We start from the raw sequence: 55,771 nt of genomic DNA on the forward strand, positions 1-55,771 counted from the left end.
GGAAACTGTTGCGGTTCAGCGCTGATCCGGCGGTGGCGGTGCAGCGGGTGGCACAGCTGTACGGGGCGGGCATCCACGGGGTGCCCGCACTGACCGACGCGGTGCGGCCGCTGGAGCTGGTTCGGATTCGGCAGCCGATCGTCACGGTCACCAATCGCGGGGATATCGCGGCCACGCTGGTGCATGTCCACCGCGGGGTGCAGGCTGCCGAATTGCATACCGCCCTGGGTGATTACGTCACCGCGGCCGTGCGGGAACTGCCTCGGCTGGCAGGCCGGGTGGCGCTGGTGCTGGACGCTTCGGAGTCCATGCGCGGGTACGGGGATCGAGAGTGGGCGCTGCTGTCGCAGGCCGAGGCGCTGCGCCTGGTGCTGGCGCGGGTCTGCGCGGAGCTCGCCGTGGTCGAGGTCGGCGCGCATCAGGCCGGGCCCACCGACCTCGCGATGGGAGTGCTGGACGCGCTGGCGCAGAGTCCCGACCTGGTCGTGGTGGTCACCGACGGATACGAGAACCGGATGCCCGGGGACCTGGCGCGGGTGGCGGCGACGCTGCCCGGGATCGGGGTCCGGACGCCGATTCTGTTGTGCCTGGCCACTTTCACCGCCAGCGACAATCGGAGTCTCCGCGATCCCGCGCCGGCGCTGCCGCACGAGAGCTTCTGGCATCAGGACGATTTCGGTGCGCTGCTGCCGTGGCTGTTCGCGCACAGCCCGCACGGCGGGGACTGGATTCGCACTGCCGCAACACGATTCCTGGATCGTCGGCTCGAAGGAGTGACACCATGACCGGACTCGAGACACTGGTTCGCGCACCCGTCGACCTGAGCGGGTATCGGCTCGGTGCGCCGCAGCGGGCGGGAGCACTCACCATGGTGCCGGTGCACGGGCCGCAGCGGCCGGGCATCGTGCCGCCGCGATCGGGGCTGAAGCTGAATCGCGTTGTCGGATACGGGAGTGTGGAGTTGCGCAATGGCTCGCCCTCCGGGGTGGCCATCGTGCCGCTGCACATCGGCTACATCCAGGAGGGCGCGCAGAATCACGCGCTGTGCTCGGCCGCGCTCCTGGGTGCGGGGGAGACCCGCCTGTTCCGGGATGCCTGCTGCGTGCAGGCGGCGCAGGGTGGCTATCTGGAGGGCCGCGATCAGTGGTTCTTCGTGCTGCCGCTGGAGCTGCGCGCGAAGGCCCTGACGCTGCGCGGGCAGGAAGGGTATTCCAAGCTGTGGCAAGAGATTTCGGCCGTCAACCGGCGGTACCAGCTGCCGGCGCGCGGGCACCTCGAGCAGATTCTCACCCGCCAGCGCGCGGTGCTCACCCAGTTCCGCAGCCGGCTGGAGCTGCTGCCCGGTCAGCTGGGCGCGCTGTTCTTCGTCGGAAAGAAGTTCGCGGGCCTGGAGATCGCGCCCGACCCGCGCTTCTTCGCCGAGATGTGGATGCCGCTGGTGTGCTTCGCCTACGGTGTGGCCGCCTGGCAGCAGGAGCCGGAGCCGCCCGGGGGTGAGCCGTTCCCGGTCGCCGATCTGACGCACCTGCGCGCCGCCCTCGAGCGCGACCGGGCCCGCGCGGCCGCGGAGGTGCTGTCCTGGATGCCCGCCCAGGCTCCGATCCAGACCGTGGAGGAGGAGCGCTACCTGGACCTGCGGCTGCACACCGTCACCGGCGGCGGCCTCACCGGCCAGCTGGTGGGCGAGCACGACCGGCTGGTGTACGCCTCACTCTTCGCGGCGAATTAAATAGGTTGCGCCACAACTGAACAGCGGAGAATATAGGAGTACGGGAACTGAGCCGGGCACGACGGAAATCAACTTCGTTCCAGATGAAGATATGACTCGCCACGCAGCGATGAAAATCGATCCGTCATTGCGCCGGCCGCCTGTCCCGTACTTACTCCGTGATCCCCCGGTGAGATTCCCGATTCTCACCCGGGGGATTTCCCCTTTTCCGCGTGGCGGTACCCCGCGCACCGGCGCGATTCCAGCACAGTGGAGTTGCCAGGAATTTGCCATCACGCCGGTCCGCCCGGCGGGAACAGGAGACGGGCAGTGGGAGCACCGACGGAACCGAGCGAATACATCGTGCAAAAGCAGCAGCGGGCCATCGCGGAACTGCCCTTCGGCAATACCGTCGACCAGGCCGACGCCGACCGTGGTTTCATCGCTGCTCTGGAACCGGGCACGGTGCGCGACGCCGCCGGAAAAGTCGTGTGGGACACCGAGTCCTACAGCTTCCTGCAGGGCACCTGCCCGTCCTCGGTGCACCCCAGCCTGTGGCGGCAGTGCGGCCTCACCCTGCGCCAGGGTCTCTACGAGGTGACCGAGGGCATCTACCAGATCCGCGGCCTGGACCTGTCGAACATGACCCTGGTCGAGGGCCGGACCGGCGTGATCGTCATCGACCCGCTCATCTCGGAGGAGACCGCCCGCGCCGGGCTCGCACTGTATCGCGCCCATCGCGGCGACAAGCCGGTCACCGGTCTCCTCTACACCCACTCGCACGTGGATCACTTCGGCGGCGCCATGGGCGTCACCACCGTCGAGGACGCCGAGTCCGGTCGCTGCCCGGTGCTGGCCCCCGCCGGGTTCCTCGAGCACGCCGTCGCCGAAAACGTCTACGCCGGAACGGCAATGGGCCGCCGCGCCGCCTACATGTACGGCGCCGCCCTGCCCCGCGGCCCGAAGGGGCAGGTGGGTGCGGGCCTGGGCCAGACCACCTCGACCGGCACCGTCAGCCTCATCGCCCCCACCCTCGACATCACCCACACCGGCCAGGAGGAGACGATCGACGGCGTTCGCATCGTCTTCCAGATCACTCCCGGCACCGAGGCCCCGTCGGAGATGAACTTCCACTTCCCCGACCGTCGCGCCCTCTGCATGGCGGAGAACGCCACCCACACCCTGCACAATCTGCTCACCCTGCGCGGCGCCCTGGTGCGCGACCCGCACGTCTGGGCCAAGTACCTCACCGAGTCGATCAACCTGTTCGCCTACGACGCCGATGTCGTGTTCGCCTCCCACCACTGGCCCACCTGGGACACCGAGCGATTGGTGGAATACCTCGCGCTGCAACGCGACCTGTACGCCTACCTGCACGACCAGACGCTGCGCCGGCTGAATCAGGGCTACGTGGGCGCCGAGATCGCCGAAATGCTGCAGCTCCCACCGGCGGTCGACACGGCCTGGGCCAATCGCGGCTACTACGGCTCGGTCTCGCACAATGTGAAGGCCATCTACCAGCGCTACATGGGCTGGTTCGACGGCAACCCGGCCCACCTGTGGGAGCATCCCCCGGTCGAAAGCGCCAAGCGCCACGTGGAATTCATGGGCGGCGCGGAGGAAACCCTGCGCAAGGCGCGCGTCTCCTTCGACAACGGCGACTACCGCTGGACCGCGCAGGTGCTCAACTACGTGATCTTCGCCGATCCCTCCAATGCGGCCGCGAAAACCCTGCTGGCCTCCACCTACGACCAGCTCGGCTACGGCGCGGAGAACTCCACCTGGCGCAACTTCTATCTGATGGGCGCCTACGAACTGCGCAATGGCAATATCGGCACCCCCACCACGCCGAACGCGCCCAGCATGCTGGCCGCCCTGTCGGTCGACCAGGTCTTCGACGCCCTGGCGCTGCGCCTGGACGGCCCCCGGGCCTGGCACGAAAAGGCCATCAGCGATTGGCGTTTCACCGACGAGAACCGGATACACCGGCTCGAACTGCGCAATGGCGTACTGCTGCACTACGACCGCCCGGACCGCGACGACCTGCCGCAGGCCGACGTCACCTTCACCCTGACCCGCCCCACCCTGATCGGCGTCCTGCTGGCCGGTCAGGATCTGGGCGCGGCCGTGCAGTCCGGCGCGCTCGCGATCGCCGGTGACGCACAGGGTTTCACGAAACTCGTGGCCCTGTTCGACGAGCCGAACCCCGACTTCGCCATCGTCACACCGGATTAGACGCTCACAGCAGCCCGCTGAGCCCGTCGCCGAAGGTCTTCACGCCGAGCAGGGTCAGCAGCATCGCCATGATCCCGGCGTGGTTGCGGACCGTCCACTCCTTCCAGCGCTCCAGGGTGCCGTGCGCCCTGGAGCCACCGAAGTAGTGCACCCCCAACGGAATCAGAATGCACAGCGACGCGATCACGATGAACACCACCACCGCGAGCGTGCGCGCCAGACTCCCGGCCGAGCCCTCGGCGACCGTCACCCCGCCCACCGCGATCTGCGTGATGTTCTTCGGATTGCTCAGCGCCAGCACGGCTCCCAGCGCCACACAGCGCCCCGGCGTGAACTCGTCCAATGCCCGCAAGCGCGGCGGCAGTTCGCCGCCGGTCTCGAGCGCATTGTGAATCCGCAACTGCCGCAGCGCCATCAGCAGGATGAGCACGCCGAACACCACCCGGAACCACGGTATCCAGCTCGCCGGGTGCCCGTCGCGATGCGCTCCCGCCTCCTCGCCGATCACCACCAGCGCAAGCAGCCCCGCCGTCACGGCCGTCACCCAGCCCAGCGCGAACGCGAGGGCGTTCTTGCGCCCGTGCGGCCCGGCCAGAATCAGAATCACCGCGATGATCGCCAGCGGGCTGATCGCCACGCCCACGGCGTGCATGAGGATCTGACCGGTCGCATTCTGCATGGAATCTCCCGTCGGCCGTGCTCCGCACCGGATCGAACCGACTTCGAGATTAGCCACACGGTTGCTCGAGAAAGGACATCGGCGCGCCAACGGTCATCCGCGTGGTCGATCGCGGCGATCGGTCCCGGCTACCGCGGTACGTCGTGCAGCGACGGCGACATGGCCGGCCAGATCCCGCCGGGCGGCTCCGAGACGATCAATGGCGGTTCGGCCGGTCGGTAGAGGCGCGTCGCACGGGCCGTCACCAGAGGTGCCCGGCGGCGTGGGTCCTCCTCCGGGCGGATGGTCTCCGCCGCCGGACAGCGCGGATGGGTGCGGATCGCGGCGCTGAAGAGATGGAATTCGGCGGCGGGTACGCACACCTCGCGGTACGGATGGCGGGGCGCCACGCGGCGTCGTGGCCCGGGGATGACCACGCCGCGGCGGCGGGTCGCGCCCTCCTGGGCGAGCACCCAGGTGTGCAGGGCGGGGGAGGCGATGCTGGGCAGATATTCGACGGCGCGGTCCCATTCGAGGCCGTCGACCTGGGTGGGGTCGGGAACCGCGGTGACGACGACGGCATATGCCGTACCCACGGTGACGTCCGCCATGCGGATCAACCCCCTGTCCGGTTTGTCCTGCGTTGCGCGGGGAATGTTCAGGATACTTCGAAAGATATTGCACTACTGAGTATTTCGCTGTTGTCGCAGGTATGTTGCGGGCTCCTGGAAAATAGCTGAGTAGCATACGAAACGAACTGTCCTCGACGTCGAACACGACCGTCACCAGCGAAAGTGGGCGCGGACATGGCTAATGCCACAGGTGTGCAGCAACTCGCGGCCGATTCGGGGGAGGTGCTGCCCGCGCTCCCGCTCGACGCGTGGCGGCCCACCAAGGAAACCTTGCACAGGTATGCACAGATTGTCGGAAAGGTCGCGTTGGCCAAGGGCATCCGGCGCAATCACTGGTGGCACATGACCTACCGGCTCACCGCGCGCGGCTGGACCACGGTTCCCCTCGGCAGCACCGACGGCCCGGTGTTCACCTGCGCCTTCGACTTCTTCGACCACGTGCTGCGGATCTCCACCGATCACGGCACCCGCGAGGAGATCCCGCTGGAGAACCAATCCGTGGGCAGCTTCTACGGCGAGGTCATGAACGGGCTGAACAATCTGGGCGTGGACGTCACCCTCGCCCACCCCACGCCCTACGATTTGCCCGATCATGGCCGGCCCTTCGCGGACGACGACGAACACCACCACTACGACGCGGCCGCCGCCCGCCGCGCCTTCCGGGTGACCAGCCGCATGGGACGCATTCTCGAGGAATTCAGCGCCACCTATTCCGGCAAGATCAGCCCGGTCCAATTGTTCTGGCACAGCTTCGATCTGGCCGTGCAGCGTTTCTCGGATCGGCACATCGACCTGCCGGACAGCGTGAATTCCGTGACCCGCGAAGCCTATTCGCGCGAAGTCATCAGCGCCGGATTCTGGTTCGGCGACGACAAGGTGCCGGCGCCCACCCTCTACTCCTACACCGCCCCCGAACCCGAAGGGCTGAGCGAGATTCCGCTGCTGCCCGCCGCCGCGCACTGGGTGTCCTCCGGCTCCGGGCACAGCGCCTACCTCGACTACGACGCCCTGCGCGCCACCCCCGACCCGGTGGGCGCGGCCCTCGACTTCTATCAATCCGCCTACAGCGCCGGCTCGCGGCTGGCCGGTTGGGATGCCCGCGCCCTGTCCTGCCCCGGCGGCATCACCGATCCGCTACTGGAGACCCCGACCCCCGGCTGGCCGGAATGAGAATGCCCCCGACGCCGACGGGACGCGGCCCCGGCGGTGGTTGCTACTTCAGGAATTCGACCAGCGCGGCGGAGAATCCGGGATCCATGGTCGCGGTGAGGTGATCGCCGGGCACCAGCGCGAGGCGGGCGTCCGGGAAGGCCGCGGCCAGGCGTTCGGGTTCGGCGGCGAAGGGATCGCCGGTGCCGGCCAGCACGAGCGTGGGGACGGTGACTCCCGCGACGGTGTCGATCGGCGCGGCATTCAAACCGGTGGCGACCACGGCAATGGCGTCCCGGTCCGCGCCCACCGCGTCGGCCAGCACCCGGAACATGGTGGCGTGCGGATTGGCCGCGGTGGAGCCGTCGCCGCGCATGACCGCGGTGATATCGCCGGAATCGATGACCCGCCAGTCGATGCCGCCGCAGTCCACCACCCCGCAGCCGACGCCACCGACCGCCAGCCGCCGCACCCGCTCGTCGGCGTCGGCGACCAGCAGCGAGATGATCGCGCCCATCGAATAACCCACCAGCGCAACCTGATCCAGCGCCAGCTCATCGAACAGCGCCCGCACATCGGCGGCCATCGCGCCCCACGAATAGCGGGCGGGATCATGCGGCTTCTCCGAGCGGCCGTGCCCGCGCGCATCCAGGGAGATGACGTGATGCCCGGCCGCCTGTAGCGCCGCCACCACACCGACGCTCATCCAGTTGGCGTTGGTGTCGGCGACGATGCCGTGCTGGAGCACGACCGGCATCCCCTCGCCCTCCCACACCGTGTAATTGAGCTGCAAGCCGTCCCAGGTGGTGAACTTCGCCATCGCGCCGATCCTAATCGCGCTGCTCGCGCGGGTCGAGGTTTCGACGGGTTTCAGCTCATCTTCGCCATGAAGGCGCGGGGGAGGCGCGGCATGACGAAATCGAGTACCCGCCAAGGCCATTCGGGCACACAGGCGCGCACCGCCTCGCGTTCGATGGCGGCCACCATGGAATTCACGCCCTTGTCCAGTGGCGCGACGAGTTTGACATCGCCCGCGCGAGCGGACATATCGGTCGCGATGAATCCCGGCTGCACCGTGCTGACCTTGATCGGCGTGCCACGCAATTCGATCGCCAGCCCTTCCCCGAGCGCCGACAGCCCGGCCTTGCTGGCCGAGTACGCGGCCTTCGCGCCCGGCAGTCCGCGCACGGCGCTCATGGACGAGATGAGCACCAGATGTCCGGATTCCTGCTTCCGGAATATCGACAGCGCTGCCTCGGCCTGCGCCAGCGCACTCACGAAATTCGTGGTGGCCGTAGCGATATTGGCGTCCGCGCGACCGGTGCCCAGGCGCGCGCCCTTACCGATCCCGGCATTCACGATGACCCGATCCAGCCCGCCGAGTTCGGCCCGCAACTCCTCGAAGACCTTCGGCACCGCGGCATGATCGTCCACGTCCAGCGCCCGCACCGCGACCGTGATGCCCGGATTCGCGGCGAGCAGTTCCGCGCGCAGCTCCTCCAGATTCGACACCCGCCGTGCGCACAGCGCCAGATCGCGGCCACGCCGCGCGAATTCGCGGGCCATCCCCGCGCCCAGTCCGGAACTCGCCCCGGTGATGAGAATCTTCTGCCTGGTCATACGGCCACCCTAGCCGCCGGTGCGCTCAGGCGAGATCGTCGAATTCCCCGGCCTTGCACCCGGCGATCCACGCCGCGACCTCGGCCCGCCGGAACACCAGCGCCCCGGCCGTGGTGTCCTTGCTGTCGCGGACGGCCACCGTGCCGTCCGGCAGCACCGCCATTTCCACACATTGGCCATTGGGGCCGCTGAAGCTGCTCTTGCGCCAGCGCGCGGTCGAATTCTGCTCTGACGGTTCGCTGTTCGTCATATCCGTACCTCGGTGAGTGCCATTCGCGGCGCGGCACCATTGCCACGGGATCGCCGTATCCGTGCGGTGATCCCATGACCGAGTACCCAATTCATCGACGGCTACGGCGGAAACCGTTCACCCCAATGAAATTGGACGTGTCATCAACCGAAGGAGCCCGTGGATACCGGAGGCACCATACGCCAGGCGCCGCAGTTCTCGGTGCTGAATGCCACATCGGTCGACTTGATCTCCACGCGCACCGGATGGGTGCGGGTGAAATCGCTGGCGATGAGGTAGTAGTTCGGATCCGGATAATCGCCGGGCTGCTGGACTTTCCACAGCCGCTTCCACCAGCAGCCACCCTCATTGGGGGTGCCGTCGGCCTGATAAGTGCCCGGCTTCAGATCGACATTCACCAGATAGAGCCCGTCCACGGTGATCTCGGATGCCGGTTCGGCGGCGGCGAGTCCGGTGGCGGTCAGGGTCAGCGCGGAAGCCATGGCTCCCGCTATCGCAAGCGCGCGTGCACGCACAGTGGTCCTCCCTTGCGTTGCTTTCCGCCCGGCGTCCCGTCACGGGCGGTGTGGGGATCCCCGCGTCTCCCGGGAGGGGTCTACCAGAAATAGTGCTCGAATTCGGCCGAAACGGTGAAATTAATGCCGACCGGTTTGACTCGTGTCGCCTCCCGAATATGGGCAATCCTCACCGATGCTCTTTTGGGTGGTCCCGACGATATTCAGGGCATGAGAAGACTCCGACCCCTCGGGGCCAGCACCTCCACCGGCCCGCCCACCTGTACCGAACGCTGTGCCCGCCTGTGCACCGACACCGGCCTGGCCGATGTGCTCGCCGCCGACAAGGCTCTGCTGCACTGGCGCGCCATGCGCCGCCTCGGCGACGCCGGCATCGCCGAACACGCCGTCCAGGAGACCCTGCTGCGGGCCTGGCGGGCGTGCGCCACCTACAACCCCGACCGCGGCAGCGTCCGCACCTGGCTGCTCACCATCGAACGCAATGTCCTCACCGACATCGCCCGGGTGCGCGCCACCCGGCCCGGCGACACCATCTGGGACGAACTGACCGAACTCACCGAGGGCCGCAGCGCCGGACCCGATTTCGCCGAACACGTCAGCGACGGCCTGCTGGTCGCCGAACTCCTCGCCCACCTTCCCGACCCGCAACGCGACGCCGTCGTGCAGGTGATCCTGCGCGACCGCGCCTACCAGGACGTCGCCCAGGATCTCGGCATCCCGGTCGGCACCGTGAAAACCCGCGTCCACTACGCACTCCGCTCGCTACGCCAGCTTCCGATCAGCGCGTAACCGAGTTCTCGATACCGGCGCTAGGGCAGTAGCGCTTCGGTTCCTCGCGGATTCAGATTCCGCACCAACCACCCTGTACGGCGGCAAGGCCCCTTGCCGTCCCGAGCAGCGACGGCCCGAACCGATCGGGTGTTCAGCGCCGAATTCTCAGATACTTGAAACCTATTCGACCAGGAGCTTCCGATGAAACGCGCCGGGCCATATCTCACGCTTGCCGCCGCCGCGATTCTCGGCGGTGGGCTGCTGGTGACCAACACCCTCACCGGGTTGAGCCGTGACGCGGACTCCGCACGTCCGGCCGCGACCGCTCCGGGAACCTCGACCGTGACGAACTTCCCACAGCAGGCCGACTACATGACGGTGATCTCGACCGATGCCAAGCCGATCACGCTGTCGCTGACGGTGACCGGAGTGAAGGCCGTCGGGTACGCGTGCGACGGCGCGTCCGTCGAGACGTGGCTGCGCGGCGCTGCCGAGGCCGGTCGAATGGTATTGAAAGGCAACAATTCCCAGCTGGAGGGCACGCTCGAAGGTGATGCCGTGCGCGGCACCCTGACCCTGGCGGAGCGCACCTACGATTTCACCGCGCCGCAGGTGCAACCCCCGGCCGGCATCTACCTCGCCCGCACCGATTCCGGGCGCGACAGCTGGATCGTCGGGCCCGACGGTTCCGTCACCGGCGTACGCCGCGCACCGGACGGATCCACTTCGCCCGCACCGGATCTCGCTCCGAACGCACGGAAGGTCGACGGCGATGACAACGATTTCTGATCCCGCACACGGGAATTCGGCGCACGGAAGCCCGGCGCAGCGCGCCACCACCGGCGCCATCGTGCTGATCGTGCTCGCGGGCGCGGGCGTCGCGCTCTCCCTGGGCATCTACGGCGCGGTGCATCAGCCCCGCGGCTATGCGGTGAGCCTGGCCGGCTTCTCCAGCCCCGGCGCCGTGAAATCCTGGCTCGCCACGGTCGTGGTGCTGCTCGCCGCCGGACAGGATCTCAGCGCCCTCATCATGTACGGCTTGATCCCGAAAATCCGTGGCGGACGGTGGGTTTCGTTCTGGCACATCTGGTCGGGACGGCTGGCGGTGCTGATCAGCCTGCCGGTGGCCGTGCACTGCCTGTACGCCTTCGGCTTCGAGTCCTACAGCACCCGCGTGCTGGTGCACTCGCTGCTCGGCTGCCTGGTCTACGGCATCTTCGTCACCAAGATGCTGCTGCTCACCCGCCGCGGGCTGCCCGGCTGGGTGATCCCAGTGGCCGGAGGGCTGCTCTTCACCGTGTTCGTGGGACTCTGGTTCACGTCCGCGGTCTGGTATTTCCGGGTCAAGGGCTTCGCGGCCTGAGCATCGCGTCCGCTCTTCAGGGGGCGGTGGATGAACCCCGGACCGTCCCAACACGTCGAACTAGGTAGTGGCCGACCGCACCGGTCCGCCCGGATCCAGGAGTACCTCATGACCGCAGACATCCCCGGCCTCCGTCTCGATCGCCGCACCGCGCTGGCGGTCACCGGGGCCGCCGCCACCGCGCTCACTCTCGCCGGGTGCGACACCTACGGCGCGAACGAAGCCGCCTCGACCGCTCCCGCGGGCGCCGGTCCGGGCAAGCAGCAGCAGCCCGCCGAGCTGGCCACCACCGCCGAGGTTCCGGTGGGCGGCGGGGTCGTCAAGGGTGACACGGTGATCACCCAGCCCACGGCCGGGTCCTATCAGGCGTTCTCGAATGTGTGCACGCACCTGGGCTGCAAGGTGAACGAGCCCGCCGACGGCAAGATCGTATGCCCGTGCCACAACAGTGTTTTCGGCCTCGACGGCGCCGTGCTGAGCGGCCCGGCCGGGCGTCCGCTGGACAGCCGCGGCATTCGCGTCGAGGGCGATCGCATCTTCTCGGAGTAGACCGGGCTCCTCCCCGTGTAGCCGACACACCCCAGCCGTACGCCGTATGCCGCGCGTGTCGCCCGGTATGCGGGATTCTCGGACGAGTCGGCCCGATTCGATTTGCTCGGGTTCGTCAGTTCTTCGGTCCTGGGTAGCCGTTGGCTGCCTGACCACCCGTAACAGTTCGATCACAGAGCTTGCTAGTTGGTAACTGATGTTGCCAGAGTGAACAGCTGGGTTTGGTGTTACTAGTGGGAAGGGAGGGGCGCTCCTCCCGCGAGCGCCGTCCGCTTATGAAGCCGAGCAATATCAAGGCCGGCATCTACACCGCCGTCACGGCCGCGGCACTCTCGACGGTGACCGGACTCATCCCGGCCACCGCGATCGCTGCACCCGCACTCCCGGACATGCCTCAGAAACTCCAGGGCAAGACCGTCTTCCTGGACCCCGGACATCAGGGGCCCAACCACAATGTCGATGTCGCCAAGCAGGTCAGCGACGGCCGCGGCGGCAGCAAGGCGTGCCAGACCACCGGCATGACCACCGTGCACGGCATCCCCGAGCACACCGTCAACTGGAATGTCGCGCAATTGGTCCGCACCTCGCTGGAGGGACTCGGCGCCAAGGTCGTGCTCTCCCGGCCCGACGACACCGGCTGGGGTGGCTGCATCGACGAACGCGCCCGCGCCGCCAATGAATCCGGAGCCGACGTGGCGCTCAGCATCCACGCCGACAGCGCGCCCGCCGAGCAGCGCGGCTTCCACCTGATCGTGCCGCAGCTGCCCATCCCCGACGCCAAGGCGCACGAGGTGCAGTCCGGCGCCGGACTGACCGCCAGCCGCGCCATGCGAGACGCCTACGTGCAGGCCGGTTTTCCGGCCGCCACCTACAACAATGCCGTCGACGGCATCCAGACCCGCACCGACGTGGCGGGCCCCGCGCTGACCCAGGTCCCGGACATCTTCCTGGAGATGGGCAATGGCGCGAACGCCGAGGACGCACAGCAGCTCGAAACGCCCGAGGGGCAGTTGCGGCACGCGGTCACCATCACCACCGGGCTGGTGTCCTACCTGCTCGGGCTCCAGGTGCCCCCGTCGGAGACCGACGCACAGGCCGCCGCGCCGGGACAGCCCGGTGCCGAATCCGAAAAGGCCGCAACGGCTCCCGGTGCTCCGGCAGCTCCGGCGCCGCAGCCGAATGCGCAGCCGCAGGCCAACGGTCAGGCGCCGGCTCCGGCCGGTGACCAGGCCACGCCGCAGGCTCAGGTCGAGGGTGCTGGTCAGCCGCAGGCGGCACAGCCGCAGGCGCAGGCCCCGGCTGTTCCGGCCGCGCCACAGCCGCAGGCCGCGCAGCCTCAGCCGCAGCAGGCGGAGGTCCAGGCGCAGCAAGCCCAGCCGGGCGCGCCCCAGGCCGCCCAGCCGCAACCACAGGCGCAGCAGCCGGCCCCGGCGTTGGATGCGCGGTTCCCGCAGCCGCAGGGTTCGGGAGCTCCGGAGGCTCAGTTCCCGCAACCGCAGGCGCAGCCCGGCGGCCAGCCGGGTGCGCAGCCGCAGGCCGCGCAGCCGGTGGTTCCCGCGCAGGGTCCGGCCAAGGAGCCGAACGTGGGCAATGCCGTGCTGGCCTTCCCCTCGCTCTCGGACATCAGGCCGGTCTCGGATCCGGTGGAGCCGCAGACCAATCCGGGTGCGGCCCAGCCGAATGCGGGTGCTGCGATACCCAACGCCGGTGCCGCACAACCTAATACGGCCGGCTCGCCCAATGCCGGTGCGGCACAGCAGAATCCGGCAGTAGCGCCGCAGGCGAACCAGGGTCCGAAGGGTAACCCCGGTGCGCAGTCCCCGTCGACGACCGACACCAATCCCAAGAGCGAGAACGCGGACCTGCAGTCCATGGGCACGCTCGTGCAGTTGGCGGTGAAGTTCTTGAACCCGTTGGCCAAGATGCTCACCGGTCAGAACGGTGTGGCCGCGGATCTGGTCAACCTGGCTTACAGCGTCGTCTCCGTTCTCATGAGTTCGGCGAAGTAAGTTCGCTCGTCGAATCGCCCCCATTCCGGTCGTCGGAATGGGGGCGATTCGCATTCTCGGCCGGTATCCGCGCCATTCCGAATTGTCCGGAATCTGGCCGCTTTTCGAACTCCACGGCCCCACAGGCAACCTGCGACCCAATGACAACGGACCAGTCTTTTGGGTTATCTCGGGCAAACATGTCGCGACCGCGACGGGCGGTCGCATGTCCGCCCCTGTGGCGCTGGACAGCCGGGCTGTCGGGCCGGAGAGGCGCACGAGCGGACAACCGGGTGTCCGGTGCTTGGCAAGCATCCGGCGCAGGAGTTGCATTTATTGCGGGTCGGGTCAGGGTGGCTGGCGCAAAACGGCTCGTCGATCGAGGTGGATGAGATGGCGTTCGGTGTGGGCTTGAGTATCGGCACGGTCAATACGGTGTGCGCGACAGCGGCCGATCGATCCGGGAAGAATCCGCAGGGCAAGCGCGGAGCTCCACCCACAACCTGGCGCACCACACTCACCTTCGACAGTTCGGGGACGGCACGCGTCGGGCGCATACCCCGGCACGGGCGCGTCATCACCGAGTTCGCCGATCTGTCCCAGCGTGGGGGACCGGTCGCGCGGGTCGGTCACCGGGCGCTGTCCTCCGCGGATCTCGTTGCGACCGTGGCCGACAGCGTGATCAAGGAGGTGCTGGGGAAGGCTCCGGCGGGGCTCGATGGGGACACCGGAATAGTGGTGACCCACCCGGCCGGGTACTCCGTGAATCTGGTGACCGACCTGCGCACCGCGCTCGCCGGCGTCGGCCTGGGCGAGGCCGAGTTGATGGCCGAACCCATTGCCGCCGCCACCTGGCTCGAAAACCAGCGCGGCCCGCTCATGCCGGGCCTGGCCGTCATCTACGACCTCGGCGGCTCCGGCCTCGACGTCACCCTCGTCCGGGTGGGCGCGGGCGCGCCGAGCAACCCCATCGTCGGATTGCCGTTGCACTCCGCCGAATTCGGCGGCCGCGCCTTCGGCGCCCTGGTCGCGAAGAAGCTGCGTCGCGGTCCGGACGCCCCGGTCATCTCCCGCGTCATGTCCGATTCCGATACGGGGGAGCTACGTGCCGAGCACATCCGGCAATCCCTCGACCTCGTCTACGAATCCCTGCGCATCGCCGACGTCACCATGGCCGATGTGGACCGGGTGCTCGTGGTCGGGGGCGCGGCTCGCCCGCCGGAAGTGGCCGAGGTGCTGTCCAAGCAATTGGCCCGCCCGGTCATAGTCGCCCCCGACCCGGAACGCACCATCGCTGACGGCGCCGCCATCGCCGCGCGCCGCGCGGTCCTGGCCCACGACTCCTCCGGCCACCGCCATCACGTCCTCACCGGTCTCTTCCGCCGAGTGACCCGCGTCGCCGCGCTGTAGAAAGGTCGGCTCGTGCGCGGCCCCGCTAGCTCTCGGGGTTCGGGGGCGAAGCCCCTGAGAGCCCTCCCGAGAGTGGGGTCTCGGTTACCGGCCGGTTTGCCGGGATTCATGCCTCGTTCGGTGCTGACACGTGCAAGCATCTTGCTAGCACTTGTTGACGTAACTCCAGTTTGGTGTAACCATGAGGAACAGATACACGCCTACTGGAGAGGTGACGACGATGTCTCCGACCGTGACGCCCGTTGACGACCCCGTTGTCGCCGAGGCTCAGGAATACGCGAACAAGCTGCTCCTTCTGTCGGAAGGCTCGGTGAACCGGAGCTTCGACCCCTTCGAGGACATCGACTGGGAGAACCCGGACTTCGACGCCAACACCAAGCCCGAGCGCTGGATCCTGCCCGCCTCCGCCGACCCGCTGGGCCGCCACCCCTGGTATCAGGCCCTGAGCGACGAGCAGAAGATCGCCATCGGCAAGTACCGCCAGGCCAATGTCGCCAAGGTCGGCCTGCAGTTCGAGTCGATCCTGATCTCCGGCATGGTCAACCACACCTTCTCGCTGCCCAACGGTGACCCGGAATTCCGGTACTGCACGCACGAGATGTCCGAAGAGCTCAACCACACCCTGATGTTCCAGGAGATGGTGAACCGCATCGGCGCGGACGTCCCAGGCATGGGCCCGATCGTGCGCCAGCTGCGCCACCTCGGCGTGCCCGTCGCGGTCGCGTTCCCCAACCTGTTCTTCATGGCCGTGCTCGCCGGCGAGGAGCCGATCGACCACATTCAGAAGGACATCCTGCGCTCGGGCGAGGAAGTGCACCCGATCATGCGCGGCGTCATGAGCATTCACGTCGCCGAGGAAGCGCGGCACATCTCCTTCGCGCACGAGTTCCTCAAGCACCACGTGCCCGAGCAGGGCGCCCCGCAGCGCTTCGTGCTCTCCATCGCCATGCCGATCGTCATGTTCATCCTGGGCCGGTCCATCGCGACCCCGCCCAAGAAGTTCTTCGCCGAGTTCGACATTCCCGAGAAGGTCCGCAAGGAACTGTTCTACGGGTCCAAGGAAGCCAAGCAGGTCTTCAGCGACTACTTCATCGACGTGCGGGCCCTGGCCCAGGAGATCGGCCTGATGAACCCGGTCTCCAAGCGCGTGTGGAAGCTGCTCGGCATCGATGGCCCCGCCTCGCGTTACCGTTCCGAGCCGATCCGCGGCGCTCACCCGGCCGCCTGAACCGAGGGGATTCGTACAGTGCCGTACGTTGTCACCCAGTCGTGCTGCAGTGACGCCTCCTGCGTCTACGCCTGCCCGGTCAACTGCATCCATCCCACGCCGGACGAGCCCGATTTCCGGACCGCGGAGATGCTGTACGTCGACCCGCAGGCCTGCGTGGACTGCGGCGCCTGCGCCACCGCCTGCCCGGTCGACGCCATCGTGTCATCGAAGAAGCTGACCGACGAGCAGAAGCCGTTCATCGAGATCAATGCCGACTTCTACCGGCACGAGCGGCCGCGGCCGCTGCTGGCGCGGCCGATCCCGGCGGCGGAGGTCAAGCCCGGGCGGGAGCCGCTGCGGGTGGCGATCGTGGGCTCCGGTCCGTCGGCCATGTACGCGGCCGACGAATTGCTCACGCAGCCGGGCGTTTCCGTGACGGTGTTCGATCGGCTGAGCACTCCGTACGGCCTCGCGCGGTTCGGCGTCGCGCCGGATCACACAAAGACGCGGCAGGTTTCGAAGCTGTTCGATGTGATCTCGGCGCAGCCCGGATTCGGCTCGTATCTGAATGTGGCTGTCGGCGAGCATGTTTCGCATGACGAACTGCTGGCGCACCATCACGCGGTGATCTACGCGGTGGGCGCGTCCGCCGATCGCAAGCTGGGCGTCGCGGGGGAGGGGCTGCCGGGCAGCGTCTCCGCCACCGAGTTCGTGGCCTGGTACAACGGGCATCCCGATCAGGCGGGCCGGTACTTCGACCTGTCGCAGCAGCGGGCCGTGATCGTGGGCAACGGCAATGTGGCCCTGGATGTGGCGCGCATTCTGACCACCGATCCGGAACTGCTCGCGGGCACCGACATCGCGCCCCGGGCGCTGGCGGCCCTGCGGCGCAGCAAAATCGAGGAGGTGGTGATCCTGGGCCGGCGCGGTCCGGCCGAATCCGCCTTCACCGTGCCGGAATTCGTCGGGCTGCTGGGCTCGGATGTGGATATCGTCGTCGACGGCGAGATTCCGGAGCCGAGCGGTGAACTGCCGCAGTCGGTGGAGCAGAAGCTGAAGCTGCTGCGCGGGCTGGCCGATCGGCCCACCGGCGGGCGCAAGCGGATCGTGTTCCGATACCTGTCCGCGCCGACCGCGATCACGGGCGTGGATCGGGTGACCGGTGTCGAGGTGGCGCGCAATGAGCTCGTGGCCGATGCCGACGGTGTGGTGCGGGCGGTGGCGACCGGTGCGGTCGAAACCCTGGAGACCGGTTTGGTTCTCACCTCGGTGGGATACCGCGGCACCGCGCTGCCGGGGCTGCCCTTCGACGAGCAGGCCGGGATCATTCCGAACCTGGATGGCCGGGTGCTCGAAACCGCGGGTGGTGCCGTGGTATCCGGGACCTATGTCACCGGGTGGATCAAGCGGGGACCGACCGGTTTTATCGGCACCAACAAGTCCTGCGCTCAGCAGACGGTGCGGCAGCTGGTGGACGACTTCAATGCCGGACGCCTGGTCGAACCCGCCGGTGACACACGCGATTTCGACCGACTGGTCGGTGAGCGTCAGCCGCATGCCGTGCGCGGTGGAGCGGTCAACAAGCCGCGACGTGGCCTGAAACTGCTGGTGCGCAGTCGATAACACGCAAAACGAACAAACCGCCGCATGCGAACCGGTTCGCATGCGGCGGTTGCGTTTTCGGGGCGGGCGTACAGGTATCCGACAGCGGGTCGGCTGCGAATCCGTTAGGCGCCCGACGCTCGTGTGTGGGTTGCGTAGAGCGCGGTGTAATGCCGCGCGGGCATGATGCGACTTCCCCTGTGTGGAAGTTGAATTCGGTGTCGCTCGGAGCTGAACGGTTATCCCGATGCGGGAAATCGTGGGTAGCTACCGACTGGCGACTGTAATCGACTGCGGCGTACGGACGTTGCGGTTTTCTTTTCCGGACACTTCTCGCATACCGGTTGGTATTTATAAGCCGTTCGCTGCGGTGTAGCCACGCGAGCGCATTCACTCATGTGTCTTGGCGTCCAGTTGGATTCGATCTTGCTGTCGCGGTTGCCTGACCAGTGGATTCGCTACCTTCGCTACTGGACGCGAAATCTTTTCTCTTAATTCGATATTCATGTCCGGCATGAGCCAGTTAACCTGAACGCGCTGTTTGGTAAACGACCGCGACCACAAGGTTGTGAAGCCGCGAGGCCGTGGTCACGGTGCGTTGACGGGATAGCGATGACACTTGGCTTTGGTATGAGCATCGGCACAGTGAACTCCGTGTGGGCCACGACCTCCGGTGATCGGACCCGGCCGGGCGTGCGCGTGCGCCGCACCGCAGTCACCTTCGACAGCGCGGGCGGGCCGCGCATCGGCGGCATCCCCCGCTTCGCGCCCGTGGTCACCGACTTCGCCGACCTCACCGCCGACCCCGACCCGGTCGTCATCAATGGGCGCATCTGGTCGCCCGCGGATCTGGTCGCCGCCGTGGTGAACGGGCTCATCGCCGCCAACGCACCCGAGGCGCCGGCCGTAACCACCTATCCCGCTTGCTATTCCGACAAGCACGTGACGCGACTGCGGCGGGCGCTGGACTGGTCCGGGGCGGCCGACGTGCTGCTCATGCCGGAACCGGTGGCGGCGGTGGAATGGCTCGACAACGAATACGGCATCTCCGAGAACGGGCTCACCCTCGTCTACGACCTCGGCGGCAACAGTCTCGACATCGCCGTGGTGCGCACCGAGGCCGACCGCGACGAACGCGGCATTCTCGGCAAGTCCGAACGCTCCCACGAGTACGGCGGCCGGCCGCTCGGCACGCTGCTGGCCCGCTACGCCCGCAGTCTCGCACCCGGCGCGCCGCAGCCGGTCTCGGCCGTGGTCCCGGCCTCCGACACGAATCGCTTGCGCTGCTGGCATATTCGCAACTCGCTACGGCTCGTCCGGGCCTGCGTCCACCGCACCGGCCTCGAGCTGGCGGATATCGACCGCGTCCTGCTCATCGGCGGCGCGGCGCGCCCCGCCGAGGTGGCGCGCGTGCTGTCCGACCTCGGCCGCCCCGTCGTCATGTCCCCCGATCCGGCGCACACCGCCGCCGTCGGCGCGGCCATCGCCGCCTACCGCAGCATCGACACCGGCTCCGCCATCGGCCGCTACGCCCCGCGCGCCGCCGTATTCTCCGGCGCCGCAGTGGCTTCCGCGCTCGCCATGTCCGCCGCCACCGTGCTCGGCGGCCCCACCGGCGTCCCGCCCGGCCTGCAGGCGGCCCCCGTCCCCAACCCGAGCGTCGGCCCCGGCGACGTCCTCGTCTTCGACGACGTCTCGGCCCCCGGCGGCCGCACCCACGCCATCACCAATGCCGCGGTCACCTCCCGCACCTACGGCCCCTACGCCCCCGGCACCGCCCCCGCCTTCTCCGGTGGCGGCAAGCAGTCCACCCGTTACGAGGGCCCGGGCGGCCGCTGCGAACCACGCAGCGCCACAACCACTTACGCCAACCCCGCCGACTTCATCAACCCGATCCCCTTCAGCAGCTCCTCCTCACTGAGCATCCCGCTGAACTTCGGCACCTTCCCCGGCGGCCTCCCCGGCATGAGCCTCCCCGGCGGTCTCCCCAACATCCCGGGCGCGCCCAGTCAGCCCGCTCAACCCGGCACCGAGACCCCCGGCACCGAAACTCCGGGCGGCACACCGGTTTCCGGTGAGCTCCCCGGCACCCCCGGCGCTCCGGCCACCGATCCGGGCACCGCTCCCGCGCCCGGCACCACCCCCGAACCCGGAACCACCCCCGAACCCGGCACCGCCACCGGCGATCCCGCCACGGGCGGCACAACAGGCGGCACGACCACCGGCGGAACCACCGGTGACGGAACGACTTCGGGCGGCACCGTCGGCACCGACCCGGGCACCGTGGACCCGGCGGCAGGTGGAACCACCGGTGGCGGAACAACTTCCGGGGACCCGACCGGCGGCACCACTTCGGGTGGCACCACCGGCGGCACCACAACCGGCGGCACCACCGGTGGAACCACTGGTGGCGGTACGACTTCCGGCGGTACTACCGGCGATGATACCTCGGGCGGCTCGACCTCGGGCGGCACCTCCGGAGGCGACACCAGCGGCGGCTCGACCACGGGTGGCAGCACCACCGGCGGCAGCACATCGGGTGGTGGCACCACCTCGGGTGGTTCTACCTCCGGCGGCTCGACGTCGGGCGGCTCGACGTCCGGTGGAAGCACCAGCGGCGGTTCAACTTCCGGCGGCTCGACCGGCGGAGGTTCCACCTCGGGCGGCTCCACCTCCGGCGGATCCCGCAGCGGCGGTTCCACTTCGGGCGGCGGCACCAGCGGCGGCTCGACTTCGGGTGGCGGCACTTCCTCTCGCGGCGGTTCGGGCGGCATGGGCGGCTCGGGTACCGGCGGCAGCGGTGGTTCCACGTCGGGCGGTATGGGCGGAAGCGGCAATTCGGGCGGTGGCGCATCGGGTGGCGGCTCCGGTGGCGGTTCGGGCGGCTCGGGTGGCTCCGGCGGGGGTGGCGGCGGAGGCGGGGGAGGCGGCTCGCGCTGATCCATGCGGGAAACCCCAGATCGACCGGCGGGCTGCTCGACTCCCGCATTGCGGCAACCAGACCAGGCGGAGGGCCGATCATCTCTCCGCATCGGAACAACCCCAGACCAGGCGGTGGGGGCAATCGTCCTCCCGCATCCGACACGATATGGCCGAGCGGAGGGCCACTGCGGCCCCCGCGCTGAAGCGGCCCGGTGAGGTGGAGGGTCCACCACCTCACCGGCGTCGGCCGCGGCCGGCTCACCTCGCGTATCCAGTGCCCAGCGCGGGGTGGGTTCGGTCGCTGCCATGAGCTGGGACCGGATTTCCCGCCGATGAGGGGCGGGGAGTTCGGGGCTCAGCGGGCGGTGAAGCCGCCGTCGGCGGCCAGAGCGGCGCCGGTGATGAAGCTGGCCTCGTCACTGAGGAGGTAGGCGCAGAAGGCCGCCACCTCTTCGGGTTTGGCGATGCGGCCCATGGGATGGAGGGCGGCGATGGCCGCTTCGCCCTCGGGCGTCGCGCCCATGGAGTTGCGGAAGGCGGGGGTGTCCACCGCGCCGGAAACCAGCGCATTGACGCGAATGGACTGTTCGGCGTTCTCCAGCGCCACCGCCTTGGTGAGGCCGACGACGCCGTGCTTGGCGGCCGTGTACGGGGCCACCGACGCCATGCCGACCATACCCAGGTTGGAGGCATTGTTGAGGATCGCGCCGCCGCCGGAGGCCAGCATGGCTGGAACCTGTTGGCGCAGACCGTAATACACGGCAGTGAGATTCAGCTCGAGGTCCGCGCGCCAGCCCGACTCGTCGATGTCCTGCACCGGGCCGAAGGCATTGACCGCGCCCGCATTGTTGAAAGCCACGTCCAGACGGCCGAATTCGTCGACGGCCGCACTGGTCAGCCGCGCCACATCCGCTTCGACCGTGACATCGGTGGGCACGAACACGGCCCGCCCGCCGGCGGCGCGAATCTCCTCGGCCATCCGGTCACCGGCCTCCTTGCCGCGTGCGCCCAGCACCACCGCGCCACCCTCGGCGGCGATCCGCCGCGCCACCGCCGCACCGATTCCCGACGTGGCACCGGTGATCACGGCGACCTTCGACTCGAAACGAGAAACCATCATGACTGCACTCCCTGGTCGATTTCGTTGACATGTCATATTCAACGCCGTCGGCAGAGTGGAGTCTGGCGGAAATCCGCCCTCGCATTCGATGCGTCAAGCACCCGTAAAACATTGCGGCCGAGCGCGATTCAGCGCCACACCGGCGAACCTCAGGCCGGAGCCAGCAGTTCGGGCAGCTCGTGCAGGCTGTTCACCACGGTCGCGTACCAGGCCGCCTCCGGCATCTCCGCGCTCAGATACCCCCACGGCCCCCGCCGAATCAGCACCGGCATCATCCCCGCCTCCTGCACCGGCAGCACATCATTGTCGACCCGATCCCCGACGTAGCAGATCTCCCCGGCCGAAACCCCCACCACCTCGGCCACTTTGGCGAAGAACGCCGGATCCGGCTTCTCCAGCCCCCACTCGGCGGAGGTGTACACCGCATCCACCGGCAACTCCATCCGCTCCAGTGCCGCCTTCGCCTGCGGCGGCTGATTCCCGGCAATGACCACCGTCAACCCCCGCCGCCGCAACTCCGCCAACGCCCCCCGCACATCCGGATACAGATCGTCCCCATCGAAGTTGTTCCGCAACGACTCCGGCTCCTCCGCAGCCCAAGCCGCCTCCTCGACCGCCCAATCCACCCCCGGCCGCACCATCCCGAACACATCGGTCACCGGCCGCCCGGTGGCCGCCATCCCCCCGATCACCCCCATGAACGCGAACCGCGGCACCCCCAGCCGATCCGCCCACCGACTCCAAATCCGCGTCTCGTCGACCAACGTCTCACCCACATCGAACACCACAGCCCGGATCATCAGCCCAGCGTACGATTCCGCGCCTCGGCCGCGACCGCCAGCACGCCCGTAGCCGGTGTGCCAGTTGTGTTCGCTCTGGCCTACGTTGCCGTTCTGATCATTCTGACAGTGGTCTGACCAGAATCGGCTATCGGACGTTCCGGATCAGGCCGAAAGCCGGAGCGGAGCGGTAAGCGCAGCGTGGTAGCGGTCCCGGATGATGTCGGTGAGGGCGGCGTGCGGGCCGATGACGTCGGCGTGCGTCAGGTTCGGGGTGGCCGCCAGGAGACGGTCGGTGAGCAGGCCCGGGGCGAGGAACCAGGGGGCCACGATGATTTCTTCGGCGCCGTGTGCGCGCAGCCGGGTCGCCGCCTCCAGGACGGTGGGTTCGGCTGTGGCGAAGCAGATTTCGGTGGGCAGGCCGGTGAGGGTCGCGAGCTCGCGCGCCACCTGCGCGGTGCGCGCGTTCGCCGCGGCCGAGGAGGAGCCGACCGCCGCCACCGCGATGCCTACTCGGCTGCAGTCAAACAGCTTGTCCTGCACGCGATCTCGCAGGGCCGCGATGAGGCGCGGGTCGGGGCCGAGGACGTCCGCCTGGGTGAGGTGCAGGCGCGGGTGCCGGGCGCTCGACTGGGCGAGCAGGCCGGGGAGGTCCACTCGGGCGTGAAAGGCGCTGCCCAGCAGCAGGGGAACCACGATCGCGTGGGAATGGCCGTCCGCCGCAACGGCATCGATGACCTGCTCCACAGACGGCGTACTCAGGTCCAGGAAGGCCAGGCGGACATCGGTATTCGGGTGGGTGGCGGCGACCTGCTCCACCACCGCGTGCATGGTCGCCGCCGACCGGGGATCGCGGCTGCCGTGGGCAACCGCGATCAACGGCGGCGTACTCATCTCAGACTCCGGCTTCCGTGCCGACCTCGACGGCCGTGAGGGCGTCGCCGACCAGGCCGGCGGCGAGGGTGTTGCCGCCCGCGGGGTCGATGAGGAGGAAGGAGCCGGTGTGGCGGTTGACGCTGTAGTCGTCGGCCACGATGGGGTCGGCGACCCGCACCGAGATGCGGCCGATGTCGTTGAGGGACAGCGACTCCGGGTTGGGGTCGGCGGCCAGGTGCTGTTCGTCGAAGCGCTCCAGGAGGCCGCCGACGATCGCCTGGGTGGTGCGGGTGCCGTGCTTGAGGAGCAGTCGGGCACCGGGGCGCAGCGGCTTGTCGCCGAGCCAGCAGACGGTGGCGTCGAAGGCGTCGATGGGCTCGGGGGCGTCACCGACGGCGGTGATGACATCGCCGCGGGAGACGTCGACATCGTCGGCCAGGATGAGGGTGACGCTGCGGCCCGGCTGGGCGGCGGCGATCTCACCATTGGGGGTGTCGATGCGCTCGATGGTGGTGCGGGTGCCGGACGGCAGCACCACGACCTCGTCGCCCTTGGTGACCACACCGGCCGCGACCTGGCCCGCGTAGCCGCGGTAGTCCGGGTATTCGGCGGTGCGCGGGCGGATCACGTACTGCACGGGGAAGCGCAGCCCGACCTCGTGGCGGCCGTGCGCGTCCGCGTCCACCGGCACCGATTCCAGGTGCTCGATGAGCGACGGGCCGGTGTAGTACGGGGTCTTGTCCGAGCGCGAGGCCACATTGTCGCCGTGCAGCGCGGAGACCGGAATCTCCTGCACGTCCTCGGGCGCCCAGCCGAGTTTGGCTGTGAGCACGGCGAATTCGGTGCGGATCTCGTTGAACACAGCGGCCGGATCATCCACGAGGTCGATCTTGTTGACCGCGAGCACCAGCTTCGGCACACCCAGCAGCGCCATGACGGCGGCGTGGCGGCGGGTCTGCTCGATGACACCCTTGCGGGCGTCCACGAGCAGGATCACCAGCTGCGCGGTGGACGCGCCGGACACCGTGTTACGGGTGTACTGCACGTGCCCCGGAGTATCGGCGAGCACGAAAGACCGCTTGGGCGTGGCGAAGTAGCGGTACGCCACATCGATGGTGATGCCCTGCTCGCGCTCGGCGCGCAGGCCGTCCACGAGCAGCGACAGGTCCGGCGTGGACAGACCCTTGTCGACCGAGGCGCGCGTGACGGCGTCGATCTGGTCCGCCAGAACGGATTTCGTGTCGTACAGAAGCCGTCCGACCAAGGTGGACTTGCCGTCGTCGACCGATCCGGCGGTGGCTAGTCGGAGTAGGTCGGACATCAGAAGTAGCCCTCTCGCTTACGGTCTTCCATGGCGGCCTCGGAGACGCGGTCGTCTCCACGGGTGGCGCCACGTTCGGTCAAACGCGATGCGGCGACCTCGGCGAGGATCGCCTCGTTGTCGGCCGCATCGGAAATGATTGCGCCGGTGGTGGATCCGTCGCCGACGGTGCGATAGCGCACCGACTTCACCAGCAGCTCTTCGCCTTCGGCGGGGCCGCCCCAGGTGCCGGGGGTCATCCACATGCCGTCGCGCTGGTAGACCGGGCGCTCGTGGGCGTAGTAGATGCTGGCCAGCTCGACGTTCTCCCGCGCGATGTAGCGCCAGATGTCCAGCTCGGTCCAGTTGGAGATCGGGAACACGCGCACATGCTCGCCCGGCGCGTGCCGGCCGTTGTACAGGTTCCACAGTTCCGGCCGCTGCCGCTTGGGATCCCAGCGCCCGAACGCGTCACGCAGCGAGAAGATTCGCTCCTTGGCCCGCGAACGCTCCTCGTCGCGACGGCCGCCGCCGAAGACCGCGTCGAAGCGGTTCTCATTGATGGCGTCCAGCAGCGGCACGGTCTGCAGCGGGTTGCGGATGCCGTCCGGCCGCTCCTGCAGCCGCCCGTCGGCGAGGTACTCCTCGACGGAGGCGACATGCAGGCGCAGGCCGTACTTCTCGACCACGTGATCGCGGAACGCGAGCACCTCGGGCAGGTTGTGCCCGGTGTCCACGTGCAGCAGCGTGAACGGCAGCGGCGCGGGCCAGAAAGCCTTGAGCGCCAAGTGCAGCAGCACCGTGGAGTCCTTGCCGCCGGAGAAGAGGATCACCGGCCGCTCGAACTCGCCCGCCACCTCACGGAAGATATGGATGGACTCAGACTCGAGCGCGGCCAGAGTGTCGAATTCTGTCTCTGTAGATGTCATGACGCGTGCAACCCGCATTCGGTCTTGGCGAGCCCGGCCCAGCGGCCGGATCGCGGATCGGATCCCGGTTCCGGCTTCCGCGTGCACGGAGCGCAACCGATGGACGGATATCCCTCCTCGACAAGGGGATTGACGAGAATGCCGTTCGCCTCGATGTAGGCGGCCATCTCGTCGTCGGACCAGGCGGCGATCGGATTGATCTTCACCAGGCCGAAGCCCTCGTCGTAGGAAATCAGGGGGGCGTTGGCGCGGGTCGGCGCCTCCACGCGGCGGATGCCGGTCACCCAGGCGTTGTAGCCGGTGAGCGACTTCTTCAGCGGCACCACCTTGCGCAGCCGGCAGCATTCGGCGGCGTCGCGGGCGAACAGATCCTTGCCGAGCAGCTGATCCTGTTCGGCCACAGTGTTTTCCGGCGTCACATTGACGATGTTCACGCCGTACACCAGCTCGACCGCGTCACGCGTGCCGATGGTCTCGGCGAAGTGGTAGCCGGTGTCCAGGAACAGCACGTCCACCCCGGGCCGCACCTGCGCGGCCAGCTGGACCAGCACCGCGTCCTGCATGTTCGAGGCGACGATGTAGTTGGAGCCGAAGGTGTCCTCGGTCCACTGCAGCAGCTCCTGCGCGGTGGCGTTCGGCCCGAGTTCGGCCGCGCCCTTCTCCGCGATGGCCCGCAGCTCGGATTCGGCGAGTTTCGTTGTGGTCATTGCATCTACTCCCAACTACCGCAGATCTGCCTCATCGGCGCGGACAGCCCACTGCGCGAATCGCTCGCCACCGTCACGGTTCTTCACGAAATTGCGCACCACGCGCTCGATGTAATCGCCGACCTCTTCGCCGGTCACCTTGTGCTGGCGCAGCTTTCGTCCGAAACCGGAGTCGAGCCCGAGGCTGCCACCGAGGTGAACCTGGAAGCCCTCGATCTGATTCCCGTCACCGTCGTCGACCAGCTGACCCTTGAAGCCGATATCGGCGATCTGGGACCGGCCGCACGAGTTCGGGCAGCCGTTGATATTGATGGTGATCGGCACATCGAGGTCGGCGTTGATGTCCGCGAGCCGCTGCTCCAGCTCGGGAGCCAGCGCCTGCGACCGCTTGCGGGTCTCGGTGAACGACAGCTTGCAGAACTCGATGCCACTGCAGGCGAGGAGGTTTCGCCGCCAGTGCGAGGGTCGCGCGTGCAGGCCCAGCGGGTGCAGCGCGTCGATGAGCTCCTCGACCTTGTCGTCGGCCACATCGAGCACTATGAGCTTCTGGTAGGGCGTGAACCGGATCCGATCCGAGCCGATGGCCTCCACCGCGTCCGCGACCTGCTGCAGGATGGTGCCCGACACGCGACCGGCGATGGGGGAGAACCCGACCGCGTTCAGCCCGTTGCGCAGCTTCTGCACACCGATGTGATCGATGGGGCGGGAAGGCTTTTCGGGCGCGGGGCCGTCGATGAGCTTGCGCTTCAGGTACTCCGTCTCGAGCACCTCGCGGAACTTCTCGATGCCCCAGTCCTTGACCAGGAACTTGATGCGGGCCTTGGTGCGCAGCCGCCGGTAGCCGTAGTCGCGGTACAGCGACACGATGGCTTCCCACACATCCGGCACCTCGTCCAGCGGCACCCATGCGCCGAGTCGCTGGGCGAGCATCGGATTGGTGGACAGGCCGCCGCCGACCCAGACGTCGAGGCCCGGACCGTGTTCGGGGTGCTCGACGCCGATGAACGCGACGTCGTTGATCTCGTGCACCACGTCCTGCTGACCGGAGATGGCGGTCTTGAACTTGCGCGGCAGGTTCGAGTACTTCTTGTCGCCGATGTAGCGCTTGACGATCTCGTCGATGGCCGAGGTCGGATCCAGCACCTCGCCGAAAGACTCACCGGCCAAAGGGGATCCGAGCACCACGCGCGGGCAGTCGCCGCACGCCTCGGTGGTCTGCAAGCCGACCTCTTCGAGTCGCCGCCAGATCTCCGGCACGTTCTCGATCTCGATCCAGTGGTACTGCACGTTCTCGCGGTCCGAGAGATCGGCGGTGTCGCGGCCGAATTCGGTGGAGATCTGGCCGAGGGTGCGCAGCTGCCGCACATTCAGCGCGCCGGCGTCGCACCGCACCCGCATCATGAAGTACTTGGCCTCGAGAATGTCGATGTTCTCGTCGCCGGTCCAGGTGCCGTCGTAGCCCTGCTCACGCTGGGTGTAGAGACCCCACCAGCGCATGCGGCCGCGCAGGTCGCTCTTGTCGATGGAGTCGAAACCCTGCTTGGAGTAGATGTTCTCGATGCGCGCGCGCACATTGAGCGGGTTGTCGTCCTTCTTGGACTGTTCGTTGGCGTTCAGCGGCTCGCGGTAGCCGAGCGCCCACTGTCCCTCCGACTTGCGCCGCACCGGCTTGCCGGTGCGTTCACGCGGGGCGACGGGCGCCTCCGAGCGAGGACGGTCCGGCCGCACGCGCCGCTCAGCCACGGGCCGTTCGGGCCGTGCGGGGCGGGGGTTTTCGGAACTTGTGGGACCGGCGTCGGTGCTCGACGTCATGGGGGTCGCTCCTGAAGGTCTTGCGGGCAGGCGGGAGGGGCTGGCTCTCGCCTCCGATATCTCAGCTATTTCAGCGAACCGGGCTGCCGCGGCGTCGGGATGGACGCCGGATCCGGGAAGAGTGGGAGCTGATCTACCGGAGACTTCCGGGCAGACAGCTCGCGCTGCAGACGCGCTTGAAGTCGACATGGCGTCGCGCCACGAGTCGTACTCCAAGTCCAGTCATGAAGGTTATTGTGCCACGTCAAAGGGGTCGTTCCGACCGCCCGACGATATTTTCCGCGCTTTCCCGGGAAATCCCCTGCATAGGCGACCCGGTTTGTGGCGGATGTCATAGATCAGCGCCGATCTCCGTTGGACAGTTGACCTATACAACGGTTCGGGTTTCAAGATAGCCACATGACAACTGCAGACATCGACACCGCCGCTGAAATCGAGGCCCTGCACGCCGTGGTCGCCACGGTCGAGAAGGCCCAGCGCGCCGAGGACGCCGACGCCTTCCTCGCCCAGTTCCACCCCGACGCCATCTGGACCACCGGCGGCGGCAAGTTCCTCGACGGCCTGGCCGAGATCTCCGAATTCACCCGCAAGGTGATGCCGGGCGCCACCAAGGACGGCTACGCCACCTACACGCCGTTCTTCGTGCGCTTCATCCGTCCCGATGTGGCCGCGGTGAAGGTGCGCCAGCAGTACTTCAACCACGCGGGCGAACTGCAGTCCGAGGGCTCACCGCTGTACGGCATGACCAAGGAGAACGGCCGCTGGCTGCTCACCTTCTGCCAGAACACCCCCGTCGTCGATCACTGACCGAGGATCAGTGACAGCTCCTTCATCCCGCGCAGGATGAAACTGGGCTCGAATTCGACCTCGAAGCCGGGCGCGCATGTGACCGTGGTGAAGCGGCGTGCCAACTCGGCCAGGGCGATCCGCGCCTCCAGGCGGCCCAGCGGAGCGCCCAGACAGACGTGAATGCCGTACCCGAATGCCAAGTGCAACTTGGCATTCGGGCGGGTCGGATCGAATGCGTCCGGCGCGCCGAAGAGTTGCTCGTCGCGATTGGCGGAACCGAACACCAGCACCACCCGCGCCCCCGCCGGAATGGTCTGCCCGCCCAATTCCGTCTCCGCCCTGGTGATCCGGAACATGCTCTGCACCGGCGTGACGAACCGCAATCCCTCCTCGACAACCGCGCCCGCCCGCCCCTCCGGATCCTCCCGCAACCACTCCCACCAGTGCGGAGCCAGCGCCAGCTGATGCAGCACCCCCGACAGCAGCGTCGTGGTGGTCTCGTTCCCCGCCACCAGCAACTGGTGGATGATCCCCAAACACGCTGCCGTACTGAGCGGTTCATCCTCGGACTCGGCACTCGGCGCGGCCACCAGCCCACTCAGCAGATCGTCCCGCGCCTTCGCTCGCCGCGCATCCAGCTCCCCCGCGAAGTACCGCTGAAACTCCAGCAGCGCCCGCGCCTGCTCCAACCGCCCCGCGTCATCCAGCTCCGCGCCCACCGATGCCGTGAACTGATCCGACCACCGCTTGAAATCATCGATCCGCTCCGCGGGCACATTCAGCACATGCGCGATCACCCGCAGCGGCAGCGGATTCGCGAACTCGCGCACGAATTCCACCGGTGCTCCCGCGTTCAATCCATCGGTCACGTCTCGCGCGATCTCCCGAATCTCCGGCTCCAGCCGCGCCACCAGCCGAGTGGTGAACGCCCGAGCCACCATCCGCCGGTAGTAGTGATGCCGCGGCGGATCCGCCGTCAACAGCGTCGACACCACCGGCCATCCCTGTGCCGCAATGGCAGCCACCTCCGCCGCAATCGATTCCGGCGCCGGCAACTGCGGCGACCCGAACGCCGACGAATACACCCCCGGATTCCCCAGCGCCTCCGTCACCAGCTCCCGCGACGTCACGAACCACATCCCCCGGCTCGCCACATAGTGCACCGGCGCCTCCGCCCGCAAGGCCCGATGCCACGGGTAAGGGCACTGCAATGTCCCCGGATCCAGCGGATCGAAGTCCGCGACGGAGGAGAACCCGGCAGAAGGTGATGACGCGGTCACGGCCGCCTCCTGAAACTGGTCGAGCCATCGAGCTCGGCCCCGAGCCCGGACCGTTCTCAGTCTAGTGACGTGCGGCACACCGCGACCGGGAGATTTCGCGCCACTGCATGCGAGCGGCCGCGCCATCCCCGCCACGGCGCGGCCACCGCCCGGCGAACAGTAATGCCCGGAACGCGCCGCGGACTTGCCCTGAAGAGGGCTAACTCTTTCCGGGGTGCATCCGAGTGTGATGTGCCGGGTTCGGGTGCTCGGTAGGCTGTCCCGTGCGTCCGCTCAGGCGGATGGAAAGGGACGCAATGAGTTTCGAACAGGTGGAGACGGTGCTGCTGCATCGGGACCGGGCAACACCGCGCTGGCTGGTCATCGGCACCGACAACGGCCGTCCGGTGATGCGGGTGCGGGAGATGGACGGCACCTATGCGGAAGTGACCCGGGGGCAGCGGCATCGGCTCGAGCAGGCCTTCGCGGTGGCCGACAGTCATGGCGCGACAATGGCTTCGCAGCTGAAAAGTCAAGCGGCGCTGGATATTCTCGGCACACTCGAGGACGCCGAGGATGCGGCCGCGCCGGAACCGGCGGCGTGGGAGGTGCGGTTCCACGAGGAGGCGCAGTTCATGTTCTTCGAATCGGCGCGGCGCACACGGCTCGTCGGGCTCCCGGCACCCGAGAGTGATCCCGCGCACAGGGAACAGCCCTAGGGTGTTTCCACGGTCGCCGCGCCGGCGCGGCGATGCTGCCGCCACTTCCAGATGGCCAGGCCCGCGATGGCGAGCACGGGGATGACGATCACCAGGTCGGAGTCGATCCGCCGGGCGATGACCGTAAAGGATTGACCCACCAGGTATCCGGCCATGACGAGAACTGATCCCCACACGACGGCGCCGGCCGCGCTGGCGAGCAGGAAGCGCCGGAAAGGCATGGGGGACATGCCCACCAGCTGCGGAAGCATGGTGCGGAAGAAGGCGCTGAAGCGGCCGAACAGGATCGCCCAGCTGCCGTGGCGGTCCAGAAACTGTCCGGCGCGGTCGAACTGGGTGCGGTAGCGGGTCAGGATCGACCACTCCAGGACCCGCTCGCCGTAATGGCGGCCCAGCGCGTAGCCGACGCACGCGCCGATCACGGCCGCGATGATCACCAGCGGCAGCGTCACCGCCAACCCGAGATGGCCCTGACTCGCCGCCACCCCGGCCAGAATCGCGCCGGTGTCACCGGGCACCAGCAGGCCGAGCACCATCGCCTCCTCGGCGAACACCAGCAGACCGACCACGGAATAGGTCCACAGCGCCGGAATGTCCAGTAGTCGCTGCATCAGCGAGTCCATGCGCCGACGCTATCGGCCGGATCGCCACAACCTGCGACGACACCCCAGGGGACGGTGTGACCCGCGCGACCCGTCAGACTGGTGGGATGACCTCGACCGCTGCCCAGGCCACCGCAGACCAGCCCGCGCTGGCGCTGCGTGATTTCGGCGGCGGGCCGTTCGGGATCTACATTCACGTGCCGTTCTGTGCGACGCGGTGCGGGTACTGCGATTTCAATACGTATACGGCGGGGGAGCTGGGGAGTTCGTCGTCGCCGCAGTCGTGGTTCGAGGCGTTGCGGGGGGAATTGGCGACGGCGGCACGGGAATTCGAGGCGTTGCCGTCGGAGACGCCGAAGGTGGAGACCATTTTCGTGGGTGGCGGTACGCCGTCGCTGCTCGGCGGGGACGGGCTCGCGGATGTGCTCGATGCCGTGCGGGCCAACTTCACGCTGGCCGAGGGGGCCGAGGTGACGACGGAATCGAATCCGGAATCGACCTCGCCCGCGTTCTTCGAGCGATTGCGCGAGGCCGGGTATACGCGGATCTCGCTCGGCATGCAGTCGGCCGCCGCGCATGTGCTGAAGATTCTGGATCGGACGCATACGCCGGGGCGGGCGGTCGCGGCCGCCCGGGAGGCGCGGGCCGCCGGGTTCGAGCACGTGAATCTGGATTTGATCTACGGCACGCCGGGGGAGACCGACGCCGATCTCGATGCCAGCCTGGACGCGGTGCTGTCGGCCGGGGTCGACCATGTGTCGGCGTACTCGCTGATCGTCGAGGACGGGACCGCGCTCGCCCGGCGGGTGCGGCGCGGGGAGTTGCCCGCACCCGACGGTGACGTGCTCGCCGATCGCTACGAGCGCATCGACACGCGGCTCCGCGCGGCCGGACTGGACTGGTACGAGGTGTCCAACTGGGCCGCGAACGATGCCGCCCGCTGCCGTCACAACCTCGGCTACTGGGACGGCGGCGACTGGCTCGGCGCGGGGCCGGGTGCGCACAGCCATGTCGGCGGCGTGCGCTGGTGGAACGTGAAACACCCTGCGCGCTACGCGGATCGAGTCATCGCGGGCGGCCTGCCCGCGGCCGGCTGGGAGCTGCTCACCGACGAGGAGCGCTACACCGAACGCGTCATGCTCACCGTGCGCCTGCGCACCGGCCTGCCTCTCGGCGACCTCGATGCCGACGGCCGCGCCGCCGCCGACCGCGTCATCGCCGACGGATTGGCCGAGCGCACCGGCGATCTGCTGATCCTCACCGACCGCGGCCGCCTGCTGGCCGACGCTGTGGTGCGCACCCTGCTCACCTGACGGCGTCGCGGCCCGCCTGACCTGCCATCAAGGACAGACAGCTCGAATCGGGCACGGTCCGCGCGCACCCGGACTAGGCTGCGGATATCCAGGCCGTGCGAGTCGCTGGTCCGCCGATCGGCGCTCCGATCGCGAGGTTTTCGCATGATCGACTCCGATATCGTCCCGTTCCGCGTCGAGATTCCCGAGCGCGAACTCACCGACCTACGCCGCAGGCTCGCCGAAACCCGGTGGCCCGCTCAGATTCCCGGCGTCGGCTGGGATCGCGGGGTGCCGCTCGACTATCTGAAGGATCTCGCGGCCCACTGGAAGCAGCGGTTCGACTGGCGGCTGTGGGAGAAGCGGCTCAATGAGTATCCGCAGTTCCTCACCGAAATCGACGGGGCCAGAGTGCATTTCCTGCACGTGCGATCCCCGCACCCGGAGGCCATGCCGCTGCTCATGCTGCACGGCTGGCCCGGTTCGGTGCTCGAATTCCTGGAGGTCATCGAACCGCTCATCGATCCCGACGATCCGGCCGACGCCTTCGACCTGGTCATCCCGTCCCATCCGAACTTCGGATTCTCCGGTCCCGCACCGGATTCCGGCTGGGATTCCGCGCGCACCGCCCGCGCCTACGCCGAGCTCATGCGCCGTCTCGGCTACCCGCGCTATGCCGCCCAGGGCGGCGATTTCGGTGCGACCATCGCACCCGACCTGGGCCGGCTGGACCCCGACCACGTGCTCGCCGTGCACGTGAACGCCGCCACCTTCGGCTTCATGCCTTTCGGCGCGGTGCCCGATGATGTGGCCGCCACCATGACCGACCTGGAACGCGAACGCCTGGTCAGCATCGAACGGTTCATGGCCGAGGGCAGCGGCTACTTCCGCATCCAGGGCACCCGCCCGCACACCCTCGGCTTCGCCCTCGCCGACTCGCCCGCGGGCCAATTGGCGTGGATCGCCGAGAAATTCCAGGAGTGGACCGGAAAACCCGGCCTCCCCGAGGATTCCGTGGACCGCGACCACATGCTCGCCGACATCTCCGTCTACTGGTTCACCAATACCGCCGGCTCCTCGGCCCAGATGTACTACGAGAGCCTGCACACCGGGAACTATCCGACGCGCTCCCGAACCCCCACGGCCGTCGCCAATTTCGCCGGTGACATCGCCATCCGCCGCTTCGCCGAACAGGTCAACACCATCGTGCGCTGGACCGACTACGACGTCGGCGGCCACTTCGCCGCCATGGAAGCCCCCGCCACCCTGGTCGCCGACATTCGCGCCTTCTTCCGCGACCTGCGCTGACCGGGGGAGAATGGGCGCATGGCGCTCGAATCGCTCATGGTCCAGCTCGGTACGCCCGCACCGGATTTCACGCTCCCGTCGCTCACCGGCGAGGCGGTGTCCCTCGACAATTTCCAGAGCGAACCGGCCCTGCTGGTGGCGTTCCTCTCGAACCACTGTCCGTATGTGCGGCGCATCGAGCAGGCCCTGGGCGCGCTCACCGCGGAGTTGCACGCGCGCGGCCTGGCCACGGTCGCCATCAGCAGCAACGACGTACGCAACTACCCGGACGACGATGCCGAACACCTGCGTGAGCAGGTACTCAGGGCCGGATTCACCTTCCCGTACCTGATCGACGAGTCGCAGGACGTGGCCCGCGCGTATCACGCCGCCTGCACTCCCGACCTGTTCCTCTACGACGCCGACCGGAAACTGGCCTACCGCGGCGAGTTCGACGCGGCCCGCCCGCGCAACGAGATCCCCTCCGATGGCGCGTCCCTGCGCCGGGCCGTCGAACTGGTTCTGGCAAACCAACCGGTCCCCGAACCGCACACTCCCAGCATCGGCTGCGGCCTGAAGTGGAAGCCTGGAACTGAACCGCGTTCTACCATCCTGTGACCCGCTGAGCAGCGCGAGCGCACCGGCCACGGCACGTGCGCGGGTGATTTGCTCAACGGCAATTAAACTGGAATCCGGTGAACGGAGGTGGGTCCCATGTCGACTACGGAGCAACGACGGCTCGAGGTCCTGCGCGCAATTGTCGCGGACTACATCTCGACCAAGGAGCCGATCGGATCCAAGACACTGGTGGAACGCCACAATCTGGGCGTTTCCAGTGCGACGGTCCGCAATGACATGGCGGTGCTGGAGGCCGAGGGCTACATCACCCAGCCGCACACCAGCTCCGGCCGCATCCCCACCGACAAGGGCTACCGGCAGTTCGTCGACCACATCTCCGATGTGAAGCCGCTGTCGAACGCCGAGCGCCGGGCCATCATGGAATTCCTGGAGAGCGGCGTCGATCTCGACGATGTACTGCGCCGCGGCGTGCGACTGCTGGCCCAGCTGACCAGGCAGGTCGCCATGGTGCAGTACCCGACGGTGTCGGCCTCCACGGTCCGGCACATCGAGGTCGTCGCGTTGAACCCCGCGCGGCTGCTGCTCGTGGTGATCACCGACACCGGCCGCGTCGATCAGCGCCTGGTCGATCTGGGCAATGTCGTCGGCGAGGACGATCTGGCCGCCCTGCGCGGCATGCTCGGCAAGGCCATGGAGGGCAAGCGGCTCGCCAATGCCTCGGCCTCGGTGGCCGAACTGCCCGAGCACTCACCCGCGCGACTGCGGGACGTACTCATCCGGGTGTCGACGGTGCTCGTGGAGACCCTCGTCGAACATCCCGAGGAGCGGCTCGTGCTGGGCGGCACGGCGAACCTCACCCGCAACGCCTCGGACTTCCCCGGCAACGGCTTCCCCGGCTCGCTGCGCACGGTGCTGGAGGCGCTCGAAGAGCAGGTGATCGTGCTGAAGCTGCTGGCAGCAGCCCAGCAGCCGGGTACGGTGACCGTGCAGATCGGTGAGGAAACCAAGCTGGAGCAAATGCGTGGCACGGCGGTGGTGTCCACCGGATACGGGATGCCCGGTACCGTTCTCGGTGGCATGGGGGTACTCGGACCGACGCGCATGGACTACCCGGGCACGATCGCCTCGGTAGCGGCCGTCGCCCGGTACATCGGTGAGGTGCTCGCCGAACGGTGAGCAAGCAGACGAAACAGGACTAGAGAGCGCAAGTGGCACGGGACTATTACGCACTGCTCGGCGTCGCACGCAACGCGACCGACCAGGAGATCAAGCGCGCCTATCGCAAGCTGGCGCGTGAACTGCATCCCGACGTCAACCCGGATCCGGCGGCACAGGAGAAATTCCGGGAGGTGTCGACCGCCTACGAGGTGCTGACCGATCCCGAGAAGCGCCGCATCGTCGATCTGGGCGGTGACCCGATGGAATCGGCCGGCGGCATGGGCGGCGGCTTCTCCGGGGCCGGCTTCGGCGGCCTCGGTGACGTCTTCGAAGCCTTCTTCGGCGGCATGAGCGGCGGCGGCAGCCAGCGCAAGCCGCGCGGTCGCGTGCAGCCCGGCGCGGACTCGCTCATCCGCACGCGACTGTCGTTGCAGGAGTGCGCGGTCGGCGTCACCAAGCATCTGACCGTCGACACCGCCATCCTCTGCGACCTCTGCCAGGGCGCGGGCACCAATGGCAACTCCAAGCCGGTGCGCTGCGAAACCTGTGGCGGCGCAGGCGAAGTGCAGACCGTGCAGCGGTCCTTCCTCGGCCAGGTCATGACCTCGCGGCCGTGCCCCACCTGCCGTGGCGCGGGCGAGACCATTCCGGACCCCTGCCGCAAGTGCGGTGGCGACGGCCGCGTGCGTTCGCGCCGCGAGATCGCCGCGCCGATTCCGGCGGGCGTGGCCAGCGGCATGCGGGTGCGCCTGGCCGCGCAGGGTGAGGTCGGCCCCGGCGGCGGTCCCGCCGGCGACCTCTACGTGGAGATCGTGGAGCAGCCGCACGACACCTTCGTGCGCGACGGCGACGACCTGCACTGCACCATTCGCGTCCCGATGATCGATGCGGCCCTGGGCGCGACGGTCGTCATCGACACGATCCTGGACGGCCCGGTCGAGTTGAACATTCCGGCCGGCACCCAGCCCGGTGAAGCCTCGGTCCTGCGCGGCCACGGCATGCCGAAGCTGCGGGCCAGCACGCGCGGCGACCTCATCGCGCACCTGGACATCGTCATCCCGACCAAGCTGGACAGCAAGCAGACCGACCTGCTGCGCAAGTACAAGGGCCTGCGGCCCAACGAGCGCACCGAGGTCATGACGGCCCAGTCCGAGCACAACTCCGGACTGTTCGCCCGCCTGCGCGCCTCCTTCAGCGGACGCTGATCCCTTGGCCGCCACCGTCTTCTACCTCGACGAGGTTCCCGAACCGGGTGCGACCGCGGTCCTCGACGGCCCCGAGGGGCGGCACGCCGCGACCGTGCGCCGCATCCGCGTCGGCGAGCCCATCACGCTCTCCGACGGGCACGGGGTGCTCGCCGAGTCGGAAGTGGTTGCGGCCCAGAAGGATCGGCTGGAACTGAAGGTTCTGAACCGGCGCATCGCCGACCCCGCCACCCCGCAGGTGACGGTGGTGCAGGCGCTGCCCAAGTCCGACCGCTCCGAACTCGCGGTCGAACTCATGACCGAGGCGGGCGCCGACGCCATCGTCCCGTGGCAGGCGTCGCGCTGCGTCTCCAACTGGGAAGCCAAGGCGCGCAAGGGTGTCGAGAAATGGCGGGCCGCCGCCAAGCAGGCCGCCCGCCAATCCCGCCGCGCCTACATCCCCGACGTCGCCGAATTGCACACCACCCGTGAGCTTCTCGACCTCGTCCGCACCGCCAAGGCCAATGGCGCGATCGTGGCGGCCCTGCACGAATCCGGCGCGGGCCGTTTCACCGAACTGCCCTTCACCGGCGTGCGGGAAGTGGTGCTGATCGTCGGACCCGAAGGCGGGCTTGACGATTCGGAGGTGGATGCCCTGGCGGATGCGGGTGCGGACATCGTCTTGCTCGGCCCCACGGTGCTGCGCACCTCGACCGCCGCCGCGGTCGCCCTGGGCGCGCTGGGGGCATTGACCCCGCGCTGGTAGCGAGTCCAGCGCGTCGGTCATCGCGGCTGGTGAGCCACCCGCCTTCGTCATCCCGGCGTGGTCTTGGCCGGGATCCACTACCCGCTGAGCGACGCGGCCACTCGATCGAATCCGTGCGTGGCGGCGTCTTCGACCCTGGCGCGCACCACTTCCGGGTTTTCCCCGGCCAGAATTCCACGCCGGATCTCGGCATGCAGCGCCCGATCGACACCGGCCAGCACAGCGGCGAGCAGACGTGGGGCAGGGTCACTGTCGCCCGTGCCCATCGCGGCCGTGAGCGAATCGGCCAGGGCCGCTTCGGATTCCTCGTTCAACCGCCGCAGCCGAGCCTGTAGTGCGGGACTGCCGTCGATCATCCGCCAGAACGGTATTGCGGCCGTGGACAATCCGAGCGTCGGTTCATCACGCGCCAGCTCGTCGAGAAAGACGCGTCGCACCGCGGCGGCGGCAGACTCCCCGTCGGCGCGTTCCCGTACCGCCCGCGCGAGCCGGTCGATCACCTCGTCCTGCCGATCGAAGAACAGATCTTCCTTCGTCGGGAAGTAGTTGAACGCGGTATTCACCGACACATTCGCCGCCCGCGCGATTTCCGCGACGGTCACCTTCTCGAACCCGCGCTCGGCGAACATGACCATGGCGGTATCCGCCAGCGCGGTCCTGGTAGCGCGCTTCTTCTCCTCACGCAGAGCCACGTTTCTCCTCTCGGTCGCACCATAATACTGTGTCACTCCAATTTTGGTGTGACACCAAAATCCGAGCTATGGTCGATGGCATGCCACTCGAATTCGGTATCCATGCCGCGAGCCAGATCGGGCGCGCGACCGGCAAGCCCGACGATCCGGCGGCCATCGACCGATTGGTCCGCGACCTCCAGGGCGCGGGCTCGTTCGTCGTCCGCGAGTACCTGCATTTCCTGGGTGAGCCCGCCGATCCGGAAAAGGCGCGCCTGCTCCGCCCCGCCGATCGCCTGCGCGCCCTCACCATGCCGGATCACTGGTACGCGGATGGTCGTCACCTGGATCTGGTCCTGTGCTACCAGCCCGAGGAGCCCGATATCGCCGGTTGGCTGTCCTTCATCGACGAGGTCATCGCACGCTACGGCCACCTCGTGCGCTACTTGCAGATCACCCTCGAACCGAACTTCCCCATCGAATGGATCGACGGCAGCTCCCCCGGCATCCTCGAGGCCCTCATCCGCGGCGTGCCGCACGCCCGCCGGGCCCTGGCCGCGGCGGGTTACCACGATGTCGCACTTGGCTTCTCGGTCGCCGAACCGGCGGAATGGCTGGGCGGCGACGAGCCGTTCTGGGCCGCCCTGGCCGCGGTCCCGCCCGCGGAATTCGCCGAGCACATCGACTACATCGGCCTGGCCCTGTACCCGGACGCCTTCTCACCGGTACCGGCGGACGCCGTGGCCGACCTCATCCGGCACGGCATCACCCACCTGCGGGAAACCTGTCTCCCGCAAGCACATCTGACCGCAACCACGCCGATCCACCTCTGCGAGAACGGAACTCCCACCGCCCCCGACCGCACCCCGGCAGAGCAGGCCGCCCGCCTGGAAACCATGATCCGCACCATCGCGTCATGCGCGAAGTCCGCCAACATCACCGTCTACGAACTGTTCGGCCTGCGCGACCCGGTTTCCGCCAACCCCGAACCCCTGACCCAACTCGGCATCACCACCGACGACTACACTCCCAAACCCGCCTACGCGACCTATCGGACCTTGATCGGCGAGCTCGGAGCTCGCTGAACGCCCTCAGGAATGGGCAGCCTGGGCCTCGGCGATGGCCGCCCCGCGTCGCTGCCATTCCACGGCACCGCCGATCAAGAGGGCGAGTCCGAGCACGAGAGCCATCAGCCCCCAACGGAATTCGACCTCGCCCTTGGGGGAGTCGAGATACCAACCGCTCCCTGCGGCCAACCGTGCCAGCACCATCGAATACCCGGAGAGCACCGCCACCAGCGCGCCCAGCGTTTCGGCCACCGCGAGCACCAGCAGCGCCAGCCGCACCGGCGGGATCTGCACCCGCTCCACCGCCAGCGCTAGCGCGGCGATCACCACCAGCCCGATCGTCAGCAGCACCACACCGGGCGCGCCCTTGTCCTTCAGATCCTGCAGGTCATAGCTGAATCTGCCGCCCTGCGTGGTGAACAGCGGCGCCCGCGTACCGAGCAACGTCAGCGCGATTCCGATCAGAACGACGACCCGTGACATGGGCCAGCGCCGATTCGGATCGTAGGCGAGCGGGATCCATTGTTGTGACATGGCCCGCAGCTTAGGCGTGCTCAGCACCTGAACCCGCCGGTGCGGATCGTGGTCCGGATCGGCGCGTCGCGGTGTGCGGCACGGCTAGCAGACCGGCGGCCGCGAGCACGGGCACCGCGACGTACACCGTCAATGCCGTCCACCCGCCGTGGCCGAATGCGATACCTGCCGCACCGTCGAACGCGGCCAGGGCACCAGCGCGGTGGTCCCCGGCAGCAGGATGGTGACGTAGGCGACCAGGCCGGGCAGCCCAGTGGCCGAAGGCCGCGCCTCGTAGCCGAGCGGGCACTCGCTGAAAACCCCTCACGCAGTGGGTGCTTGGGCCTCGGCCGGCGAGGAACGCGCTGACCGCATGCCGATCAGGGCGGCTGCGGCGAGTACGAGCACCGCGACGTAGATCGTCAAGGTGGTCCAGCCGCCGTGGCCGAACGCGAGGCCGGCTGCGCCGCCGAGGACGGAATTGCCGAGGTAGTAGGCGAACAGGTAGAGGGAGGAGGCCGCCGCGCGGTTTTTCGTAGCGGTCGCTCCGACCCAGCCGCCGGCTACCGCGTGGGCGCCGAAGAAGCCTGCGGTGCACAGCAATACGCCGAGCAGGAGGGTCGGCAGCCGGTCGGGGATGGTGAGGAGCAGGCCGGCCGCCATGGTCAGGATGGCCGCCGTGACCACCCGGGTGCGACCGAATCGGCCGGACAGGCGGCCCGACACGGTCGCGGAGACGGTGCCCGCGAGGTACATGACGAAGACCGAACCCGCTGCGGCAGGGGACAGTTCGAATGGCGCGGCGGTCAGGCGGAAGCCGAGGAAGTTGTAGATCGCGGTGAAGCCGCCCGCCAGCAGGAAAGCCAGGCCGAACAGTGGCAGCAGGGTGCGGTCGCGCAGGTGATCCGCCAAATCCGCGGCGAGCGTGCGGATATGGACCGAACTCGCGGTGAATCGTCGGGATGCCGGGACGGTACGGACGAACCAGAGCGTGCACAGGGCTGCCGCCACGGCGATGGCGGCCGCCGCCCAGCGCCAGGACGCCGTCCCCAGGGTGACGGCCGGAATCAGCCGTCCCGCAAGCCCTCCCAGGGTCGTCCCGGAAATGTAGACGCCCATGGCCGTGCCGAGTCCGGCCGCGCCGATCTCCTCCGCGAGGTACGCCATGGCGACGGCCGGTACACCCGCGAGCGCCACCCCCTGCAGTGCGCGCCCGGCCAGCAGCACGTCCAGTGACGGGCTGAGGGGCAGCAGCAGCCCGATCGCACACGTCGTCAGCGCCGAGGCCGTCATGACCCGGGTGCGGCCGAACCGGTTCGACAGCGCGCTCACCGGAATGATCGCCACCGCCAGCAGTCCGGTCGTCAGCGATACCGCCAGGGCCGCGCGCGCCGGTTCGGCCCCGAAGGCCGCCGACAGGCTCGGCAGCAGCGCCTGGGCGCTGTACATCGAGGCGAAGGTGGTCAGCCCGGCGGCGAACAGCGCGAGGGTGATCCGGCGTTCGTGGCTTCGCGTGCCGGTATCGACGGCCGTGGCCCGGGCGAGTGGCTGAGCGGTCATTCTCCGAGGATCAGCCGTTCAGAATGAGAAAGGAAATGCATAATAAATGCGGCGCTAATGCGTCAGATGCATTAGCTGAGCTGGCTTCCGGGAGGTCATCGGTGCCGAGTGACGATCTGCACTGGTTCATCACCCTCGCCGAGTTGGAGCGCGTCGGTGCGGCGGCCGAGCGGCTGCACCTGACGCAGCCGACCCTGTCGCGCATGCTGGCCCGGCTGGAGCGGCGGTTGGGTGTGCGACTGTTCGATCGGCACGGAAAACGGCTGACGCTCAACGAGTTCGGCCGGATCTACTACGAGCATGTGCGGCGGGCGCAATCCGAACTCGATACGGCCGCAAGGGAACTCGCCGACCTGGCCAATCCCGCACTCGGCGTGGTGCGTTTGGCTTTTCAGCATTCGCTCGGCGCGCGTGTGGTTCCCGAGCTGATCGCCGGGTTCCGGCGTGGCTCGGGCCGCGTCACCTTCACGCTCGACCAGGATGCGGCCGACACCGTCACCGCGGCCGTGCTCGCCGGCGCCGCCGACCTGGGCCTGGTGTCTCCGAAGCCGACCGGGGCGGGCCTGGGCTGGCGGCCGCTGCTGCGCCAGCGGCTGGCGCTGGCCGTGCCCGCCGATCACAAGCTGGCCGCGCGCCGCCAGGTCCGCCTCGCCGAGGTCGCCGACGCCGATTTCATCGCCATGCATCCCGGCTTCGGTATGCGGCACGTGCTCGACGATCTTTGCGCCGCAGCCGATTTCCGCCCGCGCATCACCTTCGAGTGCAGCAATCTGGGCACCATCGCGGGTCTGGTGGCGGTCGGTCTGGGCGTGTCGGTGCTGCCCGCCGAGGACCCGGTGGGCGGCCCGCAGCCGGGCCCCGCCCTTGTCCCGCTCGCCGACCCGCATGCGACGCGGGAGGTCGGCTTGATCTGGCCGACGACCGCGCCGCAGTCGGAGGCGGTGCGCCGTTTTCGTGATTTCGCCGTCGACTGGGCCGGGTCGCAACGGCCGGATCGAATTCGCGCAGAGCGGAATTCGGCGCTAACGCCGGTCGTGGGCGCGGAGATAGGCAGGTGATCTTGCACTAGAAGGGGATGCGATCTTGTCCATATTCCGACGGCTCACTGCCGCAACCGTATTCGCGGTCGTCACCACCGCTGCCTGCGCCGGCGCGGCTGCCGCCGATCCCGAGCGTGAAGCCGCCTTCCTCGACGAGGTGCGTGCCGCCGTGCCCGTGTTCTCGCCCTTCATCGATCAGCGGCCGGAGCTGCTGGTGCGGGACGGCTACATCGTCTGCGACGCGATCTCGCAGGGCGCGTCGATGGAGGAGATCGCCACGGTCTTCGAGCGCAATATCAACAAGAACGGCCGTGGCGCCATCGTCGTGTCGCCCGCCGAGGCGCGGGAGTACGTCGACGCCGCGGCCAGAAACCTCTGCTGACACCAGCTGCCGCGTTCCCCGAAATCACCCGGTGGAAACCGCTTTCGCGGTAACGCCTGGGCGGCGGGGGCGCGGCAGTCCAGCGTCAGCGCTGGTGGTAGCGGCTTATTCACTGGGCGCTGTCGGTGGGCGGCGGTAAACTTTGGTCAACGAAACGAGGCTCGAGACCGGAAAGCAGGCTATAGCCACTTTTGAGAAATCCAGGCGAAATCGGCGACCAGAACACGCCCGCTGCCGGCATCGGCGCCGGCGGTATCGGGTCCGGACCGGCGGGGCGGACCGTTCGTTCCAGCATCGAATTGGCACCGGAGTCGGTGTTCGGATTCCTGGGTTCTGCTGATGAGAACCTGCGTGAACTCGAGCGCCTCCTCGTGGCCGACATCCATGTCCGCGGCAATTCCGTGACGCTCACCGGCAAACCCGCCGATGTGGCGCTCGCGGAACGCGTGGTTGCTCAGCTGGTGGCTTTGACCGCCCGCAACCGCGTGGTCACCCCAGAGGCGGTAAGGCACACGTACTCCATGCTCACCGAGGGTTCCTCGGACTCTCCCGCGGAGGTCCTGAGCCTGGACATCCTGTCCCGGCGCGGCAAGACCATCCGTCCCAAGACGCTCAACCAGAAGCGCTATGTCGACGCCATCGACGCGCACACCATCGTGTTCGGTGTGGGCCCGGCCGGTACCGGCAAGACGTATCTGGCCATGGCCAAGGCCGTCCAGGCGCTACAGACCAAGCAGGTCAACCGCATCATTCTCACGCGTCCCGCGGTGGAGGCGGGGGAGCGGCTGGGCTTCCTGCCGGGCACCCTCAACGAGAAGATCGACCCGTATCTGCGGCCGCTCTACGACGCCCTGCACGACATGATGGATCCGGAAGCCATTCCGAAGCTCATGGCGGCCGGGGTCATCGAGGTCGCGCCGCTGGCGTACATGCGCGGTCGCACGTTGAACGATTCGTTCATCATTCTCGACGAGGCGCAGAACACCACGGCCGAGCAGATGAAGATGTTCCTCACCCGTCTGGGCTTCGGTTCCAAGATCGTGGTGACCGGTGACATCACCCAGGTCGACCTACCCGGCAGCGCCCGTTCGGGCCTGCGGGCGGCCACGGAGATCCTCACCGACATCGACGACATCCACATCTCCGAGCTCACCAGCGCGGACGTGGTGCGGCACCGTCTGGTCGGGGCGATCGTCGATGCCTATGACAGGTACGAGGCCGAGACCAGGCCACCGGCGGCGGTGCACTATCCGGGCAATCGGGCGCAGCGGCGTGCCGCGAGCCGAGGCGAGCGACACTGAACTCGCCAGATAGCCTTATCCGGTGAGCATCGAGATCGCCAACGAATCGGGTATCGAGGTATCCGAAGAAGAACTGGTCAGCGTCGCACGCTTCGCGATCAGCCAGATGGACGTCCATCCGGCTGCCGAGCTGTCGATGGTGCTGGTCGATCTCGACACCATGGCCGATCTGCACATGCGCTGGATGGACCTGCCCGGTCCGACCGATGTCATGTCCTTCCCCATGGACGAGCTGGAGCCCGGCGGGCGTCCCGACGCCGCCGAGCCCGGCCCGTCCATGCTGGGCGACATCGTGCTGTGCCCGGAGTTCGCGGCTCAGCAGGCCGAGAAGGCCGGGCACTCCATGGATCACGAGCTTGCGCTGCTGACCGTGCACGGCGTGCTCCACCTCCTCGGCTACGACCATGCCGAGCCCGAGGAGGAGAAGGAGATGTTCGCACTCCAGGCTTCGCTGCTCGCGGGCTGGTACGAGCATGTGCGCGAGGAACAGCATCGCGCCGAACTCGCCGAACGGGATCGGCGACTGCTGGGCAAGACCGGTTTCACCGACGCCGGTGATCCGCTGGGCCCGGCGTGAATTCGATAGTTCTGCTGCTGCTTGCGATCGTTCTGGTTCCCGCGGGTGGCGTCTTCGCTGCGCTGGATTCGGCGCTGAACACGATTTCCGCTGCGCGCGTGGACGATATGGTCCGCGCCGAGCGCACGGGCGCGGCCCGGCTGGCGCGCATCATCACCGACCGGCCGCGCTATGTGAATCTCATGGTGCTGCTGCGTGTGCTGTGCGAGATCACCGCGACGGTGCTGCTGGCGGCGGTGCTCATGGACTGGCTCAGCGAGGTGCAGGCACTGGTCATCACCGCGGCGGTGATGGTGCTGGTGGACTATCTGGTCATCGGTGTCGGGCCGCGCACGCTGGGGCGTCAGCACGCGTATTCGCTGGCGCTGGGCGCGTCGCTGCCATTGCAGGCCATCGGCACGCTGCTCGGCCCGATCAGCAAGCTGCTCATTCTCATCGGTAATGCCATCACCCCAGGTAAGGGATTCCGCAACGGCCCCTTCGCTTCCGAGATCGAACTGCGCGAGGTCGTGGATCTGGCCGGTGAGCGCGGCGTGGTGGACGACGAGGAACGCCGCATGATCCAGTCGGTGTTCGAGCTCGGCGAGACGGCCGCCCGCGCGGTGATGGTGCCGCGCACCGAGATGGTGTGGATCGAATCCGACAAGACCGCCGCGCAGGCCATGAATCTGGCTGTGCGGTCCGGACATTCGCGTATCCCGGTGATCGGCGAGAACGTGGACGATGTGGTCGGCATCGTGTACTTGAAAGACCTTGTGCCGTATGCGGATCGGAGCCGGAAGGTGCGGGTGCAGGAGGTCATGCGCCCGGCCGTCTTCGTGCCCGACTCCAAACCCCTCGATGCCCTGCTCGACGAAATGCAGCGCCGCAGAAACCATATGGCGGTGCTGGTCGACGAGTACGGCGGCATCGCCGGGCTGGTCACCATCGAGGATGTCCTGGAGGAGATCGTCGGTGAGATCGCCGACGAATACGACAAGGACGAGATCGCCCCTGTCGAGGACATCGGGCACGGGAAATACCGGGTGTCGGCACGCCTTCCGGTCGAAGACCTGGGCGATCTGTTCGGCATGGAGATCGAGGACGAGGACGTCGACACCGTCGGCGGCCTGCTCGGCCACGCGCTGGGCCGCGTCCCGCTGCCCGGCTCCAAGGCCGTGATCCACGGACTGCAACTCAAGGGGGAGGGCGGTTCGGACGCCCGCGGCCGGGTGCGGGTGCACACGGTCGTGGTGAAACGAGCGCCGGAGAAGACGAAAACCGAAGCGGGCGAACACAAGCCCGGCGACGGCGCACACGAGGACGGAGAAGCCGATGACTGAACTGGACGCCGAGGACAACAAGCTGTTGATCCTGGCCCGCGGTGCGATGGCGCGCACCGGCGGCAAAGGCGGTGCGGCCGTGCGCGATACCGACGGGCGCACCTACGCGGCCGGTGAGGTGAGCCTGACGGCGCTGCGGCTGACCGCCCTGCAGGCGGCGGTGGCGGCGGCGATCTCCAGCGGCGCGGAGGGTTTCGAGGCGGCCGTGGTGGTCGGCGTGAAGTTCTCCGATCCGGGGGTGACGGCGGTGCGTGAGGTGTCGTCCTCGGCGCGCATCGTGTTCACCGACCGCAAGGGTGTCGTCTACGACACCATCGAGGACGGCGCCGACCCGTACGGCGTCGAGAACCCCATTGCCGCAGAGCGATCAGAGGCCGGTAATGCGGTGGGGGAGCGGAATGTCCCGGAAGGCTTCGACCTCGACACCGAATCGGAGGTATTCGAATGACCGGCAAGGACTCCAAGGGCTCCAAGGACGAATTCCGTTCGGGCTTCGTATGTTTCGTGGGACGGCCGAACACCGGCAAGTCCACGCTCACCAATGCCCTGGTGGGGCAGAAGATCGCCATCACCTCCTCGCGCCCGCAGACCACCCGGCACACCATTCGCGGCATCGTGCATCGTGAGCACGCGCAGCTGATCCTGGTGGACACCCCCGGTCTGCACCGTCCCCGCACCCTGCTCGGTCAGCGCCTGAACGACCTTGTGCGCGATACGTATTCGGAAGTCGACGTGATCGCCATCTGTATTCCGGCGGATGAGAAGATCGGCCCCGGCGACCGCTGGATCGTGGACCAGGTCAAGATGATGGCCCCCAAGACCACCCTGCTCGGCGTGGTCACCAAGATCGACAAGGTGAGCCGCGACCAGGTCGCCCATCAGCTCATGGCGGTCTCCGCGCTGCTCGGTCCCGAGGCCGAGGTGGTGCCGGTGTCGGCGGTCAAGGGCGAGCAGGTCGAGGTGCTCATCGACGTGATCGCCTCCCAGATGCCCGAGGGCCCCGCGTTCTACCCCGACGGTGAGCTCACCGACGAGCCCGAGGAAACCCTCATGGCCGAGCTCATTCGCGAGGCCGCCCTGGAAGGCGTGCGCGACGAGCTCCCGCACTCCCTGGCCGTGGTCATCGAGGAGATCCTCCCTCGCGAGGAGAACGAGGACATGCTGGACGTCCACGCCCTCCTCTACGTGGAACGCCCCAGCCAGAAGGCCATCATCATCGGCAAGGCCGGCGCCCGCCTGAAAGAGGTGGGCACCAACGCCCGCAAGCAGATCGAGCACATCCTCGGCGTCCGCATCTACCTGCACCTGCACGTGAAGGTAGCCAAGGACTGGCAGCGCGACCCCAAGCAACTGGGCAAGCTCGGCTTCTGACCTGTGAACTCCCGGTTCGGCCGTACCGCTCGGCCTGACCCGGCCGGTTCCGCATCGGCCCGCGGTGGTCCAAGCCCCTTGTGGTGACGTCCGGTAGATTGCGATGAGGGCTGTCCCAGACAAAGGGGCGGTGTGACTCCAGGAGTTGTGCATGGGAGAGCGCAAGCGCAAGCGGCAGGCGAGTCAGGCACTGGTCGCCGGCAAGACGCCGAAGAACCCGGTGGTGATCAACGCGCGCACGCCGGACAGCGTCCCGGCCCGCCTGTTCGGCCTCGGGCTGGCGGGCACCGGCGCGGCGCACTTCACCGCACCGGGCGCGTTCGAACCGGTCACCAAACTGGCCTTCCCGCAGGACACCCGGCGCTGGACCTACAGCAATGGCATGACCGAACTCCTGCTCGGTCTGGCCATCGCCTTCCGGCGTACCCGCGTGATCGGGGTGGTGGGCTTCCTGGCCTATGTGGCCTTCCTCGGTAGCCGCTTCACCGGCAATCTCGGCGGCGACAAGGGCTGAGTTCCGATCAGGCCGTGGCCTGCTCCCACCAGGCCACGGGGCGCTGCTTGTGCCACTGGAGTTCCGATTCCAGTTGGGCGGCAAGGGAAACCAGCAGGGGCTCGGAGTTGGCGGGACCCATGAGCTGCGCGCCGACCGGGAGGCCGGTGGCGGTGAAGCCCGCGGGGACATTCACGGCCGGCCAGCCGAGGACATTCCACGGCCAGGTGTAGGGGCAGGCGGCGGTGATGAGGGCGTCGGTCGCCCACGAGCCGATGCCGTCGATGGAGTGCACGTCCGGCGGCGGGGTCGCCGTGGTGGGCGCGAGGACCACGTCGAAGTTCTTGAAGATGCCGCCGATCTGCCTGTGCAGCAACGGTTCTGCCTGACGGGCCGCGAACAGCAGCGGTGACAGGATGCGGCCGGTGAGGGCATTGTGCCGGGTGCGCGGATCGACCTGCGCGCCCGGTAGCCGGTTCAGCGCCTCGCGGATGCCGACCATGGAGCGCGGCAGGAAGGTCGCGCCGGAGAGCACGCCGTAGTGCACATCCGCGATGGTCACCTCGTGGCCGAGACGGCGCAGGGTGGCGGCCGTAGCGTGTACGCGCGCTTCCACCTCGCGATCGAGCGCGGTCTTGGTGGCGGTGAACGGAATTCGCAGCGACAGCGCGATGCGCAGCCGACCCGGGTCCCGGCCGACCGCATCGGACACCGTCAGCGCGGGCGGGGTGTGCAGATCGCCGGGGTGCGGTCCGGCGGCGGCGTCCAGCAGCAGTGCGGCGTCGGCGACGGTGCGGGCCAGGGGGCCGTTCACGGTGAGCCCGTAGAACGCTTCCGGCAGTGGCCAGGTGGAGATGCGCCCGCGCTGCGGCTTGATGCCCACCAGGTTGGTCCACGCCGACGGAATGCGCACCGACCCCGCTCCGTCGGAACCCAGTGCGGCAGGGACCAATCCGGCCGCCACGGCCGCCGACGACCCACCGGAGGACCCGCCCGGCGTATGGTTCGCGCTCCACGGATTCCGGGTGTGCCCGAAGGCGCTCGCGCTGGTGAACGGCAGTTGCCCCAGCTCGCAGGTATTCGTCTTTCCGACGATCACCGCACCGGCCGCGCGCAGCCGCCGCACCGACTCCGCGTCCTCGGTCTTCACCGGGAAATCCCCACCGCATCCGAAAGCCGTTGGCGTCCCGGCCAAATCGGTGTCGTCCTTGATGGCCAGCGGCACCCCCAGCAGCGGCGCACGCTCACCCGCGGCCAGCTTCCGGTCCGCCTCGGCGGCCTCGGCGAGCGCCTGCTCGCGCCGCACGATCCGAAACGCGTTGAGCCCCGGCTGGCTGGCATCGATCCGATCCAGCGCCGCCGCCGTGGCCTGCACCGAACTCACCGTCCCGTCCGCGAGTGCCTGCGCGAGTTCGACCAGTCCGAGTTCCCCAACCGACGCCGTCGTCATGTGATCCGTCTCCCAAGTTGTACCCGGAGGTAACGTAGCGCGAGTTTGGTCACACGTCCAACATTGAACTGCGCGGTACTCTGCAGGCTGCTGCGATCCCGGCGCTGCACAGACGGGCGATCGAATGCCGGCCACCGGGAGTTCCCGGCATCCGCGCCCGTACCAAAACTTGATCGCCGCATTGCTTTCAGGGGCTTCGGCCCTTCCACGCGGTGTAGGCCGAACTCATGCACACTGCGCACGGGCGATATCCGGCCGCGATCGCGGTGGGCTCATCGGGAAAGAAGACGCGGTGGCGGACGTAATGGCCGCGGGCGAGGGCGCGGAGGGCGGACGGGCAGTCGAGGCGGCCGTAGATGCGCGATCGGCGATGACCGCCGAGGGTGCCGGGCTCGTCGCTGGAATAGGGAAGCCCATCCGCCCCGAGCAGCCTGTAGGTCATGTCGCGTCCTGGTGGAAGACCACGCGCCGGTTGTGGCGGCGGACAGTGCTGACGTAGTACCGCATCACCCGCGTCGAACCCCTGCCTGGAGAACGCCCCACCCCTAACGGGGGCAGCGCCCCGATTCCGGGGGTCCGGGGGCGGAGCCCCTGGGAGACTCACGTCGCGTCGTGGAAGACCAGGCCGAGGGTGTGGCGGCGGCCGGAGCGGACGGTGCTGACGCCGTGCCGCATGGGGCCTGCCGACCAGCCTCGGGAACTGGGGACCGGGCGGTCGCGCGTGGTGAAGATGAGGCCGTGGCCCTGGGGGAGGGTGGTGGCCGAGGCGCGGGATTGGGCGCGGGGGCGCTGCTCGACCATGAGGAATTCGCCGCCGGTGTAGTCCGTGCCGGGGGCGTCCAGGCCGATCACCACCTGGAGTGGGAAGACCATGTCGCCGAAGAGGTCTCGGTGCAGGGCATTCCAGTCGCCGGGGCCGTAGCGCAGCAGGATCTGGGCCGAGCGGGACTGGCCCGCCCGGTGGCACCGGGTGATCCACTCGTCGAGGCTGTCCGGCCAGGGGGTGGGTTGTCCCAGGCGGTTCGCCCAGTCGCGGGCGATGGGAAGCAGCCTGGGGTAGAACGCTTCTCGCAGTTCCCGCACGGTCGCGGGCAGGTCGTGGGTGAAGTAGCGGTACTGCCCGGAGCCGAAGCGCAGCCGGGCCATGTCGACGGTGGTGCGGAAGCGCTGCTCCTGGTCGTAGAGCTCGGTGAGCGCCCGGCACTGATCGGCGGTGAGCAGGCGGCCGGTGAGCGCGCTGCCGTACTCGTCGAGTTCGGCCGCCAGTGCCGCCCAATCCTGTTGCGCCACCGCGTTCTCGATGACCGGTACCAGGCGGGGCCGGTCCGGGGCGGCGGACATTGTCGTAGTCATGCCTGCTCCTGTCGGTGTGCGACGGATCGCCGGGCACGGTGGCGTGACGCTGTTGCCGTGCGCGGCAAGGGAATCGGCTAGATGGGCAGGAGCACGTGCTCGAGTTCCAGCAAGCGCTGCTTGCGATCGAGTCCGCCGGAGTATCCGGTCAGTGCGCCATCGGCCGCGAGCACCCGATGGCAAGGCCGAACCACCAGAAGGGGATTCGCGCCGATCGCCCCCGCCACCGCGCGCACCCGCTCGCGCGGTTCACCGATCTTCGCGGTGACTTCGCCGTAACTGACGGTCGCGCCATAGGGGATCTCGTCCAATGCCCGCCATACCCGCTGCTGGAATTCGGTGCCGCCGGAGGCGAATTCGATATCGAATGCGGTCGACGCACCCGAGAAATACGCCCGCAGCTGCTCGGTGATCGTGCTGAATGCGGCGTCGTCGCGAATCCACCCGTCGCGCACCGTGACTCCGCCCTTCTGTCCGGGCACGGACAGCGAGGCCAGGGCCGTGCCGCCCGGCGCGGTGGCCGACCGGGCTCCGACCAGCAGCAGTTCGCCCAGCGGGCTGTCCATTGTCGTGTAGATATTCATCTGTTCGTCTCCTTTCGCTCGTCCTGCCCTGTCGAATCTGCCGCAGTCGGCCGCCCATGACCGGCGGTATTCGGACATGTCATTTCCGGGGACCGGCAATGATGCGTTAGTGATGTGTCCGACACGAATTCCGGCCCAGGTCGGAGGCGGCTTCGCGGTAGTCTGTGCGCCGGGGGGTTCGGTGATCATGTCGACCACTACCCGGCGCGCAGTGACGTGTGCCGGGCAGACGTGTGCTCTCGGGTTCCCCGTCGAAAGATGATCAGCTACAGCGTCAATTAAGGAACACAGGTCACCATGGAAATCCTTTCGGTTCTCTTCACCCTGTTCGGTCAGGCCGTCAACGTCGCGACCTCCGGCTCCGCCGTCGCGCAGAACCAGCGCTGACCTTCGGGGTGGGCCGGCCTGTCGGGGGGCCGGCATCTCGCTTCGCTTCGAGCCACGCGGGCGGCGCGGGCTGATTCCGTCGGGGCGGCGTGCAAGACTGTTGCGGTGCGGTTGTATCGGGATCATGCGGTGGTTGTGCGGCAGCACAAGCTGGGTGAGGCCGACCGTATTGTCACGTTGCTGACCCGTCAGCACGGTCTGGTGCGCGCGGTGGCCAAGGGTGTGCGCCGCACCCGCTCGAAATTCGGCGCCCGCCTGGAACCTTTCGCCTACGTCGACGTGCAGCTGCATCCCGGCCGGAATCTGGACACCATCACCCAGGTGCACACGGTCGAGGCGTTCGCCGCCGATATCGTCGCCGACTACGGCCGCTACACCACGGCCTGCGCCGTCCTCGAAACCGCCGAACGCCTGGCCGGTGAGGAACGCGCCCCCGCGCCGCGCCTGCACACGCTCACCGCCGGAGCGCTCCGCGCCATCGCCCTGGGCCATCGCCCTCACGAACTCATCCTCGACGCATTCCTCTTGCGCGCCATGGGTTTCGCGGGCTGGGCCCCGGCCCTCGACGATTGCGCCCGCTGCGCCACCCCCGGCCCGCACCGTGCCTTCCACGTCTCGGCGGGCGGCGCGGTCTGCGTCCACTGCCGTCCCCCGGGGGCCGCCACTCCCATGCTCGGCGTCCTGGAACACATGAGCGCCCTGCACCGGGGTGAATGGTCCGGTGTGGACGCCGTCCCCGACTCCCTGCGCCGCCAGGCCAGCGGTCTGATCGCCGCCCACCTGCAATGGCACCTGGAACGCCAGCTCCGCACCCTGCCCTTGATCGAGCGTTCCCGCCCGCACGAATCCGTCACCCCCGCCGAATCCGTCGCCGGCTGACAGTCCCGCCGTCGGGTTCTGGTCGTCGGCCGGGCCGCATGATGTGGGCGGTTCGTGGAGATCGCGGGCGAATGTTGTGGTCGTGGTGGACGGCTCGAGCGCGTCGGGCAGGATGGTGGCGTGATCGGTACACGCAAGCCTTCCACTGCCACGCGCACGGTGCGTCCGCCGTCGCCGCATCCGTCCGGGGCCAAGCCGCCCGCCATTCCGGCGGAGTTCGTGCCACGGCATGTGGCACTGGTGATGGATGGCAATGGGCGCTGGGCGCAGGAACGCGGGCTGCCGCGGACCGCCGGGCACGAGCGCGGCGAGGCGGTGCTGATGGACACCGTGGAGGGCTGCATCGAGATCGGGGTGAAGTGGCTGTCGGCGTACGCGTTCTCCACCGAGAACTGGCGGCGCAGCCCGGATGAGGTGCGCTTCCTCATGGGCTTCAACCGCGATGTGATCCGGCGCCGGCGTGACGAGATGCACGAGATGGGGGTGCGGGTGCGCTGGGCGGGGCGGCGACCGCGCCTGTGGCGCAGCGTGATCAAGGAATTGGAGATCGCCGAGGAGCTCACGCAGGACAATACGGTGATGACCCTCACCATGTGCGTGAACTACGGCGGGCGGGCCGAAATCGCCGACGCGGCACGGGAAATCGCGCGTCGCGTGGCGGCGGGCGAGATCGATCCGGAGAAGGTCACCGAGGAGACGGTGGCCCGCTTCCTGGACGAGCCGGATATGCCGGATGTGGATCTGTTCCTGCGGCCGTCGGGTGAGCTGCGCACCTCCAACTTCATGCTGTGGCAGGCCGCGTACGCCGAATTCGTGTTCCAGGAAACGCTTTTCCCGGATTTCGACCGGCGCAATCTGTGGGACGCCTGCCTGGAGTACGCCAAGCGTGATCGCCGGTTCGGTGGCGTGAAGTGAGCGATCTGACCTCGGCGGAGGAGCTGCTCACCCGCGCGGCCGCCATCCTCATCGCCTTCGAGGTGGATGTGCGGGTCGAGGACGACGCGCTCGGTTTCGAGTTCGAGGGTGGCCTGTGCTCGCTGCGCGCGGTCACGCTGGCACCCGGCCTGGACGTGCTCACGCTCACCTGCGTGCTGGCCTGGGATCGGCCGCTGAAACCGCAGCTGCACAAGCGGGTTGCCGAGCGCAATGCCTCGGTGCAGTTCGGTTCCATCAGCGTCATCGTCCGCGAGAAGCTCGCGGATGTGGTGCTGCGCTACACCTTTCCGGGCGCGGGACTGTCCGACGACGCCCTGACCACCATGATGCTGCTGGTGCTCTCGGGCGCCGGGCAGGCGCGGCAGGGGCTGCTGGCCCCCTAGTGGCTCGGCGCGGAGTACTGGAAGCTCGGCAGCAGCTGTTCAACTCCGCGCGCGAAGGTTTCGGGGTCGGTGTCGCCCATGATCAGGTGCTGCAGGATGAAGCCCGGCATCAGGCCGAGCAGGGCCTTGGCCACCGCGTCGGTGTCGGCGTCGGCGCGTAGCCACCCCAGTTCCTGCATGCGTTTGGTGTAGTCGAACCAGAGTCGGCGGATGCCGCCCATATTGGTGCGCACATAGTCGCCGATATTGGGGTCGGTGAGCGCCATCGACCAGGCTTGCGGGATGAGCCGTACGGGCCCGCCGGGGCCGCTGAGCCGGACGATGCTGTCGGCCATGGTGCGGATGAGTTGCGGGGGAGTGGGCAGCGGATCGCTGTACACGGACTCGTACATGACGGCGCGCAGTTCGACGGTGGCCTCGGTGGTGAGGGCCGCGATGATGTCGTCCTTGCTCTTGAAGTAGCGGTAGACCGCGCCTGCGGACAGGCCGGATTCGGCGAATACGTCCTGCATGGTGGTGGTGTGCAAACCCTTGCGGGCGAAGCAGGTTTGCGCGGCGTCGAGGATCTGCTGCCTGCGGCGTTCCAGGTGTTCTTCGCTTACTCGGGGCATGCACTCAAAGTAAAACGAATATCCGTTCTTGACAAGGTGACAGCTGGATGTCAGGGTTGTCCCAACAAAGAACGAACATTCGCTTTTCTTGGAAGTGCCTGATGAACATTGCCAAGCGCGCCGTCGCCCTCGGACTCGCCGCCACCCTGATCCAAGCCCTCATGCTGATCGCCTTCGCCTGGCCGGCCGCCAATGTGAAGCCGCGCGACCTGCCGGTCGCCGTCGCCGGACCGCAGGCCGAGATGGTCGCGCAGAAGCTCGCCGCGCAGGATGCCGAGGCATTCGAAATCCGCACTGTCGCAGATGAATCCGAAGCTCGAGCCCTGATCGGCGATCGAGAGGTGTACGGGGCCGTCGTGACCGGCGCGGGCGCCCCGAGCGTGCTGGTCGCCTCCGCCGCGAGCCCCATTGTCGCGCAGCAGCTTTCGGCCATCGCACAGCAGATGTCGGGCAATGCGCCCACCACGTCCGTGCAGGATGTGGTGGCCGCCGATCCGGACGACCCGCGTGGGGCCGGCTTCGGCGCCATGGTGTTGCCGCTGGTCATGGCCGGTATCGCCGCCGGTGTGCTGCTCACCCTGCTGATTCCGTCGGTCCCCGCCCGTGCCCTCGGCCTGGCCACCTTCGCGGTCGCCGGTGGCCTGCTGAGCATGACCATCGTGCAGGGCTGGCTGTCGCTGCTGCCCGGCTCCTACCTCACCCTGGCGGCCATCGCGGGTCTGGTGTCCTTCGCGGTCTCCGGCGCGGTCGTCGGACTCGCCTCGGTGATCGGCCGGGCCGGGATCGGCGTGGCCGCGCTGACCATGCTGCTCATCGGAAACCCGTTCTCCGCGGCCACTTCCGCGCCGGAACTGCTGCCGCAGCCGTGGGGGACCATCGGCCAGCTGCTGCCCCCGGGCGCTGCCGCCAGCCTGCTGCGCTCGGTCGCCTTCTTCGACGGCGCCGCTGCCGCAACGCCTTTGACGGTGCTGCTGGCCTGGGCCGGCGCCGCGATCGTGCTGCTCGGCATCGGAACGCTGCGCGGTCGTCGCCCGGAAACCGCTCCGGCGCAGGTCCCGGTTCCGGTCGCCGCCTGATCCGCACGGATTGAAACCGCAACTCCCGCCACGGAATCCGTGGCGGGAGTTGCGGTTTTTCTAGTGAATCTCAAT

The 55,771-nt window shown here is 68.3% G+C and carries 57 protein-coding genes and 1 pseudogene (1 of these 58 cut by a window edge); 34 read left to right on the plus strand and 24 right to left on the minus strand.

The window, feature by feature from the left end:
* From H0264_RS14095 to H0264_RS14105, 3 genes are all read left to right on the plus strand, one after another.
* A protein-coding gene (locus H0264_RS14095; RefSeq protein WP_181584368.1) for a VWA domain-containing protein crosses the window boundary here: on the plus strand, positions 1–785 show its 3' portion. 511 nt of this gene lie to the left of the window's left edge; only the last 785 of its 1,296 coding nucleotides appear in the window; its start codon lies beyond the left edge, outside the window; the stop codon is at positions 783–785.
* The gene (locus H0264_RS14100; RefSeq protein ID WP_181584369.1) at positions 782–1,729 is read left to right on the plus strand and encodes an ARPP-1 family domain-containing protein; all 948 of its coding nucleotides are present in this window, start codon (positions 782–784) and stop codon (positions 1,727–1,729) included. The genes H0264_RS14095 and H0264_RS14100 overlap by 4 nt, the downstream gene beginning before the upstream one ends.
* A 309-nt stretch (positions 1,730–2,038) precedes the next feature.
* On the plus strand, positions 2,039–3,943 hold the full coding sequence (locus H0264_RS14105) for an alkyl/aryl-sulfatase (protein ID WP_181584370.1): 1,905 nt from the start codon (positions 2,039–2,041) through the stop codon (positions 3,941–3,943).
* A gap of 4 nt (positions 3,944–3,947) precedes the next feature.
* Here H0264_RS14105 and H0264_RS14110 read toward each other — a convergent pair whose 3' ends face one another.
* Both H0264_RS14110 and H0264_RS14115 read right to left on the minus strand, forming a co-directional pair.
* Positions 3,948–4,622, minus strand: coding sequence for a GAP family protein (locus H0264_RS14110; RefSeq protein WP_181584371.1), 675 nt, complete (start codon positions 4,620–4,622; stop codon positions 3,948–3,950).
* Between the two features lie 128 nt (positions 4,623–4,750).
* Complete coding sequence (locus H0264_RS14115) at positions 4,751–5,212, minus strand: hypothetical protein (protein ID WP_181584372.1); 462 nt, start codon at positions 5,210–5,212, stop codon at positions 4,751–4,753.
* A gap of 195 nt (positions 5,213–5,407) precedes the next feature.
* Here H0264_RS14115 and H0264_RS14120 point away from each other — a divergent pair, with 195 nt between their 5' ends.
* Positions 5,408–6,403: a DUF5996 family protein gene (locus H0264_RS14120; RefSeq protein WP_181584373.1), complete on the plus strand. Its 996-nt coding sequence runs from the start codon at positions 5,408–5,410 to the stop codon at positions 6,401–6,403.
* 43 nt (positions 6,404–6,446) lie between these two features.
* Here H0264_RS14120 and H0264_RS14125 read toward each other — a convergent pair whose 3' ends face one another.
* The 4 genes from H0264_RS14125 to H0264_RS14140 all read right to left on the minus strand — a co-directional run bounded on the left by H0264_RS14125 (position 6,447) and on the right by H0264_RS14140 (position 8,734).
* Positions 6,447–7,202 carry an alpha/beta fold hydrolase gene (locus tag H0264_RS14125; protein WP_181584374.1) on the minus strand — a complete coding sequence of 252 codons (756 nt, stop codon included), beginning with the start codon at positions 7,200–7,202 and terminating at the stop codon, positions 6,447–6,449.
* Positions 7,203–7,252: 50 nt separating this feature from the next.
* Entirely contained in the window at positions 7,253–8,002 is a 750-nt protein-coding gene (locus tag H0264_RS14130; protein ID WP_181584375.1) for an SDR family oxidoreductase, read from the minus strand.
* A 25-nt stretch (positions 8,003–8,027) separates the two neighbouring features.
* Positions 8,028–8,252, minus strand: coding sequence for a DUF397 domain-containing protein (locus H0264_RS14135; RefSeq protein ID WP_181584376.1), 225 nt, complete (start codon positions 8,250–8,252; stop codon positions 8,028–8,030).
* Positions 8,253–8,395: 143 nt separating this feature from the next.
* On the minus strand, positions 8,396–8,734 hold the full coding sequence (locus tag H0264_RS14140) for a hypothetical protein (RefSeq protein ID WP_231086895.1): 339 nt from the start codon (positions 8,732–8,734) through the stop codon (positions 8,396–8,398).
* Positions 8,735–8,977: 243 nt separating this feature from the next.
* Between H0264_RS14140 and H0264_RS14145 the strand changes: the two genes are divergently transcribed.
* The 9 genes from H0264_RS14145 to H0264_RS14185 all read left to right on the plus strand — a co-directional run bounded on the left by H0264_RS14145 (position 8,978) and on the right by H0264_RS14185 (position 20,600).
* Entirely contained in the window at positions 8,978–9,556 is a 579-nt protein-coding gene (locus H0264_RS14145) for a sigma-70 family RNA polymerase sigma factor (RefSeq protein ID WP_181584378.1), read from the plus strand.
* Positions 9,557–9,739: 183 nt separating this feature from the next.
* Entirely contained in the window at positions 9,740–10,327 is a 588-nt protein-coding gene (locus H0264_RS14150; RefSeq protein WP_181584379.1) for a hypothetical protein, read from the plus strand.
* Positions 10,311–10,901, plus strand: a complete 591-nt coding sequence (locus H0264_RS14155; protein ID WP_220139979.1) for a DUF6529 family protein — start codon at positions 10,311–10,313, stop codon at positions 10,899–10,901. Before H0264_RS14150 ends, H0264_RS14155 begins: the two co-directional genes overlap by 17 nt.
* A gap of 108 nt (positions 10,902–11,009) precedes the next feature.
* Positions 11,010–11,450 (plus strand): QcrA and Rieske domain-containing protein, encoded by a 441-nt coding sequence (locus H0264_RS14160; protein ID WP_181584380.1) that lies wholly within the window; start codon positions 11,010–11,012, stop codon positions 11,448–11,450.
* 275 nt (positions 11,451–11,725) lie between these two features.
* Positions 11,726–13,459 carry an N-acetylmuramoyl-L-alanine amidase gene (locus H0264_RS39320; RefSeq protein WP_181584381.1) on the plus strand — a complete coding sequence of 578 codons (1,734 nt, stop codon included), beginning with the start codon at positions 11,726–11,728 and terminating at the stop codon, positions 13,457–13,459.
* Positions 13,460–13,831: 372 nt separating this feature from the next.
* Entirely contained in the window at positions 13,832–14,848 is a 1,017-nt protein-coding gene (locus tag H0264_RS14170; protein WP_181584382.1) for a DUF7159 family protein, read from the plus strand.
* A 220-nt stretch (positions 14,849–15,068) separates the two neighbouring features.
* Positions 15,069–16,076: an AurF N-oxygenase family protein gene (locus H0264_RS14175; protein ID WP_181584383.1), complete on the plus strand. Its 1,008-nt coding sequence runs from the start codon at positions 15,069–15,071 to the stop codon at positions 16,074–16,076.
* An 18-nt stretch (positions 16,077–16,094) separates the two neighbouring features.
* On the plus strand, positions 16,095–17,681 hold the full coding sequence (locus H0264_RS14180) for an FAD-dependent oxidoreductase (protein WP_181584384.1): 1,587 nt from the start codon (positions 16,095–16,097) through the stop codon (positions 17,679–17,681).
* A gap of 609 nt (positions 17,682–18,290) precedes the next feature.
* The gene (locus H0264_RS14185; RefSeq protein ID WP_181584385.1) at positions 18,291–20,600 is read left to right on the plus strand and encodes a hypothetical protein; all 2,310 of its coding nucleotides are present in this window, start codon (positions 18,291–18,293) and stop codon (positions 20,598–20,600) included.
* A 337-nt stretch (positions 20,601–20,937) separates the two neighbouring features.
* Here H0264_RS14185 and H0264_RS14190 read toward each other — a convergent pair whose 3' ends face one another.
* The 8 genes from H0264_RS14190 to H0264_RS39325 form a co-directional block, all read right to left on the minus strand.
* A complete protein-coding gene (locus H0264_RS14190) occupies positions 20,938–21,702 on the minus strand; it encodes an SDR family NAD(P)-dependent oxidoreductase (protein WP_244976183.1) in 765 nt (254 codons plus the stop codon).
* Between the two features lie 149 nt (positions 21,703–21,851).
* Entirely contained in the window at positions 21,852–22,502 is a 651-nt protein-coding gene (locus tag H0264_RS14195) for an HAD family hydrolase (RefSeq protein ID WP_181584386.1), read from the minus strand.
* 144 nt (positions 22,503–22,646) lie between these two features.
* Positions 22,647–23,375, minus strand: coding sequence for a sirohydrochlorin chelatase (locus H0264_RS14200; RefSeq protein ID WP_181584387.1), 729 nt, complete (start codon positions 23,373–23,375; stop codon positions 22,647–22,649).
* Between the two features lies 1 nt (position 23,376).
* Positions 23,377–24,678, minus strand: a complete 1,302-nt coding sequence (locus H0264_RS14205; RefSeq protein ID WP_181584388.1) for a sulfate adenylyltransferase subunit 1 — start codon at positions 24,676–24,678, stop codon at positions 23,377–23,379.
* Positions 24,678–25,604 (minus strand): sulfate adenylyltransferase subunit CysD, encoded by a 927-nt coding sequence (gene cysD / locus H0264_RS14210; RefSeq protein WP_181584389.1) that lies wholly within the window; start codon positions 25,602–25,604, stop codon positions 24,678–24,680. Before cysD ends, H0264_RS14205 begins: the two co-directional genes overlap by 1 nt.
* The gene (locus tag H0264_RS14215; protein ID WP_181584390.1) at positions 25,583–26,293 is read right to left on the minus strand and encodes a phosphoadenylyl-sulfate reductase; all 711 of its coding nucleotides are present in this window, start codon (positions 26,291–26,293) and stop codon (positions 25,583–25,585) included. Before H0264_RS14215 ends, cysD begins: the two co-directional genes overlap by 22 nt.
* Positions 26,294–26,308: 15 nt before the next feature.
* Positions 26,309–28,105 carry a nitrite/sulfite reductase gene (locus H0264_RS14220; RefSeq protein WP_231086884.1) on the minus strand — a complete coding sequence of 599 codons (1,797 nt, stop codon included), beginning with the start codon at positions 28,103–28,105 and terminating at the stop codon, positions 26,309–26,311.
* A gap of 133 nt (positions 28,106–28,238) precedes the next feature.
* Positions 28,239–28,331: an Ms4527A family Cys-rich leader peptide gene (locus H0264_RS39325; RefSeq protein ID WP_354835468.1), complete on the minus strand. Its 93-nt coding sequence runs from the start codon at positions 28,329–28,331 to the stop codon at positions 28,239–28,241.
* A gap of 173 nt (positions 28,332–28,504) precedes the next feature.
* Here H0264_RS39325 and H0264_RS14225 point away from each other — a divergent pair, with 173 nt between their 5' ends.
* Positions 28,505–28,912 (plus strand): SgcJ/EcaC family oxidoreductase, encoded by a 408-nt coding sequence (locus H0264_RS14225; RefSeq protein WP_181584391.1) that lies wholly within the window; start codon positions 28,505–28,507, stop codon positions 28,910–28,912.
* Here H0264_RS14225 and H0264_RS14230 read toward each other — a convergent pair.
* The gene (locus tag H0264_RS14230; RefSeq protein ID WP_181584392.1) at positions 28,906–30,174 is read right to left on the minus strand and encodes a cytochrome P450; all 1,269 of its coding nucleotides are present in this window, start codon (positions 30,172–30,174) and stop codon (positions 28,906–28,908) included. The two genes, H0264_RS14225 and H0264_RS14230, sit on opposite strands and share 7 nt — an antisense overlap.
* A 296-nt stretch (positions 30,175–30,470) precedes the next feature.
* On the opposite strand from H0264_RS14230, the gene H0264_RS14235 reads away from it, so the two are divergent.
* A complete protein-coding gene (locus H0264_RS14235; RefSeq protein WP_181584393.1) occupies positions 30,471–30,872 on the plus strand; it encodes a hypothetical protein in 402 nt (133 codons plus the stop codon).
* Here the strand turns inward: H0264_RS14235 and H0264_RS14240 are convergent.
* Positions 30,869–31,495 carry a DedA family protein gene (locus tag H0264_RS14240; protein ID WP_181584394.1) on the minus strand — a complete coding sequence of 209 codons (627 nt, stop codon included), beginning with the start codon at positions 31,493–31,495 and terminating at the stop codon, positions 30,869–30,871. The two genes, H0264_RS14235 and H0264_RS14240, sit on opposite strands and share 4 nt — an antisense overlap.
* An 86-nt stretch (positions 31,496–31,581) precedes the next feature.
* On the opposite strand from H0264_RS14240, the gene hemW reads away from it, so the two are divergent.
* The 6 genes from hemW to H0264_RS14270 all read left to right on the plus strand — a co-directional run bounded on the left by hemW (position 31,582) and on the right by H0264_RS14270 (position 37,740).
* A complete protein-coding gene (hemW, locus tag H0264_RS14245) occupies positions 31,582–32,787 on the plus strand; it encodes a radical SAM family heme chaperone HemW (RefSeq protein ID WP_181584395.1) in 1,206 nt (401 codons plus the stop codon).
* 144 nt (positions 32,788–32,931) lie between these two features.
* Positions 32,932–34,074: an epoxide hydrolase family protein gene (locus H0264_RS14250; protein ID WP_181584396.1), complete on the plus strand. Its 1,143-nt coding sequence runs from the start codon at positions 32,932–32,934 to the stop codon at positions 34,072–34,074.
* Between the two features lie 18 nt (positions 34,075–34,092).
* Positions 34,093–34,671, plus strand: coding sequence for a thioredoxin family protein (locus tag H0264_RS14255; RefSeq protein WP_181584397.1), 579 nt, complete (start codon positions 34,093–34,095; stop codon positions 34,669–34,671).
* 96 nt (positions 34,672–34,767) lie between these two features.
* Positions 34,768–35,808 (plus strand): heat-inducible transcriptional repressor HrcA, encoded by a 1,041-nt coding sequence (hrcA, locus tag H0264_RS14260; RefSeq protein WP_181584398.1) that lies wholly within the window; start codon positions 34,768–34,770, stop codon positions 35,806–35,808.
* Between the two features lie 32 nt (positions 35,809–35,840).
* Complete coding sequence (dnaJ, locus tag H0264_RS14265; RefSeq protein ID WP_181584399.1) at positions 35,841–36,995, plus strand: molecular chaperone DnaJ; 1,155 nt, start codon at positions 35,841–35,843, stop codon at positions 36,993–36,995.
* Positions 36,996–36,999: 4 nt separating this feature from the next.
* Positions 37,000–37,740 (plus strand): 16S rRNA (uracil(1498)-N(3))-methyltransferase, encoded by a 741-nt coding sequence (locus H0264_RS14270; RefSeq protein WP_181584400.1) that lies wholly within the window; start codon positions 37,000–37,002, stop codon positions 37,738–37,740.
* A gap of 77 nt (positions 37,741–37,817) precedes the next feature.
* Here the strand turns inward: H0264_RS14270 and H0264_RS14275 are convergent, their stop codons facing one another.
* A complete protein-coding gene (locus H0264_RS14275) occupies positions 37,818–38,432 on the minus strand; it encodes a TetR/AcrR family transcriptional regulator (RefSeq protein ID WP_181584401.1) in 615 nt (204 codons plus the stop codon).
* 80 nt (positions 38,433–38,512) lie between these two features.
* Here H0264_RS14275 and H0264_RS14280 point away from each other — a divergent pair, with 80 nt between their 5' ends.
* Positions 38,513–39,496, plus strand: coding sequence for a glycoside hydrolase 5 family protein (locus H0264_RS14280; RefSeq protein WP_181584402.1), 984 nt, complete (start codon positions 38,513–38,515; stop codon positions 39,494–39,496).
* 6 nt (positions 39,497–39,502) lie between these two features.
* On the opposite strand, the gene H0264_RS14285 is transcribed toward H0264_RS14280, so the two are convergent.
* Both H0264_RS14285 and H0264_RS14290 read right to left on the minus strand, forming a co-directional pair.
* A complete protein-coding gene (locus tag H0264_RS14285; protein ID WP_181584403.1) occupies positions 39,503–40,012 on the minus strand; it encodes a hypothetical protein in 510 nt (169 codons plus the stop codon).
* Positions 40,013–40,315: 303 nt separating this feature from the next.
* Positions 40,316–41,551 (minus strand): MFS transporter, encoded by a 1,236-nt coding sequence (locus H0264_RS14290; protein ID WP_181584404.1) that lies wholly within the window; start codon positions 41,549–41,551, stop codon positions 40,316–40,318.
* Positions 41,552–41,652: 101 nt separating this feature from the next.
* On the opposite strand from H0264_RS14290, the gene H0264_RS14295 reads away from it, so the two are divergent.
* The 8 genes and pseudogenes from H0264_RS14295 (at position 41,653) to H0264_RS14330 (ending at position 48,058) form a co-directional block, all read left to right on the plus strand.
* A complete protein-coding gene (locus tag H0264_RS14295; RefSeq protein ID WP_244976184.1) occupies positions 41,653–42,609 on the plus strand; it encodes a LysR family transcriptional regulator in 957 nt (318 codons plus the stop codon).
* Positions 42,610–42,634: 25 nt separating this feature from the next.
* Positions 42,635–42,973, plus strand: coding sequence for a DUF732 domain-containing protein (locus H0264_RS14300; RefSeq protein ID WP_181584405.1), 339 nt, complete (start codon positions 42,635–42,637; stop codon positions 42,971–42,973).
* Between the two features lie 239 nt (positions 42,974–43,212).
* Positions 43,213–44,274: a PhoH family protein gene (locus tag H0264_RS14305; protein WP_231087110.1), complete on the plus strand. Its 1,062-nt coding sequence runs from the start codon at positions 43,213–43,215 to the stop codon at positions 44,272–44,274.
* Between the two features lie 22 nt (positions 44,275–44,296).
* Complete coding sequence (gene ybeY, locus H0264_RS14310) at positions 44,297–44,851, plus strand: rRNA maturation RNase YbeY (protein WP_181584407.1); 555 nt, start codon at positions 44,297–44,299, stop codon at positions 44,849–44,851.
* Positions 44,848–46,173, plus strand: a complete 1,326-nt coding sequence (locus H0264_RS14315; RefSeq protein WP_181584408.1) for a hemolysin family protein — start codon at positions 44,848–44,850, stop codon at positions 46,171–46,173. The genes ybeY and H0264_RS14315 overlap by 4 nt, the downstream gene beginning before the upstream one ends.
* Positions 46,166–46,474, plus strand: a pseudogene (locus tag H0264_RS14320) (cytidine deaminase); the annotation flags it as partial. The gene H0264_RS14315 and the pseudogene H0264_RS14320, both read left to right, overlap by 8 nt.
* Before the next feature lie 143 nt (positions 46,475–46,617).
* The gene (gene era, locus H0264_RS14325) at positions 46,618–47,544 is read left to right on the plus strand and encodes a GTPase Era (protein ID WP_181584410.1); all 927 of its coding nucleotides are present in this window, start codon (positions 46,618–46,620) and stop codon (positions 47,542–47,544) included.
* 151 nt (positions 47,545–47,695) lie between these two features.
* On the plus strand, positions 47,696–48,058 hold the full coding sequence (locus H0264_RS14330; RefSeq protein WP_181584411.1) for a hypothetical protein: 363 nt from the start codon (positions 47,696–47,698) through the stop codon (positions 48,056–48,058).
* Between the two features lie 7 nt (positions 48,059–48,065).
* On the opposite strand, the gene H0264_RS14335 is transcribed toward H0264_RS14330, so the two are convergent.
* From H0264_RS14335 to H0264_RS14350, 4 genes are all read right to left on the minus strand, one after another.
* Positions 48,066–49,487 (minus strand): amidase, encoded by a 1,422-nt coding sequence (locus H0264_RS14335; RefSeq protein ID WP_181584412.1) that lies wholly within the window; start codon positions 49,485–49,487, stop codon positions 48,066–48,068.
* Positions 49,488–49,674: 187 nt separating this feature from the next.
* Entirely contained in the window at positions 49,675–49,929 is a 255-nt protein-coding gene (locus tag H0264_RS14340; protein WP_181584413.1) for an Ada metal-binding domain-containing protein, read from the minus strand.
* Positions 49,930–50,087: 158 nt separating this feature from the next.
* The gene (locus H0264_RS14345; RefSeq protein ID WP_181584414.1) at positions 50,088–50,840 is read right to left on the minus strand and encodes a 2OG-Fe(II) oxygenase; all 753 of its coding nucleotides are present in this window, start codon (positions 50,838–50,840) and stop codon (positions 50,088–50,090) included.
* Between the two features lie 77 nt (positions 50,841–50,917).
* Positions 50,918–51,424 carry a methylated-DNA--[protein]-cysteine S-methyltransferase gene (locus H0264_RS14350; RefSeq protein WP_181584415.1) on the minus strand — a complete coding sequence of 169 codons (507 nt, stop codon included), beginning with the start codon at positions 51,422–51,424 and terminating at the stop codon, positions 50,918–50,920.
* Positions 51,425–51,916: 492 nt separating this feature from the next.
* Between H0264_RS14350 and recO the strand changes: the two genes are divergently transcribed.
* The 3 genes from recO to H0264_RS14365 all read left to right on the plus strand — a co-directional run bounded on the left by recO (position 51,917) and on the right by H0264_RS14365 (position 54,009).
* Positions 51,917–52,690 (plus strand): DNA repair protein RecO, encoded by a 774-nt coding sequence (recO, locus tag H0264_RS14355; RefSeq protein WP_181584416.1) that lies wholly within the window; start codon positions 51,917–51,919, stop codon positions 52,688–52,690.
* Between the two features lie 120 nt (positions 52,691–52,810).
* Entirely contained in the window at positions 52,811–53,605 is a 795-nt protein-coding gene (locus H0264_RS14360; RefSeq protein ID WP_181584417.1) for an isoprenyl transferase, read from the plus strand.
* On the plus strand, positions 53,602–54,009 hold the full coding sequence (locus H0264_RS14365; RefSeq protein ID WP_181584418.1) for a hypothetical protein: 408 nt from the start codon (positions 53,602–53,604) through the stop codon (positions 54,007–54,009). The genes H0264_RS14360 and H0264_RS14365 overlap by 4 nt, the downstream gene beginning before the upstream one ends.
* Here H0264_RS14365 and H0264_RS14370 read toward each other — a convergent pair.
* The gene (locus tag H0264_RS14370; RefSeq protein WP_181584419.1) at positions 54,006–54,620 is read right to left on the minus strand and encodes a TetR/AcrR family transcriptional regulator; all 615 of its coding nucleotides are present in this window, start codon (positions 54,618–54,620) and stop codon (positions 54,006–54,008) included. The two genes, H0264_RS14365 and H0264_RS14370, sit on opposite strands and share 4 nt — an antisense overlap.
* Before the next feature lie 101 nt (positions 54,621–54,721).
* Between H0264_RS14370 and H0264_RS14375 the strand changes: the two genes are divergently transcribed.
* A complete protein-coding gene (locus tag H0264_RS14375; RefSeq protein WP_181584420.1) occupies positions 54,722–55,696 on the plus strand; it encodes an ABC transporter permease in 975 nt (324 codons plus the stop codon).
* Positions 55,697–55,771 lie beyond the last annotated feature (75 nt).

The organism is Nocardia huaxiensis (genome assembly GCF_013744875.1).
GTDB classification, from domain to species: Bacteria; Actinomycetota; Actinomycetes; order Mycobacteriales; family Mycobacteriaceae; genus Nocardia; species Nocardia huaxiensis.

Bases quoted from the DNA above. Each gene is read 5' to 3' on its own strand.
- H0264_RS14100 (WP_181584369.1), top strand. From the start codon at position 782: ATGACCGGACTCGAGACACTGGTTCGCGCACCCGTCGACCTGAGCGGG.
- H0264_RS14110 (WP_181584371.1), bottom strand. From the start codon at position 4,622: ATGCAGAATGCGACCGGTCAGATCCTCATGCACGCCGTGGGCGTGGCG.
- H0264_RS14115 (WP_181584372.1), bottom strand. From the start codon at position 5,212: ATGGCGGACGTCACCGTGGGTACGGCATATGCCGTCGTCGTCACCGCG.
- H0264_RS14120 (WP_181584373.1), top strand. From the start codon at position 5,408: ATGGCTAATGCCACAGGTGTGCAGCAACTCGCGGCCGATTCGGGGGAG.
- H0264_RS14125 (WP_181584374.1), bottom strand. From the start codon at position 7,202: ATGGCGAAGTTCACCACCTGGGACGGCTTGCAGCTCAATTACACGGTG.
- H0264_RS14130 (WP_181584375.1), bottom strand. From the start codon at position 8,002: ATGACCAGGCAGAAGATTCTCATCACCGGGGCGAGTTCCGGACTGGGC.
- H0264_RS14135 (WP_181584376.1), bottom strand. From the start codon at position 8,252: ATGACGAACAGCGAACCGTCAGAGCAGAATTCGACCGCGCGCTGGCGC.
- H0264_RS14140 (WP_231086895.1), bottom strand. From the start codon at position 8,734: ATGGCTTCCGCGCTGACCCTGACCGCCACCGGACTCGCCGCCGCCGAA.
- H0264_RS14145 (WP_181584378.1), top strand. From the start codon at position 8,978: ATGAGAAGACTCCGACCCCTCGGGGCCAGCACCTCCACCGGCCCGCCC.
- H0264_RS14150 (WP_181584379.1), top strand. From the start codon at position 9,740: ATGAAACGCGCCGGGCCATATCTCACGCTTGCCGCCGCCGCGATTCTC.
- H0264_RS14155 (WP_220139979.1), top strand. From the start codon at position 10,311: ATGACAACGATTTCTGATCCCGCACACGGGAATTCGGCGCACGGAAGC.
- H0264_RS14160 (WP_181584380.1), top strand. From the start codon at position 11,010: ATGACCGCAGACATCCCCGGCCTCCGTCTCGATCGCCGCACCGCGCTG.
- H0264_RS39320 (WP_181584381.1), top strand. From the start codon at position 11,726: ATGAAGCCGAGCAATATCAAGGCCGGCATCTACACCGCCGTCACGGCC.
- H0264_RS14170 (WP_181584382.1), top strand. From the start codon at position 13,832: ATGGCGTTCGGTGTGGGCTTGAGTATCGGCACGGTCAATACGGTGTGC.
- H0264_RS14175 (WP_181584383.1), top strand. From the start codon at position 15,069: ATGTCTCCGACCGTGACGCCCGTTGACGACCCCGTTGTCGCCGAGGCT.
- H0264_RS14185 (WP_181584385.1), top strand. From the start codon at position 18,291: ATGAGCATCGGCACAGTGAACTCCGTGTGGGCCACGACCTCCGGTGAT.
- H0264_RS14190 (WP_244976183.1), bottom strand. From the start codon at position 21,702: ATGATGGTTTCTCGTTTCGAGTCGAAGGTCGCCGTGATCACCGGTGCC.
- H0264_RS14195 (WP_181584386.1), bottom strand. From the start codon at position 22,502: ATGATCCGGGCTGTGGTGTTCGATGTGGGTGAGACGTTGGTCGACGAG.
- H0264_RS14200 (WP_181584387.1), bottom strand. From the start codon at position 23,375: ATGAGTACGCCGCCGTTGATCGCGGTTGCCCACGGCAGCCGCGATCCC.
- H0264_RS14205 (WP_181584388.1), bottom strand. From the start codon at position 24,678: ATGTCCGACCTACTCCGACTAGCCACCGCCGGATCGGTCGACGACGGC.
- cysD (WP_181584389.1), bottom strand. From the start codon at position 25,604: ATGCGGGTTGCACGCGTCATGACATCTACAGAGACAGAATTCGACACT.
- H0264_RS14215 (WP_181584390.1), bottom strand. From the start codon at position 26,293: ATGACCACAACGAAACTCGCCGAATCCGAGCTGCGGGCCATCGCGGAG.
- H0264_RS14220 (WP_231086884.1), bottom strand. From the start codon at position 28,105: ATGACGTCGAGCACCGACGCCGGTCCCACAAGTTCCGAAAACCCCCGC.
- H0264_RS39325 (WP_354835468.1), bottom strand. From the start codon at position 28,331: ATGACTGGACTTGGAGTACGACTCGTGGCGCGACGCCATGTCGACTTC.
- H0264_RS14225 (WP_181584391.1), top strand. From the start codon at position 28,505: ATGACAACTGCAGACATCGACACCGCCGCTGAAATCGAGGCCCTGCAC.
- H0264_RS14235 (WP_181584393.1), top strand. From the start codon at position 30,471: ATGAGTTTCGAACAGGTGGAGACGGTGCTGCTGCATCGGGACCGGGCA.
- H0264_RS14240 (WP_181584394.1), bottom strand. From the start codon at position 31,495: ATGGACTCGCTGATGCAGCGACTACTGGACATTCCGGCGCTGTGGACC.
- hemW (WP_181584395.1), top strand. From the start codon at position 31,582: ATGACCTCGACCGCTGCCCAGGCCACCGCAGACCAGCCCGCGCTGGCG.
- H0264_RS14250 (WP_181584396.1), top strand. From the start codon at position 32,932: ATGATCGACTCCGATATCGTCCCGTTCCGCGTCGAGATTCCCGAGCGC.
- H0264_RS14255 (WP_181584397.1), top strand. From the start codon at position 34,093: ATGGCGCTCGAATCGCTCATGGTCCAGCTCGGTACGCCCGCACCGGAT.
- hrcA (WP_181584398.1), top strand. From the start codon at position 34,768: ATGTCGACTACGGAGCAACGACGGCTCGAGGTCCTGCGCGCAATTGTC.
- H0264_RS14280 (WP_181584402.1), top strand. From the start codon at position 38,513: ATGCCACTCGAATTCGGTATCCATGCCGCGAGCCAGATCGGGCGCGCG.
- H0264_RS14285 (WP_181584403.1), bottom strand. From the start codon at position 40,012: ATGTCACAACAATGGATCCCGCTCGCCTACGATCCGAATCGGCGCTGG.
- H0264_RS14290 (WP_181584404.1), bottom strand. From the start codon at position 41,551: ATGACCGCTCAGCCACTCGCCCGGGCCACGGCCGTCGATACCGGCACG.
- era (WP_181584410.1), top strand. From the start codon at position 46,618: ATGACCGGCAAGGACTCCAAGGGCTCCAAGGACGAATTCCGTTCGGGC.
- H0264_RS14330 (WP_181584411.1), top strand. From the start codon at position 47,696: ATGGGAGAGCGCAAGCGCAAGCGGCAGGCGAGTCAGGCACTGGTCGCC.
- H0264_RS14335 (WP_181584412.1), bottom strand. From the start codon at position 49,487: ATGACGACGGCGTCGGTTGGGGAACTCGGACTGGTCGAACTCGCGCAG.
- H0264_RS14340 (WP_181584413.1), bottom strand. From the start codon at position 49,929: ATGACCTACAGGCTGCTCGGGGCGGATGGGCTTCCCTATTCCAGCGAC.
- H0264_RS14345 (WP_181584414.1), bottom strand. From the start codon at position 50,840: ATGACTACGACAATGTCCGCCGCCCCGGACCGGCCCCGCCTGGTACCG.
- H0264_RS14350 (WP_181584415.1), bottom strand. From the start codon at position 51,424: ATGAATATCTACACGACAATGGACAGCCCGCTGGGCGAACTGCTGCTG.
- H0264_RS14370 (WP_181584419.1), bottom strand. From the start codon at position 54,620: ATGCCCCGAGTAAGCGAAGAACACCTGGAACGCCGCAGGCAGCAGATC.
- H0264_RS14375 (WP_181584420.1), top strand. From the start codon at position 54,722: ATGAACATTGCCAAGCGCGCCGTCGCCCTCGGACTCGCCGCCACCCTG.